Source organism: Sandarakinorhabdus sp. FBCC-B8862, assembly GCF_059745315.1.
In genome coordinates, this window is record NZ_CM185574.1 from 2135469 (window position 1) to 2193139 (window position 57671).

General features: G+C 66.1%; 46 protein-coding genes (2 of these 46 cut by a window edge). 31 read left to right on the forward strand and 15 right to left on the reverse strand.

Annotated features, from left to right (window positions below; all coding sequences use genetic code 11):
• The 4 genes in view from AC6BOR_RS10360 to AC6BOR_RS10375 are tightly spaced (at most 57 nt apart) and all read left to right on the forward strand, a layout consistent with a single transcriptional unit that may run on beyond the window.
• Positions 1-689, forward strand: the 3' portion of a protein-coding gene (locus AC6BOR_RS10360) for a quinone-dependent dihydroorotate dehydrogenase (protein WP_498058372.1). It extends 346 nt beyond the left edge of the window; the window shows 689 of its 1035 coding nt (coding positions 347-1035); its start codon lies beyond the left edge, outside the window; the stop codon is at positions 687-689.
• A gap of 41 nt (positions 690-730) precedes the next feature.
• On the forward strand, positions 731-2464 hold the full coding sequence (gene ggt / locus AC6BOR_RS10365; protein WP_498058373.1) for a gamma-glutamyltransferase: 1734 nt from the start codon (positions 731-733) through the stop codon (positions 2462-2464).
• Positions 2465-2521: 57 nt separating this feature from the next.
• A complete protein-coding gene (locus tag AC6BOR_RS10370) occupies positions 2522-4375 on the forward strand; it encodes an AMP-dependent synthetase/ligase (protein WP_498060648.1) in 1854 nt (617 codons plus the stop codon).
• A complete protein-coding gene (locus AC6BOR_RS10375) occupies positions 4375-5271 on the forward strand; it encodes a septation protein IspZ (RefSeq protein ID WP_498058374.1) in 897 nt (298 codons plus the stop codon). The genes AC6BOR_RS10370 and AC6BOR_RS10375 overlap by 1 nt, the downstream gene beginning before the upstream one ends.
• 12 nt (positions 5272-5283) lie before the next feature.
• Here the strand turns inward: AC6BOR_RS10375 and AC6BOR_RS10380 are convergent, their stop codons facing one another.
• Together AC6BOR_RS10380 and AC6BOR_RS10385 are read right to left on the reverse strand one after the other, a co-directional pair.
• Complete coding sequence (locus tag AC6BOR_RS10380) at positions 5284-7239, reverse strand: transglycosylase domain-containing protein (protein WP_498058375.1); 1956 nt, start codon at positions 7237-7239, stop codon at positions 5284-5286.
• Entirely contained in the window at positions 7239-8831 is a 1593-nt protein-coding gene (locus tag AC6BOR_RS10385) for a peptide chain release factor 3 (protein WP_498058376.1), read from the reverse strand. Before AC6BOR_RS10385 ends, AC6BOR_RS10380 begins: the two co-directional genes overlap by 1 nt.
• A gap of 278 nt (positions 8832-9109) precedes the next feature.
• Here AC6BOR_RS10385 and AC6BOR_RS10390 point away from each other — a divergent pair, with 278 nt between their 5' ends.
• Both AC6BOR_RS10390 and AC6BOR_RS10395 read left to right on the forward strand, forming a co-directional pair.
• A complete protein-coding gene (locus AC6BOR_RS10390; protein ID WP_498058377.1) occupies positions 9110-10162 on the forward strand; it encodes a D-alanyl-D-alanine carboxypeptidase family protein in 1053 nt (350 codons plus the stop codon).
• A 3-nt stretch (positions 10163-10165) separates the two neighbouring features.
• Complete coding sequence (locus tag AC6BOR_RS10395; protein WP_498058378.1) at positions 10166-10549, forward strand: RidA family protein; 384 nt, start codon at positions 10166-10168, stop codon at positions 10547-10549.
• Between the two features lie 681 nt (positions 10550-11230).
• Here AC6BOR_RS10395 and AC6BOR_RS10400 read toward each other — a convergent pair.
• On the reverse strand, positions 11231-11962 hold the full coding sequence (locus AC6BOR_RS10400) for a class I SAM-dependent methyltransferase (RefSeq protein WP_498058379.1): 732 nt from the start codon (positions 11960-11962) through the stop codon (positions 11231-11233).
• Between the two features lie 82 nt (positions 11963-12044).
• Here AC6BOR_RS10400 and AC6BOR_RS10405 point away from each other — a divergent pair, with 82 nt between their 5' ends.
• From AC6BOR_RS10405 to AC6BOR_RS10435, 7 genes are read left to right on the forward strand one after another with little or no spacing between them, the layout of a single operon-like run.
• Positions 12045-12464 carry an ABA4-like family protein gene (locus tag AC6BOR_RS10405; RefSeq protein ID WP_498058380.1) on the forward strand — a complete coding sequence of 140 codons (420 nt, stop codon included), beginning with the start codon at positions 12045-12047 and terminating at the stop codon, positions 12462-12464.
• Complete coding sequence (locus AC6BOR_RS10410; RefSeq protein WP_498058381.1) at positions 12461-12658, forward strand: DUF1289 domain-containing protein; 198 nt, start codon at positions 12461-12463, stop codon at positions 12656-12658. The genes AC6BOR_RS10405 and AC6BOR_RS10410 overlap by 4 nt, the downstream gene beginning before the upstream one ends.
• Positions 12640-13662, forward strand: a complete 1023-nt coding sequence (locus AC6BOR_RS10415) for an LLM class flavin-dependent oxidoreductase (RefSeq protein WP_498058382.1) — start codon at positions 12640-12642, stop codon at positions 13660-13662. Before AC6BOR_RS10410 ends, AC6BOR_RS10415 begins: the two co-directional genes overlap by 19 nt.
• A 48-nt stretch (positions 13663-13710) precedes the next feature.
• Positions 13711-14157 (forward strand): UDP-N-acetylglucosamine--LPS N-acetylglucosamine transferase, encoded by a 447-nt coding sequence (locus AC6BOR_RS10420; protein ID WP_498058383.1) that lies wholly within the window; start codon positions 13711-13713, stop codon positions 14155-14157.
• The gene (locus AC6BOR_RS10425; protein WP_498058384.1) at positions 14154-14654 is read left to right on the forward strand and encodes a glycosyltransferase; all 501 of its coding nucleotides are present in this window, start codon (positions 14154-14156) and stop codon (positions 14652-14654) included. The genes AC6BOR_RS10420 and AC6BOR_RS10425 overlap by 4 nt, the downstream gene beginning before the upstream one ends.
• A gap of 3 nt (positions 14655-14657) precedes the next feature.
• Entirely contained in the window at positions 14658-15482 is an 825-nt protein-coding gene (locus AC6BOR_RS10430; protein ID WP_498058385.1) for an acyl-CoA thioesterase, read from the forward strand.
• Positions 15483-15513: 31 nt separating this feature from the next.
• Positions 15514-17445, forward strand: coding sequence for an alkyl/aryl-sulfatase (locus AC6BOR_RS10435; protein WP_498058386.1), 1932 nt, complete (start codon positions 15514-15516; stop codon positions 17443-17445).
• A 55-nt stretch (positions 17446-17500) separates the two neighbouring features.
• On the opposite strand, the gene AC6BOR_RS10440 is transcribed toward AC6BOR_RS10435, so the two are convergent.
• Genes AC6BOR_RS10440 through AC6BOR_RS10455 form a run of 4 tightly spaced genes read right to left on the reverse strand, consistent with a single transcriptional unit; the run spans position 17501 to position 26796 of the window.
• A complete protein-coding gene (locus AC6BOR_RS10440) occupies positions 17501-21673 on the reverse strand; it encodes an LVIVD repeat-containing protein (RefSeq protein WP_498058387.1) in 4173 nt (1390 codons plus the stop codon).
• Between the two features lie 2 nt (positions 21674-21675).
• On the reverse strand, positions 21676-23544 hold the full coding sequence (locus AC6BOR_RS10445) for a hypothetical protein (protein WP_498058388.1): 1869 nt from the start codon (positions 23542-23544) through the stop codon (positions 21676-21678).
• A complete protein-coding gene (locus tag AC6BOR_RS10450; protein WP_498058389.1) occupies positions 23525-25468 on the reverse strand; it encodes a heme-binding protein in 1944 nt (647 codons plus the stop codon). Before AC6BOR_RS10450 ends, AC6BOR_RS10445 begins: the two co-directional genes overlap by 20 nt.
• A gap of 8 nt (positions 25469-25476) precedes the next feature.
• Positions 25477-26796, reverse strand: a complete 1320-nt coding sequence (locus AC6BOR_RS10455; protein ID WP_498058390.1) for a multiheme c-type cytochrome — start codon at positions 26794-26796, stop codon at positions 25477-25479.
• A gap of 263 nt (positions 26797-27059) precedes the next feature.
• On the opposite strand from AC6BOR_RS10455, the gene AC6BOR_RS10460 reads away from it, so the two are divergent.
• From AC6BOR_RS10460 to gyrB, 7 genes are all read left to right on the forward strand, one after another.
• On the forward strand, positions 27060-27830 hold the full coding sequence (locus tag AC6BOR_RS10460) for a helix-turn-helix transcriptional regulator (protein WP_498058391.1): 771 nt from the start codon (positions 27060-27062) through the stop codon (positions 27828-27830).
• A 45-nt stretch (positions 27831-27875) separates the two neighbouring features.
• Positions 27876-28457, forward strand: coding sequence for an outer membrane lipoprotein carrier protein LolA (locus AC6BOR_RS10465; protein WP_498058392.1), 582 nt, complete (start codon positions 27876-27878; stop codon positions 28455-28457).
• A 238-nt stretch (positions 28458-28695) separates the two neighbouring features.
• Positions 28696-29799, forward strand: coding sequence for an NADH:flavin oxidoreductase (locus tag AC6BOR_RS10470; protein ID WP_498058393.1), 1104 nt, complete (start codon positions 28696-28698; stop codon positions 29797-29799).
• 27 nt (positions 29800-29826) lie between these two features.
• On the forward strand, positions 29827-30516 hold the full coding sequence (locus AC6BOR_RS10475) for an NUDIX hydrolase (protein WP_498058394.1): 690 nt from the start codon (positions 29827-29829) through the stop codon (positions 30514-30516).
• Entirely contained in the window at positions 30513-31598 is a 1086-nt protein-coding gene (gene recF, locus AC6BOR_RS10480) for a DNA replication/repair protein RecF (RefSeq protein ID WP_498058395.1), read from the forward strand. The genes AC6BOR_RS10475 and recF overlap by 4 nt, the downstream gene beginning before the upstream one ends.
• Before the next feature lie 132 nt (positions 31599-31730).
• Positions 31731-33899, forward strand: coding sequence for a sensor domain-containing protein (locus AC6BOR_RS10485; protein ID WP_498058396.1), 2169 nt, complete (start codon positions 31731-31733; stop codon positions 33897-33899).
• 81 nt (positions 33900-33980) lie between these two features.
• Positions 33981-36380 (forward strand): DNA topoisomerase (ATP-hydrolyzing) subunit B, encoded by a 2400-nt coding sequence (gyrB, locus tag AC6BOR_RS10490; protein WP_498058397.1) that lies wholly within the window; start codon positions 33981-33983, stop codon positions 36378-36380.
• 3 nt (positions 36381-36383) lie between these two features.
• Here the strand turns inward: gyrB and acs are convergent, their stop codons facing one another.
• Entirely contained in the window at positions 36384-38342 is a 1959-nt protein-coding gene (gene acs, locus AC6BOR_RS10495; protein ID WP_498058398.1) for an acetate--CoA ligase, read from the reverse strand.
• Between the two features lie 70 nt (positions 38343-38412).
• On the opposite strand from acs, the gene AC6BOR_RS10500 reads away from it, so the two are divergent.
• Positions 38413-38847, forward strand: a complete 435-nt coding sequence (locus AC6BOR_RS10500; RefSeq protein ID WP_086115535.1) for a nucleoside deaminase — start codon at positions 38413-38415, stop codon at positions 38845-38847.
• Complete coding sequence (locus tag AC6BOR_RS10505; protein ID WP_498058399.1) at positions 38840-39286, forward strand: vgr related protein; 447 nt, start codon at positions 38840-38842, stop codon at positions 39284-39286. The genes AC6BOR_RS10500 and AC6BOR_RS10505 overlap by 8 nt, the downstream gene beginning before the upstream one ends.
• On the opposite strand, the gene AC6BOR_RS10510 is transcribed toward AC6BOR_RS10505, so the two are convergent.
• Together AC6BOR_RS10510 and AC6BOR_RS10515 are read right to left on the reverse strand one after the other, a co-directional pair.
• Positions 39277-39852 (reverse strand): cytochrome b, encoded by a 576-nt coding sequence (locus AC6BOR_RS10510; protein WP_498058400.1) that lies wholly within the window; start codon positions 39850-39852, stop codon positions 39277-39279. The two genes, AC6BOR_RS10505 and AC6BOR_RS10510, sit on opposite strands and share 10 nt — an antisense overlap.
• On the reverse strand, positions 39852-42275 hold the full coding sequence (locus AC6BOR_RS10515) for a TonB-dependent receptor (RefSeq protein ID WP_498058401.1): 2424 nt from the start codon (positions 42273-42275) through the stop codon (positions 39852-39854). The genes AC6BOR_RS10510 and AC6BOR_RS10515 overlap by 1 nt, the downstream gene beginning before the upstream one ends.
• 161 nt (positions 42276-42436) lie before the next feature.
• On the opposite strand from AC6BOR_RS10515, the gene AC6BOR_RS10520 reads away from it, so the two are divergent.
• Positions 42437-44116 carry an amidohydrolase gene (locus AC6BOR_RS10520; RefSeq protein ID WP_498058402.1) on the forward strand — a complete coding sequence of 560 codons (1680 nt, stop codon included), beginning with the start codon at positions 42437-42439 and terminating at the stop codon, positions 44114-44116.
• Here the strand turns inward: AC6BOR_RS10520 and AC6BOR_RS10525 are convergent.
• Both AC6BOR_RS10525 and AC6BOR_RS10530 read right to left on the reverse strand, forming a co-directional pair.
• On the reverse strand, positions 44113-45123 hold the full coding sequence (locus tag AC6BOR_RS10525) for an NADP-dependent oxidoreductase (protein ID WP_498058403.1): 1011 nt from the start codon (positions 45121-45123) through the stop codon (positions 44113-44115). The genes AC6BOR_RS10520 and AC6BOR_RS10525 overlap by 4 nt on opposite strands.
• The gene (locus AC6BOR_RS10530; RefSeq protein ID WP_498058404.1) at positions 45120-46034 is read right to left on the reverse strand and encodes an alpha/beta fold hydrolase; all 915 of its coding nucleotides are present in this window, start codon (positions 46032-46034) and stop codon (positions 45120-45122) included. Before AC6BOR_RS10530 ends, AC6BOR_RS10525 begins: the two co-directional genes overlap by 4 nt.
• 70 nt (positions 46035-46104) lie before the next feature.
• Here AC6BOR_RS10530 and AC6BOR_RS10535 point away from each other — a divergent pair, with 70 nt between their 5' ends.
• The gene (locus tag AC6BOR_RS10535; RefSeq protein ID WP_498058405.1) at positions 46105-46797 is read left to right on the forward strand and encodes a TetR/AcrR family transcriptional regulator; all 693 of its coding nucleotides are present in this window, start codon (positions 46105-46107) and stop codon (positions 46795-46797) included.
• Positions 46798-46824: 27 nt separating this feature from the next.
• Positions 46825-48201: a protein adenylyltransferase SelO family protein gene (locus AC6BOR_RS10540; protein WP_498058406.1), complete on the forward strand. Its 1377-nt coding sequence runs from the start codon at positions 46825-46827 to the stop codon at positions 48199-48201.
• A 110-nt stretch (positions 48202-48311) separates the two neighbouring features.
• Here AC6BOR_RS10540 and AC6BOR_RS10545 read toward each other — a convergent pair whose 3' ends face one another.
• Positions 48312-48689, reverse strand: coding sequence for a histidine triad nucleotide-binding protein (locus tag AC6BOR_RS10545; RefSeq protein WP_498058407.1), 378 nt, complete (start codon positions 48687-48689; stop codon positions 48312-48314).
• A gap of 507 nt (positions 48690-49196) precedes the next feature.
• Here AC6BOR_RS10545 and rho point away from each other — a divergent pair.
• The gene (gene rho, locus AC6BOR_RS10550) at positions 49197-50453 is read left to right on the forward strand and encodes a transcription termination factor Rho (protein ID WP_086115526.1); all 1257 of its coding nucleotides are present in this window, start codon (positions 49197-49199) and stop codon (positions 50451-50453) included.
• A 204-nt stretch (positions 50454-50657) separates the two neighbouring features.
• Here rho and AC6BOR_RS10555 read toward each other — a convergent pair whose 3' ends face one another.
• Positions 50658-51041: a hypothetical protein gene (locus AC6BOR_RS10555; protein ID WP_498058408.1), complete on the reverse strand. Its 384-nt coding sequence runs from the start codon at positions 51039-51041 to the stop codon at positions 50658-50660.
• Positions 51038-51592 (reverse strand): TlpA family protein disulfide reductase, encoded by a 555-nt coding sequence (locus AC6BOR_RS10560; protein WP_498058409.1) that lies wholly within the window; start codon positions 51590-51592, stop codon positions 51038-51040. Before AC6BOR_RS10560 ends, AC6BOR_RS10555 begins: the two co-directional genes overlap by 4 nt.
• A 193-nt stretch (positions 51593-51785) precedes the next feature.
• On the opposite strand from AC6BOR_RS10560, the gene argH reads away from it, so the two are divergent.
• From argH to AC6BOR_RS10585, 5 genes are all read left to right on the forward strand, one after another.
• Positions 51786-53213, forward strand: a complete 1428-nt coding sequence (gene argH, locus AC6BOR_RS10565) for an argininosuccinate lyase (RefSeq protein WP_498060649.1) — start codon at positions 51786-51788, stop codon at positions 53211-53213.
• A complete protein-coding gene (locus AC6BOR_RS10570; RefSeq protein ID WP_498058410.1) occupies positions 53210-53446 on the forward strand; it encodes a hypothetical protein in 237 nt (78 codons plus the stop codon). The genes argH and AC6BOR_RS10570 overlap by 4 nt, the downstream gene beginning before the upstream one ends.
• Positions 53447-53455: 9 nt before the next feature.
• On the forward strand, positions 53456-54721 hold the full coding sequence (gene lysA, locus AC6BOR_RS10575) for a diaminopimelate decarboxylase (RefSeq protein WP_498058411.1): 1266 nt from the start codon (positions 53456-53458) through the stop codon (positions 54719-54721).
• 121 nt (positions 54722-54842) lie between these two features.
• A complete protein-coding gene (locus tag AC6BOR_RS10580) occupies positions 54843-56099 on the forward strand; it encodes an MFS transporter (RefSeq protein WP_498058412.1) in 1257 nt (418 codons plus the stop codon).
• Positions 56100-56108: 9 nt separating this feature from the next.
• On the forward strand, positions 56109-57671 hold the 5' portion of the coding sequence (locus AC6BOR_RS10585; RefSeq protein ID WP_498058413.1) for a penicillin acylase family protein. The gene runs 606 nt beyond the window's last position; the window shows 1563 of its 2169 coding nt (coding positions 1-1563); it begins with the start codon at positions 56109-56111; its stop codon lies off the right edge, out of view.

The following is a 57671-nucleotide window of genomic DNA, read 5'->3' on the forward strand; positions in this document are numbered from 1 at the left end:
GGGTGGAATTCGCCCACGCCCGGCTCACCGCCCGCGCCGGCCGGCCGGGTGTGGTTGGCATCAACCTGGGCGCCAACAAGGACAGTGAAGACCGCACCGCCGATTATGTCATCGGCCTGCGGGCGCTTGGCCCCCATGCGTCCTATGTCACGGTCAACATTTCCTCCCCCAACACGCCGGGCCTGCGCGCGCTGCAGGATGGTGCGGCGCTGGCCGATCTGATCGCCCGGGTGATGGCGGCGCGCGGCCGGCTTGAGGTGCCGCTGTTCGTCAAGGTCGCCCCCGATCAGGGAGAGGATGACTGGGCCACCATCGCGCGGGCTTGCATCGATGGCGGGGTGGATGGCCTGATCGTTTCCAACACCACGGTTTCGCGGCCGGCGCTGGCCAGCCGCCATGCCGGCGAGACCGGCGGCCTGTCGGGCGCGCCCTTGAAACCGCTGGCGCTGGCCGCGCTCAAGCGCTTCCGTTCCGAAACCGGCGGCCAGTTGCCACTGATCGCCGTGGGCGGCATCGCCAGTGGCGAGGATGCCTATGATCGCATCCGCGCCGGGGCATCGGCCGTGCAGCTTTATTCGGCGCTGGTCTATGAAGGGCCCGGCCTCGTCACCCGCATCAAGGCCGAACTGGCTGCATGTCTGCGCCGCGACGGCTTTGCCAGCGTGGCAGAGGCCGCCCGCGCCGTTTAGACACTTTTCTTGGCCTCAAATCGGCCTAAGGTGCATGCCCCATGAAGACCATTCTCACCCTTGCCGCCGCACTTCTTGCCACCACGGCCGTGGCCCAGCCCATCCCCAAGGACGCGGACAGCGGACCGGTGCAGGCCGCGGCCAGCGCCGGGGCGGGGCCGTTCAAGGCCGTGGTCTCCGCCGCCAATCCGCTGGCGAGCGAGGCGGGGCTGAGCATCCTGAAGCAGGGCGGCACCGCGGCTGATGCGGCCATTGCCACCATGCTGGCGCTGACGGTGGTGGAGCCGCAAAGCTCCGGCATCGGCGGCGGCGGCTTCATCGTCTATCAGCCGGCCAAGGGCGCACTGGGCACCATCGATGGCCGCGAAAAGGCGCCGGGCGTTGCCAGCCCCGGCCAGTTCCTGGGGCCCGATGGCCGGCCGATGCCGTTCATGGCCGCCGCCACCGGTGGGCGCAGCGTCGGCGTGCCGGGCGCCGTCGCGCTGGCTGCCGAAGCCCACAAGAAATGGGGCAAGCTGCCCTGGGCCAAGCTGTTCGAACCGGCGATCAAGCTGGCCGAGGGCTTCCCGATTTCGCCGACCATGGCACGCTTCATCGCCTTCGGGCAGGACAGTCTGAAACAGGCCGGCCCGGAAGGCCGCGCGCTCTATTTCGACAAGGACGGCGCGCCGCTGCCGGCCGGCATGATCTTCCGCAACGAAAAGCTCGCCGCCACGCTGCGCACCATTGCCGCCGGCGGGCCGGATGCCTTCTACAAGGGCGAGATTGCCGCCGGCATCGTCAAAACCGTGTCCACTGCCGATGCCAACCCGACCGCGATGACCATGGCCGATCTCGCCGCCTACAAGGCGGAGGTGCGGGCGCCGGTGTGCGGCACCTATCGCACCTACAAGATCTGCGGCATGGGCCCGCCGTCGTCGGGTGGCGTCGGCGTGCTCGCCATGCTGAAGCAGCTGGAACGCTTCGACATGAAGGGGCTCGGCAAGGACAATGTCGTGTCCTGGCACCTGTTCGGTGAAAGCCAGCGCCTCGCCTATGCCGACCGGGAAAAATGGATTGGTGACCCCGGCTTTGTTGACGTGCCCACCAAGGGCCTGGCCGATCCCGCCTATATCGCCGCCCGTTCGGCCCTGATCGCCGCCGATGCGCGGATGCCCAAGGCCGAAGCCGGCATGCCGGCGGGCGCCCCGGTGGCGCGGGTGAATGCGGCCGACAATGAAGTGGCCGGCACCACCAATTTTGCGGTTGCCGATGCATGGGGCAACATCACAACCTGGACCAACACGATCGAAAAGACCTTCGGGTCGGGTCTGGTGTCGAACGGCTTCGCGCTCAACAACGAGCTGACCGATTTCAACTTCGCGCCGCACGATCAAGGCAAGCTGACCGCCAATGCCGTCGCGCCCGGCAAGCGCCCGCGCTCCGCCATGTCGCCCACCATCGTCTATGATGCCAACGGCCAGGCCATCCTGGCGATTGGCGCCGCCGGTGGCCCGACCATCATCGCTCAGGTGGCCAAGGCGATCATCGGTGTGCTGGATTGGGGCCTGCCGGTGGAGGAAGCCATCGCCCTGCCGCAACTGATCGCCATCGGCGACCGGTTTGCGGTGGAAAAGGGCACGTTCCTCGAACAGATGATCCCGGCCTTCACCGCCATGGGTCACAAGCCGGTAGCAACGGCGCTGCCGCTGAAATTGAATGGGGTGCAACGGGTGGCAGGTGGCTGGCGCGGCGGGGCAGACGCGCGCGGCGAAGGCCGGCCAGCCGGATATTGATGGGAACGCGACAGGGGTGATCAACACCCCGTCACCGATGGTTCTGGGGAGAGGATGATGCTGCCGAAACTGCCGCCGATGCGGCCAGCCGAACTGGCTGCGCATGTTGACCGGTCGCCCAACCTGGTCAGCCTGTTTCTGGACCGGGCGGAGGACCAGCCCACCGCCCCGATGCTCACCGCCAAGGTGGGCGGGCAGTGGCGCACGATCAGCTGGGGCGAGGCGCGTGACATCGTGGCGGCGCTGTCGGCCGCGCTGATCGGCATCGGCATCAACAAGGGCGACCGGGTGGTGCTGGTCTCCGAAAACCGGCCGGAATGGTGCCTGGCTGATCTGGCCATCATGGCCGCCGGTGGCATCACCGTGCCGGCCTACACCACCAACACCGAAGCCGATCACACCCATATCCTCACCAACAGCGGAGCCCGCGCCGTCATCGTCTCTGGCCCGAAACTGGCCAAGGCGGTGTTGCCGGCGGCGCTTGCCACCGAACATTGCCGCATCGTGGTGGGCATGGAGCCGATGGCCGATGTGCAGGGCCTGGTCATCCACGACTGGAGCCGCATCGTCGGCAGCCGCGCCCCGATGCTGGACGAGGACCGCGCCGCCGTGCGCACCCGCGCCACGATGAAGCGCGAGGATCTGGCCTGCCTCATCTACACCAGCGGCACCGGCGGTGCGCCGCGTGGCGTGCGCCAGCACCATGGCGCCATCCTGCGCAACATTGCCGGCGCCATCACCGTGATTGAACAGGATTTTCCCGATCCCCCGCCGGAGGCGAAGGGCGAGATTTTCCTGTCCTTCCTGCCGCTCTCTCACGCCTATGAGCACACCGCCGGCCAATATATGCCGATCGGGATGGGCGGGCAGATCTGGTATGCCGAAGGCCTGGAAAAGCTCGCCGCCAACATCGAGGAGGCGCGGCCGACCTTGATGGTGGTGGTGCCGCGCCTGTTCGAGGTGCTGCGCATGCGCATCGCCAAGCAGATCGAGAAGCAGGGCGGGCTGGCCATCACGCTCTTGAACCAGGCGCTGGGCATCGCCCGCAAGGAGGCCAAGGGCGAGAAGCTCAGCCTCGCCGAAAAGCTCGTCGATCAGGCGCTGGAACGCACCATCCGCAAATCCATCCGTGCCAAGTTCGGCGGCCGGCTGCGCGCCATGGTCGCCGGCGGCGCCCCGCTGAACCCGGAAGTCGGCATTTTCTTCACCGCCATCGGCATCCCGATCCTGCAGGGCTATGGCCAGACCGAGGCCGGCCCGGTGATCAGCTGCAACCGCCCGCGGGCGCGGCTGAAGATGCACACGGTCGGCCCGCCGCTCGACGGTGTCGAGGTCAAGATCGCGCCCGATGGCGAGATATTGGTGCGCGGCGAGCTGGTGATGGACGGCTACTGGATGAACGATGCCGAGAGCCACAAGGCCCTCAAGGACGGATGGCTCTACACCGGTGACATCGGCCATCTCGACAAGGATGGCCATCTGGTCATCACCGACCGCAAGAAGGACATCCTCGTCAACGACAAGGGCGACAATGTCGCGCCGCAGCGGGTGGAAGGCATGCTCACCCTGCAGGACGAGATTGCCCAGGCCATGGTCTATGGCGACCGCCGGCCCTATCTGGTTGGCGTTGTCGTGCCCGAAGCCGAATGGGCGCTGAGCTTCGCCCGCGACAAGGGCCTGCCGGCCGACATGGACAAGCTGGCCCGCGAGCCCGAGTTCGTCCGCGCCATGCAGGCGGCGGTTGACCGGGTGAACCAGCGGCTGAGCGTGATCGAGAAGGTGCGCCGGGTGATCATCGCCGACGCGCCGTTCAGCACCGACAACCAGCAATTGACCCCCAGCCTGAAGATCCGCCGCCATGTGCTGAAACAGGTCTATGGCGAGCGGCTGGACAAGCTCTACAAAGATTGATGCGATACTGGCGCTTTCGGCACCAGCCCGACATTCCGGGCCATGATGTGCGGCTGCAGATCGATGCGCATCTGAACGGCTGGCACAGCCAGCTGGCGGTTGATGGCGTGCCGGTCGCCCGGCAATGGACCGGTCTGGATGCGGCCGATCCGCTCGCCAACCATGGTCTGGCCGCCACCCTGCGCGATGGCCGCGAGCTGGTGGTGGAATGCGGCTTCAACTCCCTGTTCACCACAGGTGCGGCCGCCTGGCTGGATGGCCGGCGGGTGTGGGAAAGCCACCCTGGCCGCCCGATTGCGTTGCCGGCCCGCATGCAGGCGCTGGCCAATCCGGAACGCCGCGCGCAAAGCCAGGCCCAGATGGCGCATCTGAAGCGCAACTGGCCGGCGATGGCCTGCGATATCGGCGTCGGTCTGCTCTTCTATGGCGTCGCCAAGCTCAGCGGTCTGCCCACGGCCGCCATCAGCTCCGCCGTTGCCGGCATCGCATTGGCCGTGGTGCAGCGCTTCGTGAAGGTTGATCTGCTCGGCGGCCTCGCCCGCTTTGGGATCATCATGGGCCTGGTGTCGGCCGGGCTTGCCATCGCCTTTCAGGATGATCGGGCGGTGATGCTGCGCTCCACCATCATGGGCACGCTCACCGCGCTGCTGTTCCTCGGCGATGCCGCGCTCGGCGGCCGCTGGCTGGGCAAGGGGCTGGCCAATTACATGCCGATGGCGATGAACCGGCGCCGGCTGGCGCTGGGCCTCGGCCTCGTCGGCCTGGCCTCGGCCGCCGCCGAACAGGGCGTGATCTGGTGGGGCGGCAAGGATGCCTGGCTCAACTGGACGACCTTCATCGAAATGCCGGTCAGCCTCGTGCTCATCATGCTGATAATGCGCTGGGCCCGGGCGTGAAACACTGTCCGCTTAACGCGGCTCGGCCGGCACCGGCGGTTCGCTCACGCTCTCATCGGGCACGTCGGCCACCGGCGGCGGGTTGTTGGGCTCGCCATTGAGATCGATGGTCATCCCCTCCATGTCGGTGGCCAGCGCATCCATGTCCACCTCGACCGGGGCGATTTCCGGCACCGCCTGCATCTTGCCTTCCATCTGCAGCGCCTGGGCCATGAAGCCCTTCCACAACCGCGCCGGCAGGCCGCCGCCAACGATGCTGGCCGCCATCGGGCTGTTGTCGTCATTGCCCACCCACACGCCCACCACCAGATCGCCGGCAAAGCCGATGAACAGCGCATCGCGGTGGTTCTGGGTGGTGCCGGTCTTGCCCCAGGCCGGGATCGGCAGCCGCGCCGCGTTGCCGGTGCCGTTGCGCACCACCGATTGCAGCAATTGCATCATATCGGCGCGGACCGGCCAGCTTTTGGCGGTGGCGTCCGGCGGTGTCACTTCGGGCGGCGGATCATCGCGCCACAGGCCGGTGGCCTTCACCGGATAGCGGCCGCTGGCGACGGCGGCAAAGGCCCGCGTCATGTCGATCAGCGGGATCGGCGTGGTGCCCAGCGCCATCGCCGGATAGATGCTCACCCCGCCCTCGATGCCCAGCTTCTTCACCTGGCGCGCCACCGCCGAAATGCCCACTTCCTGCGCCAGCTTCACCGCCGCGATGTTGGAACTGGCGGCAAAGGCGGTGGCCAGGCTGATGGTGCCGCGGAACCTGAGATCATCATTCTTGGGCGCATAGCATTCGCCCGGCTGTTGCCCCGGCTCGCACAGCTCGATGGGTTCATCCACGATGGTGTCGCTGGGCTTCTTGCCGGCCTCCAGCGCCGCCAGATAGACGAACAGCTTGAACGAGGAGCCCGGCTGCCGCTGCGCCTGGGTGGCGCGGTTGAAACTGCTGGCCTTGTAATCGGTGCCCCCCACCATGGCGACCACCCGGCCATCCAGCCGCATCGCCACCAGCGCCGCTTGGGTAACGTTCAGCCCGCGCGCCCGTGCCAGCCCATCCAGGATCATCTGTTCGGCCAGCTTCTGCAGGCGTGGGTCGAGCGTCGTCTTCACGACAATCTCGCCATAGTCCGCCTCGGTCGCCTCGCGCGCCTGCGGCAGCACCCAATCGGCAAAATAGCTGCCGGTCGGCAGATTCTTGCGCCCCGGGCGATAGTCGGCCGGGCGGGCGGCGGCAGCCTGGGCCTTGGTGATGGCGCCGGTGTCGACCATGGCGGCAATCACCTGGCGCGCCCGTTCCCGCGCGTCTTCCAGATGGCGCGATGGCGCCAGGCGGGACGGTGCCTGCACCAGCCCGGCCAGCATGGCGGCCTCACCCAGATCAAGCTCTTCGGGTGCCTTGTCGAAATAGGTGCGCGCCGCGGCGCGGATGCCATAGGCGCCATCGCCGAAATAGACCGACGACAGATAATTCTGCAGGATCTCGTCCTTGCTCAGCCGCGCCTCCAGATAAAGGGCGATGATCACCTCCTGCAGCTTGCGCTTGATCGAGCGCTCGGAAGACAGGAAGCTCGTCTTGGCCAATTGCTGGGTCAGCGTCGAACCGCCCTGGCGCACGCCGCCGGCCTGCGCATTGGTCACCAGCGCGCGCAGGATGCCGATCGGATCAACGCCCCAGTGCTCGCGGAAGCGGCGGTCCTCGATGGCGATGAACGCGGCCGGCACATGGGCTGGCAGTTGCGCGATCGTCACCGGCTCTTCCTTGTAATCGCCGCGCCGGGCGATGGCCTTGCCGTTCATGTCGGTGATGATCAGGCTGGGCTGCTTGGCCGGCTCCAGGGCCCGGTCCAGCGGCGCGGTCGCCACCAGCCAGGCCAGCAGCGCCAAAAACAGCCCCACCACCGCCGCCACCGCCCACCAGCGATACGGGCGCACCACGGCCCACACACTGCCAATCCGGGCGGCAAAGCCGGCCATCAGGCCCGCTCCCGCGTGGCGGAAAACTTGATGTCGGGGAAGCGGCCGGTGTTGAAGTTCAATTCCCAGCTGTCACGCGCCATGAACACCGGGGCTCCGTCGCGGTCTTCGGCCATGGCGCTGCGATGCTCGTCCATGAACGCCTTCATGGCCGCTGGCTCGCCAGAAATCCAGCGCGCCGTTTCATAGGGGCTGGGCTCGAAACTGGCGGCGACGCGATACTCCGCCTCCAGCCGGCTGATCAGCACCTCCAGCTGCAGCTGGCCAACCACGCCGACAATCCACTGGCTGCCCAGCGCCGGCTTGAACAATTGCGTCACGCCCTCTTCGGCCATGTCGGTCAGCGCGGTTTTCAGCTGCTTGGATTTGGTCGGATCGTCCAGCTTCACGCGCCGCAGGATTTCCGGCGCGAAATTGGGGATGCCGGTGAAGGTCAGATCATCCTTTTCCACTAGCGTGTCGCCCACGCGCAGCACGCCGTGGTTGGGAATGCCGATGATGTCGCCCGGAAACGCCTCGTCGGCGATCTCGCGGTCCTGCGCGAAGAAGAAGATCGGCGAGTTGATGGCGATCTGCTTGCCGGTGGACATCTGCTTCAGCTTCATGCCGCGCCGGAACCGCCCGCTGGCCAGGCGCAGGAAGGCGATGCGGTCGCGGTGCTGCGGGTTCATGTTGGCCTGCACCTTGAACACAAAGCCCGAAACCTGCGTCGCATTGGGGTCCACCGCCGCCGGCAACGCCGGTTGCGCGCGCGGGGAGGGCGCCATCGCCGCCAGCGCATCGATCAGGTCAACAACGCCAAAATCCTTCAGCGCCGAACCGAAGATCACCGGCGTCAGCGACCCGGCGCGATATTGCGCCACGTCGAGTTCGGCATAACCGCCCTCGGCCAGCTCCGCCTGCTCGCGCAGGCGCTCCGCCATCGGCCCGGCCAGCGCATCGATGCGCGGATCATCCAGCCCAGTCACCTGCTCCACATCGCCGGCCAGCCGGCTGTCGCTGCCATCGGGCTTGTGGAAACGCCGGCGCTTCAGATCATAAAGCCCGGTGAATTCGCCGCCCAGGCCGGCCGGCCAGTTCAGCGGCGCCACATCGAGCGCCAGCGTGTCGGACACCTCGTCCAACAGTTCGAACGGGTCCTTGCCTTCACGGTCCACCTTGTTGATGAAGGTGATGATCGGCACATCGCGCAGGCGGCAGACCTCAAACAATTTCTTGGTCTGCGCCTCGATGCCCTTGGCGGCATCGATCACCATCACCGCGCTGTCGACCGCGGTCAGCGTGCGATATGTGTCTTCGGAAAAATCCTCGTGGCCCGGCGTGTCGAGCAGGTTGAAGGTGATGCCGTCGCGCTCGAAGGTCATCACGCTCGACGTCACCGAAATGCCGCGCGCCTGCTCGATCTTCATCCAGTCCGACCGGGCGCGCCGGTTGGCGCCGCGGGCGCGCACCTCGCCGGCGGCATGGATGGCACCGCCAAACAGCAGCAATTTCTCGGTCAGCGTGGTCTTGCCGGCGTCCGGGTGGGAAATGATGGCGAAGGTGCGCCGGTTTTCCACCGGATTGGCCGAACGGGCAGGGGTGACGGTCATCGATCTCGGCAGTCAGCAAAGGGTCGGCGGCGCTTGGCAGGTTCCGGGCAAAAGCGCAATGACCCGCCATGATCAGCCCCCGCTCGATCCTCCCCCTCTGGGGGAGGTGCCCGCAGGGCGGAAGGGGCAGCCCGGCACGCTCACGCCGCACCCACGCAACGCCCCGTCGCACACCAGGCTGCGGCAGGCTGCTGCACCGTCATTCACCCCTTTCCAGCGACGTGCCAATATGGTTAAACTGTCACAAACGCTGGCAATGAGGGGAAAAGCGTTTGTTGATGAAGGCTCTGGCGCGGTTTCTTGTGGTGGTGATGGCACTGATGGCGCCATCGGCCTTTGCCGCCAGCCTTTATTCCGCGCCGCGCTATGCCGCCATCCTGATCGATCACGACACCGGCGAGGTGCTCTATGCCCGCCGCGCCGATGAAATCCGCTATCCCGCCTCCATCACCAAGGTGATGACGCTCTATGTCGCGTTCGAGGAGCTGGCCGCCGGCCGCCTGTCGCTGGACGATGAGATCCGCATTTCCCGCCGGGCCTTCAACCAGGCGCCCTCCAAGCTCGGCCTGCGCGTTGGCGCCACGATCAGCGTGCGCGATGCCTTCGGCGTGATCGCCACCAAGAGTGCCAACGACATTTCCGTCGCGCTGGCCGAACATATCAGCGGCAGCGAAGCCGCCTTTGCCGAACGCATGACCGAAACGGCCCGCCGGCTGGGCATGATGAACACCAGTTTCCACAACGCCTCCGGCCTGCCGCACCCGGATCACACCACCACGGCGCGTGACATCGCCATCCTCTCCCGCGCCATGCTGCGCGATTTCCCGGCGCAATATCCGGTGTTTTCGCAAACCCATTATCGCTATCGCGGCATGGCGGTGGCCAACCACAACCATCTGCTCAGCACCATGCCCGGCGTTGATGGCATCAAGACCGGCTTCACCAACGCCGCCGGCTTCACCCTGGCCGCCTCGGCCGTGCGCGACAATCGCCGCCTTGTCGCCGTGGTGCTCGGCGGCCCCAGCCGCATGGGCCGCGACGGCAATGTCCAGGATCTGCTCAACATCGGCTTCGATGTGCTCGGCGCCCGCCAGCGCGGCGAATATCTCACTGTCGCCGCCCGCTTCGCCGAACCCGATGATCTGCCCGACGCCGTGATGGAAACCCTGGGCGGCGAGGATGTCGCCCTCGATGGCACTGCCGATCGCCCCGCCCGCGCTGTGCAAACCGTGGACGTGAACAGCGCCATCAGCGCGCTCGGCGATCAGGGCCTTTCCGCCCCCACCCTCGCCGGGGTTGGCGGCGGCGGCCGCTCCACCCCCCGCCGCTGATCCGTGACCATCACCCGCATCAAGAGCGGCGCGCCGTGGGAAGCCCTCGTCGGCTATTGCCGCGCCGTCGTCGCCCCGCCCTTTGTCTTCGTCTCCGGCACCGTCGGCCGCAACCCGGACACCGGCGAAATGCCCGCCGACGTGGAAGGCCAATGCGCCAACGCGTTGACCATCATCGGCCGCGCACTCGAAGCCGCCGGCACTGATTTCGCCCATGTCGTGCGCGTGACCTATTATCTGCCCAACCGCGCCGATTTCGAACCCTGCTGGCCCCAACTGCGCGCCGCCTTCGGCGACCATCCGCCGGCCAGCACAGTGATCTTCGCCGACCTGCTCGATCCGGCGATGAAGATCGAAATCGAAGTGACGGCGGCGTTGAAGAGCTGAAAATTGCCTCTGGCGGGCAGGGGCGCGGCCCCTGCACCCGTTCATTTTCAGGTACGCGGATTGGGGCAGTGTCCAATTGCCCCCCAATTAACTGCGGATCAATCGTCGCCATTCAGCATGTCATTGCAGACCCTGATTTTGACGCCAACGACAGTTTGTGCAATCCTGGCGGCTCACGTAAGTCGAATTCGCAATCAGCTTCGGATATTTTAAGCCGATGAAGATAATAGAGCTGGATGCAAGTAGATGGCCGACGGCGCTGGAATTCTATGATGCTCTTCTTACCGGTTTGGGGCTCCAGATTGGCATGGTGTAAGCATCGACGCATTTATTGACTCTATTATCTACGGCAACATCAACTCAATTGGGCCTCCCTACAAGATCGCGGTTACGGGACTTGATAAAGCCAGCAATGAGGTCTTTGATGCACTGGCAGTTGTATTCGCTTGCCTGGCGAGAGCGGGGGCTGAGGCCTATTTCCAAGGAAATCACGCTTGGCTTGAAGTCAGGCATATCCGTGAAGCGGATCTGTGTATCTTATGAAAAGCCTGTTTTGCCAGAATAGAGCCAAATGGCAGACGAACCCCAAGACGCCCCAAATCAGCGGCTGAGCGCTGCAGGAAAACAAACGGGTGCAGGGTCTGCGACCCTGCCCGCCGGAGGCCCCCTTTTTTCCTCTGCTTACGGCTTCACGAACCGATAGTAGAACCGGTTCGTCTTCCCCCTGAGCGACGGGTCGAACACCAGCTTGGTCGGATCATCGCCGGTCATTTCCAGGATCGGCACGCTGCCGGCGAAGCGGAAGCCGGCGCGGGCCATGTCGGCCTTGACCACCTCGGCGTCGATGCGGTGGGTCTTGTCGGCCTGGGCGCGGCTGTCCATGCCGGGCACGCCATAATGATCGATGATGATGACGACCCCGCCGGGTTTCAGTGCGGCGAACAGCCGGGCGTTGTAGGCATCGACATCGGTGCGGGGATATTTGAACTTTTCGCTCTGCCAATAAAGATCGTGGTAGGTGAGGTGATAGAAGGCGGCGTCCAGCTTGTCGGGCATGGCGGCCTCGCCCGGCGCGCCGACGATCAGTTCGACATTGGCGTTGCGTTTCTTCAGCGCGTCCCACGCGGCGGCGGTCTTGGGATCGTCCATATAGCTGACGGGTTCGACGGCGAAGACCTTGCCCTTGGGCCCCACCCAGCGCGCGAGGAGTTCGCTGTAATAGCCCTGGCCGGCCATCACATCCATCACCCGGGCGCCGGGGCGGATCAGGCTTTGGGCCAGCACGGCGGCCGGCTTGCGGCCTTCGTCCAGCTTCATCATGGCTTCGGGCCGTCCGGGCGCGGTCACCACATCGGGCGCCGCCGCCACCAGCAGCGTGGCCAGCCCGGCCAGCATCACGGCACGCATCATCATCGTATGTCCTCCCCTGTTTTGTCGCATGCTGCCACAGCCCCCCGCGCTTGACCATCACCCCCGCCGTCGCCACTGTCGGGCCATGACGCCCGACAGCCTGTTCAGCCTGGCCAGTGCCGCCGTGTTGCCCGGTTGGCTGGCGCTGGCCTGTGCGCCGCTCGCCAGGGCCCGGATGGTGCTGGTGGCGCGGGTGATCGCGGTGCTGCTCGCCGGCCTCTATGTCACCCTGCTCGTCACCGGCCTTGCCGGCGACGGCCCACCCAAGGGGGCCAGTTTCAACAGTCTGGAGGGCGTCCGGCTGCTGCTGTCCTCCCCGCAGGCACTGTTGGCCGGCTGGGTGCATTATCTGGTGTTCGATCTGTGGGTCGGCAGCTGGGAAGCCGAAGACAACAGCCTGCCGCACTGGCTGCTGCTGCCGTGCCTGGCCCTCACCTTTCTGGCCGGGCCCACCGGCCTGTTGCTCTATCATCTGTTGAAGGCCGGGCGGATGCGCCGATCATGAGCCAAGCCAGCGACGTGCCCAGCCCGTGCATCAACGTGTGCCGGATCAACCAGCAGACCGGCTGGTGCGAAGGCTGTTTCCGCACCGTGCGGGAAATCACCCAGTGGCCGATCGCCAGCGATGCGGAGCGCCGCCGCATCCTTGCGGCCCTGCCCGGCCGGCGCGCGCCGAAGAAATGGTGGAAACCCTGGTGATCCCGCTCTCCGTGCTTGACCAGACGCCGATTCCCGAAGGCCTCACCCCAGCCCAGGCGCTGGCCAACAGCATCGATCTGGCCCGCCATGCCGAGGCTTTGGGGTATCGGCGCTTCTGGCTCGCCGAACATCACGCCAGCGCCGCACTGGCCGGATCGGCGCCGGAAATCCTGATCGGCGCGGTGGCCAACGCCACATCGCGCATCCGCGTCGGGTCGGGCGGAGTGATGCTGCCGCATTATTCGCCGCTGAAGGTGGCCGAACAGTTCAGCCTGCTGGCCGGCCTCCATCCGGGGCGCATCGATCTGGGGCTGGGCCGCGCGCCGGGCAGTGATCAGCGCACGGCCGTGGCGCTGCAGCAGGATCGCCGCCAATATGCGCCCAACCAGTTCCCGCAACAGCTGGCCGAGCTGATCGGCTATCTGGAGAACAGCCTGCCCAGCGATCATCCCTTTGCTGCCTATGCCGCCACCCTGCCCGGCCTGCCGCACGCGCCGGAGCCCTGGGTGCTGGGCTCCTCGCCCGACAGCGTGGCCTTTGCCGCCGATCTGGGCTTGCCCTATTGCCTGGCGGATTTCATCGCGCCGCGGCTCGGCGATCTGGCCGCCGCCTATCGTGACCAGTTCCAGCCCCGCCGGGCCGGCGACCGGCCGCACCTGATGGTGGCGGTGTGGACGGTGTGTGCGCAAAGCGATGCGGAGGCGCTGGCGCTGGCTGCGCCGGCCCGCATGATGTTCGCGCATCTGTTGATGGGCAAATCCATTGCCGTGCCGCCGCCCCAGGTGGCGCAGGCCTGGCTGGCCGACCGGCCCGATGTGGCGAGGGCCTTTGCCAGCCGGCGCGTGGTGGCCGGCAGCCCGGCCACGGTGCGCGCCGGGCTCGAACAGGTGATCGCCGAATATCGGCCGGATGAACTGATGCTGGTCAACATCCTGCACGGCCATGAGGACCGCAAGCGCAGTTACACGCTTGCCATGGAGGCCATGGCGACGGTGGACGCTTGACGGGCGGATTTCTTCCCCTAAGGCCATGGCCAGCAACGGGGAATCAACATGGGCAAGCGCGTGCTGGCCATCGCTTCGGGTGGCGGCCATTTCATCCAGCTGATGCGGTTGCAGCCCGCCTGGGCCGGCCATCAGGTGAGCGTGGCGACGGTGGATCCCAGCACCCGCACATTGGCCGGCGACGTGCCCTTCTACACCTTCCGTGATGTCTCCCGCGCCGATTGGTGGCGCATCCCGGCCGCCGCCCTGGATATCGCCCGCATCCTGCTGGCGGTGCGCCCGCAGGTGATCATCACCACCGGCGCCCTGCCCGGCCTGATCGCCGCCGCGCTGGCCCGGCCGTTTGGCACCAAAAGTCTGTGGGTGGACAGCATCGCCAATTCGGAAGTCCTCTCCGGCTCCGGCGCGCAGGCTGGGCTTGTGTGCAACCAGGTGGTGACGCAATGGCCGCATCTGGCCAGCGACCGGGTGGACCATTGGGGCAGCGTGCTGTGAGCGGGGTGTTCGTTTCGGTCGGATCGATGATGCCGTTTGACCGGCTGACCCGCGCCATGGACGAATGGGCCGCGGCCAACCCGGACATTCCGGTCGAAATCCAGATCGGCCGTGGTGATTATGAACCGCGCCACGCCCGCTGGGTGCGCAAGCTGCCGCTGTCGGACTATCAGGCCCGGGTCGAAGCCTGCGGGCTGTTTGTTGCCCATTGCGGTATGGGATCGATCATCAGCGCCATCGAAGCCGGCAAGCCGATCCTGATGCTGCCGCGCCTCGCCACGCAGGGGGAGCACAACACCGATCATCAGCTCGCCACGGCCAGGCATGTCGGCACCCGCCCCGGCCTGCATGTCGCGGCCGATGCCGATGATCTGAAAGCCCGCGCCAGCGCGCTGTTGGCCGATGCCGCCCATGATGCGGCAGGGGCGCCGGCGCCGATTTCGCGCTTTGCCGATCCGGCCTTCACGGCCCGCATCCGCGCCTTCATCGAAAGCTGAGCCGTGCACCCCTTCATCCCCGTCGAACCGACCGACCGGCCCGGCCATTACCGCATGGTGGTGCCCAAGAATCTCTGCGTCGGCCCGCCCGATCGGCTGTTCATGTTTGGCGGCGTGGGCCTGGCCAGTGCGCTGGCTGCGGTGGAGGCGCACACCGGCCGGCCAACCGTGTGGGCGGCGGCGCAATATCTGTCCTACGCCCGGCCGGGGACGTTGCTCGATCTGGAAGTGATCGTGCCGGTGGCCGGCAAATACAACAGCCAGGCGCGGGTGATCACGCGCGCCAGGAATCCTGATGGTTCCGATCAGGAAATCATCACCGTCAATGCCGCGCTGGGCAGCCGGCCCGACAGCCCGCACCACCAATGGGCCGAGATGCCCGACGTGCCGCCGCCAGAAGCCTGCCCGGAGATGACCATCCGCTGGCAACGCGACCCCGACGACATGAACAGCCAGTGGGATCGCCGGGTGGCGAGCGGCAGTTTCGGCCGGGATCGCGGCAAGGCGCCGCCGTCGCCCGATGGCATCGGCCGGCTGTGGGTGCGGCCGAACAACCCCGATCTGCCGATTGACCGGCTGGTGCTGGCAGTGATGGCGGATTTCCTGCCATCGGGCGTTGGCAATGCCATGGGCGCCAATGCCGGCGGCAACAGCCTGGACAACACCATCCGCTACATGAACTTCGTGCCCACCGATTGGGTGCTGGCCGATATCCGCATCCATGCCGTGCACGCCGGCTTTGCCCATGGCCGTGTGCATCTCTTTGCCCGCGACGGCACCCTGCTTGCCACCGCCAGCCAGAGCCTGATTGTGCGAATTCACAGTTGAGCCGCGCCGTCGCTGGGCCTAGCCTTGCGACATGACACCGCACCTCATCGCCCTGCTGCTCGCCTCTGCCGCCAGCGCCGCGCCGCCACCGCCCACGGCCAGCCCGCAAACCCAGGCCGACAACGCCGCGCTGGCCGCCACGCTGAACTGGGCCGATACTCAGGATTTCGATTTCGCCGGCCGCGGCTTTCTGGGCAGCATTCCCGACGGCAAGATCCGCGATGCCAAGGGCGCGGTGCTGCGCGATCTGAATGACGAGGCGCAGTTCAGCGGCCCGGCGCCGGCGACGGTGAACCCCAGCCTGTGGCGCAACGCCAGCCTGCTGGCCATGCACGGCCTGTTCCAGGTCGCCGACGGCATCTGGCAGGTGCGTGGGCTCGATCTGGCCAACATGACGATCATTCGCGGGGCAACCGGCTGGATCATCATCGATCCCTTGACCGGGGCGGAGGCGGCGACGGCAGCGATGACCCTGGTCAGTGAAAAGCTGGGCAAGCGGCCGGTGGTGGCGGTGATCTACACCCACAGCCATGTCGATCATTTCGGCGGCGTGCTGGGTGTGGTGAACCCCGCTGATGTGGCGGCCGGCAAGGTGGCGATCATCGCGCCCGAAGGCTTCTTCGAACATGCCGTCTCGGAAAATGTCATCGCCGGGCCGGCCATGCTGCGCCGCGCCAGCTACATGTTCGGCGCGCTGCTGCCGCGTGGGGCCACCGGCCATGTCTCCTCCGGCCTGGGGCCGATGGGCACGCCGGGCAGCTATGGCCTGATCCCGCCGACCGACAGCATCAAGACGACCGGCGAGACGCGCACCATCGACGGGGTGGAGATCGTCTTCCAGGTGACGCCCAATACCGAAGCGCCGGCCGAAATGAATTTCTACCTGCCGGCGTGGAACGCGCTGTGCCTGGCGGAGAACGCCAATGGCGCCATGCACAATCTGCTCACCCCGCGCGGCGCGCTGGTGCGCGATGCCAAGGGCTGGGCCGATTATCTGATCGAGGCGCGGCGGCGCTGGGGCGGCAGCGCCAATGTGCTGTTCACCAGCCATTTCTGGCCGCGCTGGGGCAAGGACCAGATCAGCGATTATCTGCTGCGCCACGCCCAGGCCTATGCCTTTGTGCACAACGAAAGCGTGCGGCTGATGAACCAGGGGCTGAACGCGGTGGAGATTGGCGAGGCGATCAAGCTGCCCGAGCCGCTGGGCAAGGCCTGGTTCAACCGGCCCAATTACGGCAGCCTGAAATTCAACGCCCGGGCCGTCTATCAACGCTATCTGGGCACCTTTGATGGCGATCCGGCCAATCTTGATCCGCTGCCGCGCAGTGATCTTTCATTGCGCCTGGTGGCGCAGATGGGCGGCGCGAAGAAGGTGCTGGCCGCCGGCAAGGCCGCGGCGGCCAAGGGCGATGACCGCTGGGCGGCGACCCTGCTTTCCACCCTGGTGCGCGCCGCGCCCGACACGCCGGGAGCCAAGGCGGCGCTGGCCGGCGTTTATCGCCAGCTGGCCTTCCGTGCCGAAGCCTCACCCTGGCGGGATTTCTATCTGACCGGCGCGCAGGAACTGGAACAAGGCATCAAGCCCAGCACCCAGGCTGCCGCCGCCGGCATCGCCGCCAACCTGTCGGTGACCAACCTGCTTGATTCGATGGCGGTGCGGCTGGTGCCCGAACGCGCCATCACCCCGATGACCATCGCGTTCGAAATCCCGGATGCCAGGGAACGACACCTCGTCACCATCGGCAATGGCGTCATGCTGCACGAAAAGGGCGTGGACGATGCTGCGCAGGCCACCCTGGTGGTGCCACGCCGGGCGTTGATCGGCCTGATCGGCGGCGCGGTGAAGGCGCCGGAGCTGATGGCCGCCGGCCAGTTGCAGATCAAGGGCGATCTGGCCGTGCTGCAGCGCTTCATGACGCTGTTCCAGCCGCCGAAGCCGGATTTCCCGCTGGTCGCGCCGTAAGGGCCGCCCTCCGCACCTTCACCCTGTCATGCTGGCGCAAGTAGGCAGCCTCACCCTATTTCCGGAGCGGTGACCAGGCCCCCATATCCACCCGGTCTGTCACGCGATAGGGCTGGCCATTCTCGCCGATGAAGAAGCGTTCCGTCTCCTTGCGGTTGAACGGCCGGGAACCAAGGCGACCCAAGATGGCGATCTGGCCGCCGGTTTCGTCCACCGCCCGGTCACGGTCCAGCCCCTTGGCGACCGACAGAGCCGGCTTGGGCGTCCGGGCAAAGGCGATCATCTCCGGCATCGGCTTGGGCGAGAAGCCATAGAAATTGGGCTGGCTGTCGGGACTGGTCAGCTGCAGCACCTTCACGCCGTTGCGGCCATCGGCAACATAGGCGAACAAAGTGGCGTTGGTGCTGGCCACCACCACATCCTCGGCATCATTCAACGTGCCGTTCGCGGTGAAGCGCTGGTGGAGTTTGGGCGCCAGCGGCTTCTTCACGTCCACGATCACCAGGCCATCCGATTTTGCGGCGACATAGGCATAGGTGCGGGCCAGATAGAATTTGCGCGCGTCCGCAATCGCCAGCGTGGCTTCGGGATGATGGACCGGCCGCTTCAGGTCGGCGATATCGAAGACTTCAAGGCCATTCGCTGTCGTCACCCACAGATAGCGGAACTGCACGGCGCTGGCCCGCGCGTCATTGAGCGGCAGACTGGCCGCCAGCTTCGGCGCCCGGGGATTGTCCAGATCGACCACCACCAGGCCGCGCGGCGTCGTCACATAGGCGATGTGGCCGGCCAGCGTGATGTGGCGGGCATCGTTCAGCACGCCATCGGGGTTCCACGCCGTGCGGCCACCTTCCAGCACCGTCCGCTTCAGGAAATTGTTGCGCGGCTCGCCATCGGTCAGCGTGTCGAAATTCACCAGCACCAGCCCCTCGATGCTGTCGGTCACCACCGCATAGCGGTAGATCTCGTGCATCTTCTGCTCCTGGTTATAGCCGGCCAAAGGATCGGCCAGCAGCTTGCCGGCGGCGCGGGCCTCCTGCTCGCCGACGATCCTGTCGTTGCGCGGCACGCTGATCGGCTGGTTGGTGGCAATCGCCATGCAGGTGGCGTTCGCCGTCTTCACCTGGGCATCATGGCCCAGCGCCGAGTAGGGCGACTTGACGATGCGTTCCGAAACGCCCTTGTTCGACAGATTGGCGATATCATAGGCGACAAAGCCGCCCCGGCCTTCGGCAACATAAAGATATTCGCCGCGGTTCTGGATGCAGCGCACCTCGCCGCTGGTGCCCTGGGTGATGTTGCGGATGTCCTCGGTCGGGTTGGTCTCGCCCGACAGGCGCTTGTCGAACACCCGCCCGCGGGTCCAGTTGATCAGCTCGCGCTTGTTCTTCTCCACATGCAGCTTCCAGAAATCCGGATAGGCATAGCGATGGAGATAGGAGCCGAACACCGCCTGCGGTTCGCCAAACTCCGTCACCCGCACCGCTTCGACAGCGCGGTCGAGGCCAAAGAAGGCGTGCATGCCAACGAAATTGACGAAGTTGGTGCCCTGAAGCGTCAGCTGGGCGAGGATGGCATTGTTGTCGTCATCCTCGCTCACGTGGCAATCGGTGCAGGTCTTGGTTTCCTGGGTGCGCACCGTGTGCGGGAAGTGCGGCGCAAAGGCCTGCGACGAGAAGCCCGACGCCGCGATCGGCGGCTGCTGCACATAAATGCGCTCGCGGTTGATGTTGGTGGAGGTGAGGATCAGCGCCGAGCTGGAACGGATCGGCGCGATGATGCCGCCCTTGCTCGTCTGGTGGCGGCCGAGCTGGAACATCTCGTCCCGCGCCACCTGCGGGTTGTAGGTGGCGAAGTTGCGGGTCTCCTGCTCCTCATATTTGTGCGTCGTCGATTTCCAGTTGGCCTCGATCGGCAGGTGGCAGCCGCCGCAGCTGGTGGTCCAGCTGGTGTGGCAGGCAAAGCAGGCCATATTGTCGTCCTTGTGGGCACGATCGCCCACGCCGGGGCCGAATGACATTTTTCCGCCAGTGGCAACCAGCGTGCCCATCAACTTGGCCCGCGCCGCCTTGGCATTGAAATCCGGGTGGTCGCGGGTAACGCTGTCCTTCACCAGCTTGACGCGCCAGACCAACGCCGGATCGCTGGCCGAACGCTGCCACAACACCCGGCGGCCATCTTGCAGCCCCCATTCAAAGCGCAGCCGGCCATCCGGGTTGCGGATGTTCGACAGATCGGTGCCCGGCGGCGGTGCGGCCAGGTTGGAGGTGCGCAAGCTGGGATAGGCATCGGCGGTGCCGTGGCAATCCTTGCAGCCAATCTCCACGCTGTTGGCCACTTCGCCGTGGATGAAGCCATTGCCATGGGCATCCTGGGCGAAATGGCAATCGGCGCACTGCATGCCCACTTCGGTGTGGATGTCCATCAAGTGCACCGCCTTGCCGGGCTGGCCGGGGCCGGGCACGGCAGCGGGCTTGGTGAACTGCGGCCCACCTGCCTTGCGGAACTTTTCCGGATCATCATTGGCGACGATATGGGCCGTGTCGGTGCCCCAGCTTGCCATGTTGCCGCCGGCATCGAGCAGATTTCCCTCGCGGTCACGCTTGTAAACGGCGCGGAAGTTCCAGCCATGGCCGTGATAATCGGCGAACTGGGTGTCCTTCATCTTGTCGTTGCGGTCGTTCACCGTGCGCAGGAAATCCAGATCGCTCCACGCACCATGGGCGGCGGCGCCTTCGGGGTTGCGCTCGTTGGTTGTCCGCACTTCGGCGGCGGTGGGATAACGCTGGCGCTTGAACAGCCGGTCATATTCGGCGTCGGACATGCCCGCCGGCTTGGGATAGGGATTGTCCGTGCCCGGCCACATGCGCGGCGCATCGCTTTCATAATCCCACATCGTGTAGCCATAGTAGGTGTTCACGAACATGTTGGGCTGGTGCATGTGGCAATTCATGCACAGGCTGGACGGCATGGCGCGTGTGAAACTGTGCCTGATCGGGTGGCCCGGCTCGTCCTTCCGGATCGTCGGATCGGCACTTTGGCTCTGCCCGTCACGGCCGGCGGAGGCATAGACCGACGAGTGCCGCACCTCGCGGTCGTTGGCATAGACGATGTGGCACGAACCACAGCCCGACGTGCGATAATCGCCCGGCTGGTCATTGGTGCCCATGAACCAGGTGAAGGGGTCGTTCAGCCGCGTCTTGTGGATGTTGATCACTGGCACCGCGATCCTGAGGCCGGTGCCGGGCCCACGGTTGGACTGGCGGATATCCGGCCGGCCCGGCTCTTCCAGCCGCTGGATGCTGCCCAGGCTGTTCGGCAGGCCGATTTCCGGGAAGGTCGGGTTGATGTTGCGGCCGCCACGTTCGAACACGCGGAAGATATCGGCCGGCGGGATCACCTGCCAGGCCGGCAGCGGGGCAAGGAAGGGCAGGGCGCCGCGCGCCTTTTCGGCATCCGAAAGCGCGCCAATGCCCTTGGCGCCGGGGCTGAACATCAGGCCGGGCAAGCTGGTGTCATGATGGCCGCCGCCCGCGGCATGATGATCATCGCCATGCTTCAGGCCCAGCTCGCCATGGCCCGACGCATCGCCGTTCCACGCCCCCAGCATGCCGGCCGTCTGGCCCGGCCGGTAATAGGCCTCGCCCAGGACGTAGTTCTTGTAGGGCAGAATGCCGTTGTTGTAGGCCGCGCCGCCGAACAGCATGGCGCCGGTGGCCATCAGGCTGCGCTCGGCCCGTTCGATGATCTCCATGTGGCAGGCGCCGCAGGCATCGCGGGCGGCGCGATAGTCAGACGGGTTGACGAAGCGGACGAACTCCGGGCTCTCGCGGTTGAGCAAGGTGTAGCTGCGCTTGGGGTTGGCCGACGACGGGAAGTGCCAGCTTTCCGGGAACATCGGCAGCACATGGGCATCGTCGCGCAGCTTCCTGTAATTGGGATCGCCCATCGCCAGCGCCGGCGGCGCGATGATCTTCGCATCGCCGCCGTGGCAATCGGTGCACCCCAGCACGACCGATTTGGGCGCGTGCATCGTCGCCTCGTCGCTCGCCGTGTGGCAGCTGATGCAGCCGGCCGATTTGGCATCCGCTTGCGCCTGCGTCTGCCATTTCGGCGCGGCGGGGGCGCGGACATGGGCATAATCGCGCGGCACCGGCTTTTCGCCTTCCGACGCGATCGCCATCCCCATCAGGGGCAGGATCAGCAACAGGGCGAGCCGTTTCAGCATGATCAATAAGCCAGCACAGCGTTGAACAGCACCGAATAATAATGGCCGGTGCGGGGTGAATTGGTGAACAGGTCGCGGAAACCGGCGCCGGGCTTCAGCACCGCGCCTGACAGGCGGAACACCAGATTCTGGTTGAAGTGCGGGCGGTATGTCGCCGCCGTCGACAGATCCCAGCCGATATCCTTGGGGATCGTCCCTTCCACGCGCAGCGCCCGCAACACGGCGGTGGTGGCAAACCACAGATGGTTGGCGCTGCCGCTGATCCTGAGTTCGGGCAAGATGTCGAAATCGGCGCCCACGCCCAGCAACATGGTGCCGGGGTTGGTGAAATTGGCCTGGCCCTGTTCCTTGGACGATTTGAGATCATTCAATATGCCGTTGCGGCTGTTCACCGAAATGGCGCGGCCGCCACCGGCAAAGGGGGTGGTCTGGCGCACCCAGTAACTCGTGTCGGCGCCGGCAAACTGCGGATTCTCGAAAATCGCCGCATAGCCGCTGTCAACATCGTCATACGGGTTGGAATCGCCGGAGGCATAGAGCGCCGAGGCGCGGAAGCGCGCCCAGCCGCGGTCATAGCTCGGCTCGACCGCCACGAACCAACTGTTGATCTTCGCCCGCCGGTCCGTGAAGATGTTGTTGCGGTTGGTGCCTGTCGCATGCGTGGCCGACAGTGACAGGTTGATCCGGCCGATATGGCCATCGGCGTTGTAGCTCAGATACACCACATCATAGCTGCGGCCGCGCAGGGTGCCGAGCAGCGCCGGCCGCACCGGGAAGCCGTTGGTATCCACCTGCGCATCATTGCGCTCGCGGTTGATGTTCCAGATGGCGCTCACCTGGCTGGTCATCCCCGGCAGCGGCAGATCCTGGCGATAGAGATTGGCGACGAACAGCGCATCACGGCGGGGGCTGCGCAGCACGGCGTTCAGGCCCGAATTCGTATCCTTCTCCAGCCGCCAGAAGGCCGCCAGATTATATTGGAAGCGATTGTTGTCGCGGTTGCCGAACAGGCGCACGCCCAGCTGGTTGTCCTGGAACAGGAAGCCGCGAAAATCGCTGGAAAAGGGCTGGATGCCGATACGCAGCGAATCGAAATCATAGCGGTCCGACGTGTTCCGAAGGTGATAATCCAGAAACAATTCCTGCACGCCCACGAACGCATCGGTGCGCAGGGACCGTTTCGACGGCAGCACCGACAGCACCCGCTGTTCCGGCACATCGACATGGTTCACGTTGAAGGCAATCGCCGCGCGCAGTTCATATTCGGGCGGCTTGAAGGCGGTCGAGCCCTTGGTCAGCGCCGCGCCCAGGATGAAGGTCTGCGCGAACACCTCGCTATATTGCCGGCCGAACACATCATTGTTGCCCGGCCGCTCCGTCGTCTGCACGCCCACCGGGATGGGGAAGCTGCGCGGTTCGGCCAGCGTGTCGGAAATCGCGGTCAACTGCAGGAACAGGTCGTGCGTGCCGCAGATCGGCCGATCGCCCTTCAACGTGTTCTGGTTATAGGGGTCTTTCCAGTTGGATTTGACCAGGCCCAGCGTTTCGATCAGCCGCCAGCGATCCGGCACCGGCAGATGATCGGCGGGAAAATCGCCCTGCTTCGGCCAGGCCACCGCGCCCTGGTTGGCCTGCACCACCGGGTCCCATGTCTGCGGCCCGCCCATCCCCGGCACCCACCGGCCGGGCAGATTGCCGGCGTCCGGATCGGCCGGCGGTGCGGCCTCTTCGCCCGGCAGCCGGTCCTTGGGCGGTTCCACCTTGGCATAGCAATCAAACCATTTGCCGAACGGCTTGGCCACGGCCGGCCCCGCGCTGCCCAGCAGCGCCAGCAGCACGAGGCTGCGCCACTCAGCGCGCCTGGCAGACATTGTTCTCGCTCGTGTCGAGGAAGGGCGCAAACGGGCAGCCAACAAAGCGCAGCCGCACCGGCGAAGCGCCCGCCACCGGCACCTGCACCTGATCCGACCGGATGCTGGCTGGCGGCAGGCCGATGCCGCCCACACGCAGCCCGGCATTGCTGGTGCCCAGGAAGCTGATCATGTCATCCTGATCGATGCCGTCGCCCGACACGCCGATCGCCCCCACCAGCGTGGCGCCGCGATAGATGGGCACGGCGCCGGGGAAGATCTGGATGCCATTGGCCAACCGGTTCTGCCCGCCCGGCGTGTTGGGCAGGAAGCTGCATTGCCTGGGATCGCCGCCGCCCAGCACCTGCACCAGATTTTGCACGATCAGCGCCGATTGCAGGCCGGTGGAAAAGGGCGACCAGCCCCTGATATCGCGGCTCAGCGCGCCTGGCGGCCGGCCGGCTTCGCCATCGGGGAAATAGGGGCGGGCAATGTTGCCGATGGCCCGGTTTGACACCGCCACCTGCCCGGTGAGGAAGCCGGTGTTGCCAAAGAAGGCATTGGTCTTGCTGACGAAATCGCGCACATTGGCATCGGGTGCACCGGCCGCCGTCACCACCGCGCCCAGTTCGGCAGCCGCACGCGGGTTGGAGAAAAAGGCCGCTGTGCGCGCCTTTTGCAGCGAGACATCGATGCCGAACACCGGCGCATCCGGCGAACGCACCAGCCCCAGCACGGCGCCGCGCGTGTCCACCACCGAAATCGACACCTGCGCCCGGCTGTCGAGCGGCTGGCGGATCTGGGCGCGGGCGCGCGCCATGATGGCAAAGGCCTCTTCCAGGATGGCGCGGGCCTCGGCAGCGGTCAGCGGCTGCGCCACGTCGCCGGCATCGCTGCCGGCCCGCACCGGGTAGCGGTTGGCACCGGCCCCGTCGCTCAGCACATAGGCATCGGGATGGTTGAACTCCGCCGCTGTCGCCGGCCGCACGCCGCTGGCCTCGCTGCCATAGGGGGTGCCGGCCACGATGCTGGCGGCGTTGAAGCCGGCCACCGCCACCAGGCTGCCGGTCAGGCTGGCAAAGCCGGGCGCGCTGGCCGGAGTGGCGCGCAGTCCCGCCGCCGCCGCATCGCTATAGCGCAGCAATGTGCCATCCACCGAAATCCGCTCCGCCCGGATCGTCGCAGGCGCCTCGAACCCGGTGGTGGCGGCGAGCGCAATATGCTCCTCGTCGTCGACGTCGGTGTCGGTCACGTCGGTGTCAAAACCATAATCGCCATCGGCCATGATGCCGACACCGCCCACCACCACGCCGTTCTTGTAGAGCGGGAAGCCGCCGGGATCGGCGGCGAGGCCCAGCGGCGAGCGCTTGGGGCCGATCATCGGGCTGCCCACGCCAAAACGGGTGACCAGATCGGAACAGGGCAATTGGCTGAACTGCACGCCATAAAGCGGGCCGGATTCCAGCCCCACCGTGCGGGCCGAGGGCGGGAAATGCGGCTGCACGATCATCGACGCGGTGCGGGTGGAAAAGGCATTGCCGCCTGACGACAGATAGGCGCCGGTGATGGCCTTGGCGATGGCGGCAAGCTCGGCCGGCACCGTCACACCCTGGGCATCGATATTGGCGCCATTGGCGTTGGGCCGCGTGGTGGCGGTGGCGCGCGCGCCAGCCATGCGATAGACGGCCAGCACATTGCCCACCCGATCGACCACGGCAATCACCGCCGGCAGATTGCGCGCCGTTGCTTCGGCGGCGGCGCGGGCAATGATCGCCTGCACATCGGCGGTGGTCAGCGCTTCGGCAGCCGGGCGGGTGAACACGCTGGCCGGGCTGACCCCGGGCGACGGCGTCGGGCTGACCGCCACCGGGGTGGACGGCGCACCGCCACCGCCGCAACCGGCCAGCAGCAGTGCCGCCGCTGCAACGCCCGCCGTGATGCGCACAGCCGGCGTCATTTCAGTGCCCGCGCCCGGCCGGCAATCTGGCCCAGCGCGGCGCGGAAGGCTGGCGCATCCCAGCGGTTGGCATCGCGGGCCAGCGCATAAGCGCGGTCAAGATCGGGCCGCAGTGCCAGCGCCGCCGCCCGGTCCACCTGGCCGGCCGCCACCAGCGCATTCAGCAGCGTGTCCGCCGCCATCACCGCCTGCGCACCGCCCTGATAATCGGTGTAGGCCGGCGCATTGCCCACCAGCACCGCCTCGATCAGCGCAAAGCTCTGCGCCCGGTCAAAGCTGGCCCCGGCAAAGCGCCGGGCCAGAGTGCCCGCCGTGGCCTTCAACGCCGCCGCCGCCTTCAACGCGCCCACCCGGTCACCGCCCAGCGCGGCGTGGAAGGCGCGGCTCTGGCCTTCCAGGCTGCGCGCCAGATCGGGCGCCGCCACGCGGGCAGCGGCCATCAGCATGATCATCTGCTCGTCATTCCACACCGGTTGGCCGGGTGGGATCGGCCGCCAGCCGTTGCTGCGCGCCACCAGCTGGGCGGCCGGATCATCGCTGAACGTGCGATGGCAGCTGCGGCAATCATAGAAATAATAATCCGGCCCGGTCAGCCCTGCCGACGTGGCGGGCAGCAGGCTGAGCGCCCGTTCCACCGCCATGGCCTGGCCCACCGCCCAGGTCTTCACGCCGCCGGAAATCCCTTTTCGTGCCCGATAATCAGCGTCTTCATCATGGTGCGATTGCAGGCTGGTGAACAGGTCCAACTCGAACGCCACGCGCGGGTGGCCGGCGGCCATGATGCGGTGAAACACGAACTGGCCCGGCTTGTCCGATCCGAAATGGCAATCCAGGCAAACGCCGGCGCGCACGGCGGGGTTGTGCATCGCCCACATGCCGCGCGCCACGTTGTCGGCGGTGCTGGCCTTCACACTGGCATGGCTGGCCAGCCAGTTCACCGATCCGCCATGGCAGGCCTCGCAACCAACGCCATCCGATTGCTGGAACTTCGGCCCGCGAACCGGGGCGGGATCGCCGTGGCAATTGATGCATTCGGGGCTGGCGGCAACATTGGCGATGCCCAGCCGGCGGCCGATGGCCTGGGCGCGCGGCTCCATCAGCACCTTCCAGGCGCGGCTGTGCACGCCGGTCAGGCTGGCCGGGTCGCTCCAGGTCATCACCTCGTTCTGGCGCACGCGCGGGCCGGTGGCCTCCTGCCGGCCATGGCAGGTGGAGCCGGCGCAGGTCGCCACGCCCTGGTGCAGCGCCCGGTCGTGCCCGGCGGCCCAAACGGCCGATTCGCTGCCCAGCACGGCCAGCACCAGCCAGGCCAGCATCGCCAACCCCCTGCTGCGGCGCAGTGCGTGCCATGGAACGTTCACAGCAAAATCCCCCCAGTGCGACACAGGGTAGCAAAGGCAAAAGCCGATGCAAGACATTGAACGGCCAATATCAGGCAAGCCGGCACGCCGCACCGAAAGGCCATTGCCGTCAGGTCAAGGCTGTGATTACTTCCCGCCCGAAATCGATAGGGACAGGGGCAACCACACGGCCCGTCAGAGGCCAGGCCCTTCTCCGAAACGCGCTGGGGAGTGACGTCATGGATCTGCGTGCCAATCTTGCTGCTGTCTCCGTCCGGTCGATGGCCGATGTGCGCCGGGCGGCCGAAGCGTTGCGCGACATCGCGCTCGGCTGCGGCGGGCTGCATGTCATCGCGTCGGACAATATCGCCTCCAAACACCCGATGGAGGATGCCGAAGGCAATATCCTGGCCGCTGATGTGTTCGGCTGGACCGGCGAGAACGAGCATTGGTGGAAGGATTCAAAGCTCGCCCTGTCCTCGCCGCTGCCGCGCGCCTGCCGCTATGAAAGCGAGGTGTTCTGGGCCAATGCCAGCGGCTTCTACACCCGCCAGCCCAACCCTTATCTCGACGAGATGAACCTCGAGAATTTCGAGAAGCGCGCGCTCACCAAGGCCGCGATCGTGGTGCCGGTGCACCTGCCCTTTGGCCAGATCGGCGCGGTCTGCTTTGTCAGCCGCGATCCGGGCCGCTCCGACCTGTCGGCCGAATATGATGCCTGGGGCGATCCGCTCGCCCTGATGTCCCACCGTTTCCTGGCCGGTTATGTGAAGGCGCACCGCACCCGCCGCTGGCTGCCGTGCGATTGCCAACTCACCAAACGCGAGGTGGAATGCCTGCGCTGGGCCAGCATCGGCAAGACCGACAAGGAAATCAGCCTGATCCTGTCGCGCAGCCACGCCACCGTGCGTTTCCACATCCAGAATGCCGGCGAAAAGCTGAACGCCGTCAACCGCAGCCAGACGATCTTCAAGGCGGCGCAGTTGGGGTATCTTGGCGCGGCAGCCTGATCCGTTCATGGCGCATGAAGCCGCGGCCGTGTAAGGCGCGCGGCCATGCGCATGCTTGTTCCCCTTGCCCTGTTGCTGGCCGCCCCGGCCGGCGCCACCACGCTGTCTGATGTCGCCACATCGCTGAAGGGCACGACCAGCCTGTCGGCCGATTTCGTGCAGCAGGGGGCCGATGGCCGCACATTGCCGGGCAAATTGTGGCTGGCGCGCCCCGGCAAGGTGCGGTTCCAGTATGACAATGCGCCGATGCTGCTGGTCGCCGATGGCCGCACGCTGGCCTTTGTTGATTATGAGGTGAAGCAGGTCAGCCGCTGGCCGGTCCGCAAGACGCCGCTGCAGATCCTGCTGGCCGCCGAACCCGATCTGGCGCCGCTCGCCCGCATCACGCTCGATTCGCCCGGCCTAGTCGAAGTGCTCGCCCGCGATCCCAAGCGGCCGGAGTTTGGCACCCTGCACATCCGCTTCACCCGCTCCGCCGCGGCGCCCGGCGGCCTGGCGCTGGCTGGCTGGACTGCGCTGGATGCGCAAGGCGGCCGCAGCGAGGTGCGATTGGCCAATGTCCGCTATGGCGCCAGCATGGCCGGCGTGAACTGGGGCTTTGCCGATCCGCGCAAGGCGGCGCGCTGAAATCTGAACGGAAACAAACACCCCGTTCATGGGCGGGCAAGGTCGAATCAGTCATAACCCACGTGTAGCCGCTGTTCGGCGATCCGGGTTTTGCCCCCTGTTGACCGGATTGCACGCGTAACCACCAGTGGCTGCATGCGTGACGAGCGCAGACACGACCCCCGGCACCCGCCCCCGGTGCCGGGGGTCAACTTTTGAGAGGCGTGCATTTCCGGCCCGATCCGCTAGGGAAGCGGCCATGAGCACGCAAACCCTCTTCCGCCCCTTCACCCTCAACGGCCTGGCGCTGCCCAACCGCATCGCCATGGCCCCGATGACGCGCAGCTTCTCGCCGGCGGGCCAGCCCGGCGAAAATGTCGCCGAATATTATCGCAAGCGCGCGGCCGGCGGCGTCGGCCTGATCATCACCGAAGGCACCGCGGTGGAGCGCATCGGCGCGGCCAATGATCCCGATGTGCCGCATTTCTTCGGTTCGGCCCTTGATGGCTGGGGCCAGGTGGTCAAGGCCGTGCACGGCGAAGGCGGCAAGATCGCACCGCAGCTGTGGCATGTCGGCGCCCTGCCCAACCGCCGCAACCCCAAGGCCGAAGAAGCCGAAAGCCCGTCGGGCCTCTACATGCCCGAAAAGACCAACGGCCGCGTGATGTCGGATGAAGACGTGGCCGATGCCATTGCCGCCTTCGCCCGCGCCGCCGGTGATGCCAGGCGGCTGGGCTTTGATGCCGTCGAACTGCACGGCGCCCATGGTTATCTGATCGATCAATTCTTCTGGGGCGAAACCAACCGCCGCGATGGGCGCTGGGGCGGTGCGACCTTGCCGGAACGCGCCCGCTTTGCCGCCGAACTGCTGAAGGCCGTGCGCGCCGCTGTTGGCCCTGATTTCCCGGTGATCATCCGCCTGTCGCAATGGAAGCAGCAGGATTTCGGCTTCCGCCTCGCCCCCAGCCCGGATGAGCTGCTGGCCTGGCTTGCTCCGCTGGCCGAAGCTGGCGCCGACGCCTTCCACTGCTCGCAGCGCCGCTTCTGGGAACCGGAATTCCCCGAGATTGACGGGCCGGAGGGCCTCAACTTCGCCGGCTGGGCGAAAAAGCTCACCGGCACGCCCACCATCACGGTGGGCAGCATCGGCCTGTCGGGCGAATTCGTCGCTGGCATGCGCGGCGAAGCATCAAAGCCGGCCAGCATCGACAATCTGCTCGCCCGGCTGGAGCGCGACGAATTTGATCTGGTGGCGGTGGGCCGCGCCCTGATCGTCGATCCGGATTGGCCGCACAAGGTGCGGGACGGCCGCTTTGGCGAATTGACCGATTATACCGCACAGGCACTGATGACCTTGGTGTGACGGCCTTGGATGCGCTAGGGAAACACCATGCGCGTCGATGAAGACAATGTGCCGATCCTGCCGGGCCGTTCGCTGCGGCCCAAGGATGCCGCCACCCTGCTGCTGATCCGCCGCGATGGTGGCACACCGCGCGTGCTGATGGGCCGGCGGGCGCGCGGCCATGTCTTCATGGCGCAGAAATGGGTGTTCCCCGGCGGGCGCATCCACCCCAGCGATTTTCGCGTGCCCGTTGCCAGCGAACTGGCCGATCATGTCGCCACGTCCTTGTGCCGCACCGCGCCGCCGCCGCGCGCGCGCGCCCTGGCGGCGGCGGCCGTGCGCGAGCTGTTCGAGGAAACCGGCCTGGTGCTGGGCCAGCCCGGCAAGGGCAGCACACGCTCGCCGGAATGGCGGGACTTCCTCGGCCTCGGCTATCTCCCGCATCTGGCGCCGCTGCAGTTCGTGGGCCGCGCCATCACGCCGCCGGTGCGGCCGCGCCGCTTTGATGCGCGCTTCTTCATGGCCGATGCGGAAGCATTGGTCAGCCTTGATCCCACCAGCGGCTCGGGCGAGCTCGACGAGATTGCCTGGTTCAGCTGGGACGAGGCGGAAAGGCTGGACCTGCCCAGCATCACCCGCGCTATCCTCGCCGATGTGGCGGCGCGGCTCAGCGACCCGACGCGGCCCATTCCCTACCACCGTTTCGACGCCGGCAAGCACCGTCTGCTTGATCTGTGACGGCGATTACCCGCCTTGCCCTCACCGATGTTCGTAACCACGCCGCAGCCAGCCTGGCCGCAGCGCCTGGCCTGGTGGTGATCACCGGGGAGAATGGCGCCGGCAAGACCAACATATTGGAAGCCATCTCGCTGCTGGTGCCCGGCCGTGGCCTGCGCGGGGCGGCCTTGTCGGCTGTGGCGCGCCATGGCGGCCCCGGCGGCTGGAGCGTGGCCGCGAGCCTGACAAGCCCGGACGGCCCGGTGCAACTGGGCACCGGCACGGCGGCCGATGCACCCGATCGCCGGCTGGTGCGGATCAACGGTGCGGCGGCAACCGCGGCGGCGCTGGGCGAATGGCTGGCGCTGGTCTGGCTCACCCCGGCGATGGACCGGTTGTTCAGCGACAGCGCCTCGGCCCGGCGGCGGTTTTTCGACCGGCTGGTGCTGGCGCTCCACCCCGGTCACGGCCAGCGCGTCAGCCGTTATGAGGCTGCGATGCGCGAGCGCAGCCGCCTGCTCGCTGCCGATGCGCCGGCCGATCCCGTCTGGCTGGCCGGCCTGGAGGCGGATATGGCCAGCCATGGCGCCGCCATCGCCGTCGCCCGAGCCGATGTGCTGACTGCATTGGCGGATGCATTGGCGGCTGCGCCCGATGGCCCGTTTGCGCGCCCGTTGATCGCGCTTGCCGGCAATGATGCCGATGATCTGGCCGGCCGGCTGGCGCGGGGTCGGGCGCGCGATGCCGCTGCGGGGCGCGCCATCGAAGGGCCGCACCGCGCCGATCTGATCGTCACCCACCAGACCAAGGCAATGCCGGCCGCTGCCTGCTCCACCGGGGAGCAGAAGGCGCTGCTGATCGCCATCGTGCTGGCCCATGCCGGGCTGGTGGCGGATCGCCAGGGCCGCCCTCCGATCCTGCTGCTCGATGAAATTGCTGCGCATCTGGATGCCGGCCGTCGAGCGGCGCTGTTCAGCCAATTGGCCGGCATGGGCGTGCAGGCGTGGATGACCGGCACCGATCCGGCACTGTTTGATGCTGTTGCCGGCTGCTGGTTGCATGTCGACCAGGGTGTTGTGCTGCCATCCGCCCCGCCGGGCTGATCGCCAAAAGGCAAGAATGGAAAGCTTTTGGCAGCCTTGGTCAAAATTTTACGATTTGGGCGCATAGCCTGAAATAAAGCAAAGTCGCGAATCGCCGTTGCCCTTCGACATGATCCTGGGAGAGTGAACCCGATGTCGGACGTGAGTTGGTTGCTGGACGAGCAACTGGCGCCGCGCAGCCCCCTGGCCGGCCGGCCGCTGGATGCCCGTGCGTTGGCGGCAGCCGAACCGATCCTGGAAGTGGCCGGCATCGGCGCCTGGCAATACACGCCCGGCGGCACCCTGTGGTGGAGCAACCAGACGCGGCGGATCCACGGCGTGTCGGCGGGGTTTGTTCCCACACTCGATCTCGCGGTGAATTTCTATGTGCCCGAACATCGGCAGATCGTGTCTGATGCGGTGGCGCGGGCCAGCACGGATGGCAAGCCCTGGGATCTGGAACTGGCCATCCGCCGCAGCGACGGCGAACGCCGCCAGGTGCGGGCGCGTGGCCGCGCGGTGCGGCGCAAGCGCAGCGAGGCGCTCTATCTGTTGGGCACGTTTGAAGACATCACCGATCGCCACGTAGCCGCCACCCGGGCGGCGCGCGAACTGGAATTGCGCAGCCGCACCGAAACCCTGTTGCGCGATGTGATCAGCGGGATTCCGGCGGCGCTGTCGGTCTATGATGCCGAAGAACGGTTGATCCTCGTGAACGAGGTGTATCGGGATATCCTGCCGGGCAACCGCCAGTTCATGGTGCCGGGCGAAACCCTGGCCAACATCATCACCCGCAAGGTGATGGCCAATCATTATGTGCCGGAAATCAGCGGCGATGATCCCCCGGAAGCCCGCGCCGCCTGGGTGGCCGATTATCTGCGCCAGCATCGCGCCGCCGGCTACAAGCGGGTGTTTCACCTGGCGGACGACAAGTTCATGCAGGCCAGCACCGCCATTTCGGAAAGCGGCAACATCGTTTCGATCCGCACGGATGTCAGCGAGCTGAAGCGGGCGGAGCGCGAACTGCGCCGCCGGGCTGAGGAAGATACGCTCACCGGGCTGGCCAACCGCGAGGTGCTGCTGAACCGGCTTGAACAGGCGGCACAGGGCAATGCACCGGGCTTCCTGATCCTGCTCGATGTCGATTTCTTCAAGGCGGTGAATGACAGCCTGGGCCATGCCGCCGGCGATTTGCTGCTGCGCATCGTCGGCCGGCGGCTGCGCATGCTGGTCGGCAAGATCGGCGGGCCCGGCAGCATTGCCGCCCGGCTGGCTGGCGATGAATTCGCCCTGATCATCAACCGCGCCGTCGATCCCGATCAGCTCGCCGAACTGGCCACCGGGCTGATGACCCGCATGCGCCGCCCGATGCAGCTCGGCGCCAGCCGCTATGCCCCGTCCGTCTCCGTTGGGATCGCGCCCTTTCCGGATCAGCCCTGCGATCCCAAACTGCTGCTGGCCAATGCCGATGCGGCGCTGCTCGATGCCAAGCGCCAGGGCCGCGGCCGCCACGTGATCTTCAGCGCCGCGCTGGCCGAGCGCGTGGTGCGGCGGACGCAGTTGGCGGAAGCGTTGCGGCAGGCCCTGGCTGTCGGCAAGTTCCAGGCCGCCTTGCAACCCCAACAGCGCCTGCGCGATGGCAAGGTGCTCGGCTTCGAGGCGTTGGCCCGCTGGCAGCATGGCAACCAATGGGTGCCGCCGTCAGAGTTCATTGCCCTGGCCGAGGATGTTGGCCTGGCCCAAAGCCTTGGCAACGCGGTGATGGATGTGGCCATGGCCAGCTTCGCCGCCATGCTGGCTGTCGGGCTGGAACCTGGCCATCTCGCCATCAACGTCTCAACCGCGCAATTGTTGGCGGATGATTTTGTCGATCTCGTGGCTGCTGCGCTGGCGCGCCATGGCATCCCGGCCGGGCGGCTGGAAATTGAAGTCACGGAAACCGTGCTGCTTGATCGGTCCACCGCCCGCATCGGCCAGACCCTGGAAGCCCTGCGCGCCATGGGATGCACGCTCGCCATGGATGATTTCGGCACCGGCTATGCCTCGCTCTCCCATCTCACGCGATTCCCCGTCGATCGCATCAAGATTGATCGCAGCTTCACCCACGCCATCGACAGCGAGGATGGCTCTGGCCTCATTGCCCGCTCGCTGATCCAGCTGGGCGGCGCGTTGGGGCTGGAGGTGATTGCCGAAGGGGTGGAAACCGACAGCCAGCGCAACTTCCTGTTCACCCACGGCTGCTCGGCCATCCAAGGCTATTGGTTTGCCCGGCCGATGCTGCCCGATGCCGCCATGGCCTGGCTGCGCGCCCAGGCAGGCTGAGTCGACAAAATCAACCCTCGCGCGCGCGGGCGGGAGTCTCTATAGCCGCTGGACGACCATCCCAAGCCGCAGGCCCCCGCTTTGACCGAGAACAACCCAAACCCCGCCCAGATCAATGATTATGGCGCCGACAGCATCAAGGTGCTGCGCGGGCTCGATGCCGTGCGCAAGCGCCCCGGCATGTATATCGGTGACACGGATGACGGGTCGGGCCTGCACCACATGGTGTTCGAAGTCAGCGACAACGCCATCGACGAGGCGCTGGCCGGCTATTGCGACCGCATCGACATCACGCTGAATGCCGATGGCTCGGTGAGCGTCACCGACAATGGCCGTGGCATCCCCACCGGCATCCATGCGGAAGAAGGCGTGTCGGCCGCCGAAGTGATCATGACCCAGCTGCACGCCGGGGGGAAGTTCAACAACAGCGACGACAATGCCTACAAGGTCTCGGGCGGTCTGCACGGCGTCGGCGTCTCGGTGGTCAACGCCCTGTCGGAATGGCTGGAGCTGACCATCTGGCGCGACGGCGAAGAGCATTGGATGCGCTTCCACCACGGCGATGCGCAGGCACCGCTGAAGGTGGTGGGCCCATCGAACGGCAAGCGCGGCACCCGTGTCACCTTCTTCCCGTCGGCCGAAACCTTCAAGTTCATCGATTTTGATTATGCCCGGCTGGAACACCGCTTCCGCGAGCTGGCCTTCCTCAATTCGGGCGTGCGCCTGGTGCTCACCGATGCCCGCCATGCCGAAGGCAAATCGGTCGATCTCTATTATGAAGGCGGCATCGCGGCCTTCGTGAAGTTCCTCGACAAGTCGAAGCAGGCACTGATCCCCAACCCGATCGCCATCACCGGCCAGGCCAATGACATCGGCATCGATGTCGCGCTGGAATGGAACGACAGCTATTACGAACAGGTCCTCTGCTTCACCAACAACATCCCGCAGCGCGATGGCGGCACCCACCTCGCCGCCTTCCGCGCCGCGCTCACCCGCACGCTCAACGCCTATGCCGAACAGTCCGGCCTGCTGAAAAAGGAAAAGGTCAGCCTGACCGGCGATGACATGCGCGAAGGCCTGACCGCCATCGTCTCGGTGAAGCTGCCCGATCCGAAATTCTCGAGCCAGACCAAGGACAAGCTGGTCAGCTCCGAAGTGCGCCAGCCGCTGGAAAGCCTGATGGCCGACCGGCTGGACGTGTGGCTGCAGGAAAACCCGGCCCACGCCCGCACCATCGTAGCCAAGATCATCGACGCCGCCGCCGCCCGCGAAGCCGCCCGCAAGGCGCGCGACCTTACCCGCCGCAAGGGCGCGCTCGACATCGCCTCTTTGCCCGGCAAGCTGGCCGACTGTCAGGAGCGTGACCCGGCCAAATCCGAACTCTTCCTGGTCGAGGGCGACAGCGCCGGCGGCAGCGCCAAGCAGGGCCGCAATCGCCAGTATCAGGCGATCCTGCCCCTGCGCGGCAAGATCCTCAACGTCGAACGCGCCCGGCTGGACCGCATGCTCGGCTCCCGAGAAATCGGCACGCTGATCCAGGCGCTGGGCACCGGCATCGCCCAGGATTTCACCATCGACAAGCTGCGCTACCACAAGATCGTCATCATGACCGACGCCGATGTAGACGGCGCCCATATCCGCACCCTGCTGCTCACCTTCTTCTTCCGCCACATGCCGCAGCTCATCGAGCAGGGCCATCTCTTCATCGCCCAGCCGCCGCTCTACAAGGTCAGCCGCGGCCGATCAGAAGTGTATCTGAAGGACAACGCCGCGCTGGAGGATTATCTGGTCGAAGCCGGCACCGGCAGCCTCGTGCTCAACACCGCCGCCGGCCCGCGCTCCGGCGCCGATCTCGCTGCGCTGGTTGATCACGCCCGCCGCGCCCATGCCCTGATGGATTATGTGCCGCGCCGCTATCCGGCCGCCATTGTGGAGGCGTTGGCCTTGAACGGCGCGCTGGCCGGAGCCTCGGCCGAGGCTGCCGCGCGCACCGCCGCCTGGCTCAACGCCGCCGAAACCGATGGCGGCCAATGGACCGCCAGCCTGGCGGCCGACGGTGGTTACCAGGTGGAACGCGCCTGGCGCGGCGTCACCGATTACCATGTCATCGATGGCGCCTTCCTGGTCGCTCCCGAAGCCCCGCGCCTGCACGCCCTGATGGCGCCCGAAGCCGCCACCTATGCCGCCCCCGCCATGCTCGGCACCATGCGCGTCACCCGCCCGTCCGACCTCTTGTCGGGCGTGCTTGATGCCGGCCGCAAGGGCCTGTCGATCCAGCGCTACAAGGGCCTCGGCGAAATGAACGCCGAGCAGCTGTGGGAAACCACGCTGGACCCGGCCGCCCGCACCCTGCTGCGGGTGGATATTGGCGAGGCGGCGGATGCGGATGACATTTTCGCCAAGCTGATGGGCGACGTGGTCGAGGAACGCCGCGCCTTCATCCAGGAAAACGCCCTGAACGTCGCCAACCTGGACGTGTGAGGCTCAGCGGTTCAACCGCCCCTCGATCAGCGCGTCTACCACCGTCGGGTCTGCCAGCGTGCTGGTGTCACCCAGCGCGCCAAACTCATTCTCGGCGATCTTGCGCAGGATGCGGCGCATGATCTTGCCGCTTCGGGTCTTGGGCAGGGCCGGCGTGAGGTGGATATGGTCAGGCACGGCGATGCCGCCGATTTCGGCGCGCACCGTCGCCTTCAGCGCCGCGACCAGCGCGTCTGTTGCCTCCACCCCGGCGTTCAGCGTGACATAGGCATAAATGCCCTGACCCTTGATGTCGTGCGGGAAGCCAACCACGGCGGCTTCGGCCACATCGGCGTGGGCGACCAGCGCCGATTCGACCTCGGCCGTGCCCATGCGGTGGCCCGACACGTTGATGACATCATCGACGCGCCCGGTGATCCACCAGTAACCATCGGCATCGCGCCGCGCGCCGTCGCCGGTGAAATAGCGGCCGCGATAGGCGGTGAAATAGGTCTGGGTGAAGCGATCATGATCGCCGAACACCGTGCGCGCCTGCCCGGGCCACGAACGCAGCAGCACCAGATTGCCGCTGATCTCGGTGCCCGGCGTCCAGGTGATGAGGCTGCCATCGGCCTCCACTAGCGCCGGCTCGATGCCAAAGAACGGCCAGCTGGCGCTGCCGGCCTTCAGCGGCGTGGCACCGGGCAGGGGGGTGATCAGCGTGCCGCCGGTCTCGGTCTGCCACCAGGTGTCAACGATGGGCAGCTGCCCCTTGCCCACCACACGGTGATACCAGTTCCAGGCTTCGGGATTGATCGGTTCGCCCACCGTGCCGAGCAGGCGCAGACTGGACAGATCATGCCGGTTCACCGGTTCATCGCCTTCGCGCATGATGGCCCTGAGCGCGGTCGGCGCGGTGTAAAAGATGTTGACCTTGTGCTTGTCGATCACCTGCCAGAAGCGGTCATTGGCCGGCCAGCTCGGCACGCCTTCAAACATCAGCACCGTCGCCCCGGCCGACAGCGGACCATAGACGATATAGCTGTGCCCGGTGACCCAGCCGACATCGGCGGTGCACCAGAAAATCTCGCCGGCCCGGTAATCGAACACGGTTTCAAAGGTCAGATTGGCCCACAGCAGATAGCCGGCGGTCGAATGCAGCACGCCCTTGGGCTTGCCGGTCGAACCGCTGGTGTAGAGGATGAACAGTGGGTCCTCGGCGTTCATCGGCTCGGGCGTGCAGGCCGCCGGCACCTCGGCGCGCAGCTCGTGCCACCAATGGTCGCGATCCTCCACCATGCTGATCGCGCCGCCGGTGTGGCGCACCACCAGCATCGCCTCCACATTCACGCCGGCCGCTTCCGCCTTGTCGCAGGCCTCGTCGGCAATCGCCTTCAGCGGGATCGGCTTGCCGCCGCGCCGGCCTTCATCGGCGGTGATGATGAATTTGCTCTGCGCGTCCTCGATGCGGCCGGCCAGGCTTTCGGCCGAAAAGCCGCCAAACACCACCGAATGCACCGCGCCGATGCGGGCGCAGGCCAGCATGGCCATCGCCGCTTCCGGGATCATCGGCATGTAGATGGTGACCCGGTCGCCCTTGTCGACGCCCAGCGCCACCAGTGCATTGGCCATGCGCGCCACCTCGTCGCGCAGCTCGGCATAGCTCAGCCGCCGGGTCTTGGCCTTGGGATCATCGGCTTCCCAGATGATCGCGGTGCGGGTGGGATCAGCCTCGGCCCAGCGGTCAAGGCAGTTCCAGCTGGCGTTGATCACGCCATCTTCAAACCATTTGATGTCCACCGGGTCCCACGACCAGTTGCCCATCACGGTCGGCGCCCGATACCAGTCCAGCCGGCCGATCTGGTCCCGCCAGAAGCCATCGGGATCGGCAAGGCTGCGGGCATGGGCTGCCTGATATTGCTCGGCCGTGGTGCGGGTGATGGCCAGCGCGGCCTGGGTGACGGGGTGGATGGTCTCGCTCATGCCGGACAGACTAGGCCGTGCGCGCCGGCTGGGCTAGAGTTTTGCCATGGTCTTCCCCCCCTCCAAAGCAATGGCCCAGGCGCTGGACGAGGCCCGCGCCGCCGCCGCGCGCGGGGAGGTGCCGGTGGGCGCGGTGATCAGCGACGCCGCCGGCGCCATCATCGCCAGCGCCGGCAACCGCACGCGCGAACGCAGCGATCCCACCGCCCATGCCGAGCTGCTGGCCATCCGCGCCGCCTGTGCCGCGCTGGGCAGCGAGCGGCTGACGGGCTGCACCCTCACCGTCACGCTGGAACCCTGCGCCATGTGCGCGGCGGCGATATCGGCGGCGCGGGTGGAGCGGCTGGTCTATGGCGCCTCCGATCCCAAATCGGGCGGGGTCGAACAAGGCGCCCGCGTGTTCAGCCACCCGCAGGCCCATCACCGGCCCGAGGTGATCGCCGGGGTGGCCGAAGCCGAATGTGCTGCCCTGCTGAAAGATTTCTTCGCGGCCAGACGTGTCTGAAAGCCGCCCACTGACGCCCGGCGAGATCGCGCTGGTGGCCAGCGTCTTCGGGCCCGCGCTCGATCCCGCACCGGTGCGCATCCACCGCGCCAAATATTGGTCGCTGCAGCCCTGGTGGGTAACGATGGCGCCTGATGGGGCGATCTGGTGCCACCCCAATGGCCCCAACTGGTCACCCGATTATGCCGCCGAGCTGCCGGGCTTCCAGGCGCATTTCGTCCATGAAATGGTGCATGTCTGGCAGTATCAGCAGGGCGGCCATCTGGCGCTGCGGCGGCCGCCGTTTGCCCGCTATGGCTATGCGCTCGTGCCTGGCAAGCCCTTTGCCCGCTATGGCATCGAACAACAGGCGATGATCGTCGAACACGCCTTTCGCGCCCGGCGGCGCGGCCGGCCCGATGCGGCGCTGGAAGCGCTGCTGCCGTTCGGTCAATCCTGACGGGTGCCGGGCCGGCCCTTCCACATGCCCATCAGCACATTGTCGCGACGCCGGTCGTGATGCCAGAAGGCGGCGATGATGTGCACGCTCACCAGCGCCAGCAGCGCCCAGGCCAGGCCGAAATGCGCCCAATAGGTGGGCGCCACCAGCGGCCTTGATTTGGGGATGATGCCGGGCACGGTGAACAGACCGAACACCTTGGTGCCGCTGCCGAACGCCGATGACGCCAGCCAGCCGGTGATCGGCACTGCCAGCATGAGGGCATAGAGCGCGATATGGGCGCGATGCGACCAGATTTGCTCGAAGATGGTCAGCGGTGCCGTCTGCGGCACAACATTGCTGCGCCGCCAGACCAGCCGCACCAGCACCAGCACCAGCGCCAGCAGCCCGAACGCCTTGTGCCAGTGGATATAGGTGATGAAGACCAGCGGCGATGATTTGAACCACGGCATGCTGTCGTTTACGTGCAGCACGAACAGCGAGGTGCCGATGATCAGCAGCGCCATCAGCCAGTGCAGGGCGCGGGCCACCCCGCCCCACTGCACCGGTGTGTTGCGCAGCGGCATCAGAACTGCGTGCCCAGGATGATGCCGAACTGCCGCCGCCGCGGTGCCGAAACGGCGAAATCGCGGAAGAATGTGGTCTGGTTGAGCCCGGTCAGCGGGTTCACCCGGGTCAGCAGGCGATTGAAGTCAAGCAGGCGGGTCACCACCACCGGCGTCTGGTCATCCAGAAGATTGCGGGCAAACAGGGTCAGATTCCAGTGCTTGCCCTCGATGCCGATGTTGACGTTGAGGTTGTAGCTGTCGCCGGCCCAGTTGAGATTGTCGACCTGGGAATAGCGGCGGCTTTCATAGGCAAGATCCGCCCGGGCAAAGGCCGAAATGTCCTTGGCCACCGGCTGGGTCACCTGCCCCGTCAGGATGAACTGGTGCTGGGGGGTTTGCGGCAGCCGTTTGCCGCGCAGGTCGCCACCCGAAAGACCATCGACATCCAGCGGGTTGATGGCGCCGCCACGCAACCGGGCCGGCCGGCCATCGGTGTCGAAAATCTCCTCGGTGGTATCGTCATAGAATTGCTTGAAGCGGGCATCGACGAACGTATAGGCCGCGCGCAGGAACAGCCAGCTGGTGGCGTTTGCGCTCACGTCAAATTCAAAGCCCTTGATCTGCGAGCGCCCGGCATTCTGGATGAACACCACCGAATTGGGCGTGTTGTTGGTGCGGGTATAGGCCTCGCCGCGGCTCAACTGCTGGTTGGACCAGTTGATCAGGAAGGCCGCCGCCGAAAAATTGAACACGCCAAGACGGCCCTTGGCGCCCAGTTCATAACTCCAGGCGCTTTCTTCGCGGAACACGTCAAAGCCCTGCGCGCGGAAGAAATCGACGTCGGCCTGGATGGCATCGTTGGGCAGGGCGTTGAATCCGCCCGGCTTGTTGCCCTTGGCAGCCGTGGCAAACAGGTTGAAATCGGGATTGACTTGGTAGCCGATGGTGAAGCGTGGCAGGAAGGCCTTGTATTCCACCTGGCGCAAGCCCGTCGGTGCCGGCGGTGCCTGGCCTTCGGTGCCCAGCGTGCGGCTGGAATCAAAGATGGTTTCCCACTGATAGCGCGCTTCAGCGCTCACCGTCAGGGCATCGGTGATGTCGGCTTCCACCATACCGAAGATCGAATAATTGCTCACCGCTTCGGCACTGTCGAACGGGCGCAGTGTGCGGTTGGTGTTGGTGAACTGGAAGCCGCCATCATTGTCTTGCCGGAAATGATAGCCACCGAACAGGCCGCGCACCTTCCAGTCCTGCGGGGTGCTGATGCGCACTTCCTGGCTCCAGTCGCTGTTGCGGGCCTGGTCCACGGCAAAGGCCGGATTGCTGCTGGGCAGCAACGTGTTGTCCTGGCCGGTGATCGAAGCATTTCGGTTGGATGATGTGAGCGACGTGATGCGCCAGCCGCCAAACAGCGTCCAGTTCAGTTCCAGCGAGCCACGCCAGAATTCGCGATCCAGGCCGTCAAAGCCTGCGGCCCGGATTTCATCGATGTTGTAGGCATAAGAAGTGGGCACCTGCACTTCGCCGCAGTAAAACCCGCGCCGTGCCGTATTGGTGCGCGGGAACGGCACCGTCGCGACAATCGGCGGAGCGAAACAATTGTTCTTGGCTGAACCCTGGAAGCCATAGACATAGCCGCCATCATTGTCCTGGCTGTAACCCACACGCAGCACAGCTTCAAAGTTGGATGCCGGCTCGAACACGATCGTGGTGCCGATGTTCACGCTGCGCTGCTGGCCCAGTTCGCGCTTGCCATTGTCCGCATTCACCCAGTCGCCGCCGAATTCATAATAGCGACCGTTCAATTCCATCTTCAGCACATCCGGCACGATCGCACCCGAGACATAGCCCGACAGCTCGAAATTGCCATATTCGCCGGCCGTCATCCGTATCCGGCCGGCCAGTTCGTTGCGCGGCTTGCGAGTGACGAAATTGATCGCGCCGGCAAAGGTCTGGCGGCCGAACAACGCGCTTTGCGGCCCTTTGATCACTTCCACCCGCTCAAGATTGTCGAGCTGGTAGCTGTTGATGTTGTCCGACACGAAGATGCCATCAACGAAGAAGGCCGCATTGGGCGCGCCGACCACGCTGGACATGCCGCGCACCGAAGGCCGCACCCCGGCACCGCCGCCACCGCCGATGCGGCCAAAGCCTTGGCGGAACGAGAAACCCGGGGTCTGGAAGGCCAGATCGGAAATATTGTCGAGATTGGCCTTGGCGATCTGTTCCTGGCTCACCACGGCGATGGTCAGCGGCACATCCTGCAGCTTTTCCTCACGCTTGCGGGCGGTGACGATGATCTCCCCGTCCTCGGTCGCGGCGGCTTCGGCGGTGGCAGGCTGTGCCGATGCCTGTGCCAACGCCGGGGCAGACACGCCGGCAAGCAGAGCAAATGGCAGGGCAATTCGGACAGTGTGGCTGGCGAGCATCATGGTCCCCATTGATTGGCGTGCGCTTGCCGTTCTGGTGCGGCAATACACCCACCATATGCAACTTGTCCGGACAAATCAACAGTTGTCCGGACAAGTTGCTTGGGCCGTTTGCGCCTCCGCTTGGCAGTGGCACTAGGCTCTGCCACGCTGCAGGCAAAAGGGGGGCTGATATGCTGAAGACAATCCTGGCTGCGTCGGTGCTGGCCATGCCCGTATGGGCGGCTGACACGGTGATCCTCAACGCCCGCATCCACACCATGGATGCGAAAGACCGCCTCGCCCAGGGCCTGTGCATCGAAAACGGCCGCATCACCCGCGTGGGCAGCACGGCGCAGGCGCGGGCCTGCATCACCCCCGGCACCCGGGTGATCGATGCACAGGGCCGGCTGGTGCTGCCCGGCCTGATCGACAGCCACATGCACGCGCTGTCGGGCAGCCTTGCTGATACCGGCATCGATTTCGCCGCGGCCGACACGCCGGAAAAGCTCGCCGCCGCCCTGCAGGCGCTGAAGGCCGCCAGCCCCGGCACCGGCCCCATCCAGGCGCGCGGCTGGCAGAACCATCTCTTTGGCCCGAAAGGTCCCACCACGGCCGAACTGGATGCAGTGTTCGGGGATCGCATCGTGCTGATTGATTCGGTTGACGGCCATTCCACCTGGTATTCCACCGCCGCACTGAAGGCCGGCGGGGTCAGCGCCGCCACGCCCGATCCGGTGCCGGGCAGCAGCTTCTGGGAACGCGATGCCGCCGGCAACCCCACCGGCACCGCGCGCGAAGGCGCCGATGCCGAGGTGGCGCGCCGCCTGTTGCGCCCCACCCTGGCCAGCTATGCCGCCGCCTTCCGCCGCTGGCTGCCGCGCGCGCTCGAATCCGGCCTCACCGGCCTGTTCGATGCCGGCATGGGCGCGCCAGACGAGGCATCGGCCTATCAGTTGCTCGCCGGCATGGAGGCAGCCGGCCAGCTGCCGCTGCGCTATTTCGCCTCCACCGCCAACCGGGGCGAAGCCGATGATCCGGTGGCCCGGCTGCTCCAACTCAAGGCGCGCTATGGCGGCCGCCTGCTGCGCCCCACCGCCATCAAGCTGTTTGCCGATGGCGTGCCCGAAGGCCACACCGCCTATCTGCTCGCCAACTACAAGGACAAATCTGACTTCAAGGGCGTCCCGATGATGACGGACGCGCATCTGGATGCCCGCATCACCGCCGCCGAAAGGGCCGGCGTGCCGGTCCATGTCCACGCCATCGGCGGGGCGGCGGTGCGCCAGGTGCTCGATGCCGTCGCCCGCGCCCGCTTTGCCGGCCTCACCGGCCAGCGCCATGCCATCGCGCACATGGATCTGGTCGATGCCGCCGACGTGCCGCGCTTCGCCAAGCTGAACGTGGTGGCGCAAACCAGCATCCAATGGGCCACCCGCGATCCCAGCTATGACAATATCGGCCGCTTTGTCGGCACCGACGTGATGGAGGCGGCCTATCCGGTCAAAAGCCTGCTCGCCAGCGGCGCCGTGCAAAGCTTTGGCACCGATTGGCCGGCCGCCGCCTATCTTTCGACCTGGAAACCGCTGACCCAGATCGAGGTCGCCGTCACCCGCCGCCCGCCTGGCCGGCGCGACCTGCCGGCCCGCAATCCGCATCAGGCGCTGACCGTGGCCCAGGCCGTGCGCGCCCTCACCTTCGGCAGCGCGTATCAGCTGGGGGTGGAACGCGAGCTGGGCAGCCTTGAAGTCGGCAAGCGCGCCGACCTCGTAATGCTGGATCGCGATATCTTCACCGTCGATCCCTTCACCATCGCCGCCGGCCGCAGCCTGCTGACGATGGTGGATGGCCGGGTGGTGTGGCAGGCGCGTTAAGGCGCGCTCACCTCGATCAGCAGCTTGCCGAAATTGCCGCCGCTATACAGCTCCTTCACCGTCTCCACGGCATTCTCCAGGCCCGGCCTGATGTCCTGCCGCGTCTTCAGCTGGCCGCTCATCATCCAGCCGGCCAGCGCCGCGCCGCTTTCGCCAAAGCGCGGGGCGAAATCGGTCACGATGAAGCCGCGCACCGTCAGCCGGCGCATCAGCATCATCGTCCAGAAGCCCGGCGGTTCGGTGGGCGTCACGTCGTTGTAACTGGAGATCAACCCGCACAGCGGCACCCGGCCAAAGATGCGCATCCGCTTCAGCACCTCCACCATGATGCTGCCGCCCACCTGTTCGAAATTGATGTCCACACCCTCGGGCGCCAGCCGGTCGAGCGCCGCGCCCACATCCTCGGCCTTGTAGTCAATGGCGGCATCGAACCCCAGTTCGTTCACCACATAATCGCATTTGGCGCGGCCCCCGGCGATGCCGATCACCTTGCAGCCCTTGATCTTGCCGATCTGGCCAACAATCTGCCCCACCCCGCCGGCCGCGGCACTCACCACCAAAGTCTCGCCGGCCTTGGGCTGGCCAATGTCGATCAGGCCGAAATAGGCGGTGGGCCCTACCAGCGCTAACGTGCCATAGGTGGCCGCCAGAGGCACGCCCGGCAGCTGCGGCAGCGGGCTCATGAAGCTGCCGTCCGACACGATATGATCGGCCCATTCGCCGAGGCCCGCCATGATCTGGCCTTCAGACACACCGGCCTTGCGGCTGGCAATCACCCGCCCGCACACCCCGGCCCGCATCGGCGCCCCCAGCGCCACGGGCGGCATATATTGCTCCATGTCGCTCATCCAGATCCGGTTGGTCGGATCGAGGCTCAGGTAGATCACCTGCAGCAGGAACTGCCCCTCGGCCAGTTCGGGCAGCGCTTCGGTCACCAACTCCAGATCGCCCGGCGCGATATCGCCCACCGGCCGGCGCACCAGCTTCCAATATGTGCGGTTCATCATCCCTCTCCCCGTTCCACTTCAAGCAGAAATTCCGCCAGCGCCGCCGCCGCGACCGGCTCGGCCAGGGTCGGCGCATGGCCCACGCCCGGCACCGTCACCATCTGCAGCCCCGGCAGCCGCCGGCCCATCTGGGCCTGCGTGGCGGCCGACAGCACATCCGACAGGGCGGCGCGCACGCTCAGCACCGGCAGCCCGCGCAGCTGGTCAAAGGCGGCCCAGTCATCCGCCCCGGCATCGCCGTGCGGCAGGCGGAACGGCTCGGCAATGCGCGGATCATAATCAAACACGATGCGCCCCTGCGGGCTGATCCGGCACAGCCGCTTGGCAAAGGCCAGCCAGTCGTGCAGCCCCCAATCGGGATAGATGCCGGCATTGCGCACCGCCAGATCGCGCGCCGCATGCACCCAGGTCAGCCAGTTGCCGCCCCGGCCAACATTGGCGCGCAGCCGATTGAGGCCCGCCCCCTCCAGTTCGGGGCCGATATCGTTCAGCACCACCCCGGCCATCCGCGCCCGGTGCGCTGTCGTCATCCGCAACGCCAACAGCCCGCCCAGCGATGATCCGATCACCACAAACCGCCCCACCCCCGCCGCTTCCAGCACCAGCGACAGATCGCGCAGATAGGTGAGCGGCACATAAGACAGCGAATCGCGCGCAAAGCCCGATTCGCCCCGCCCGCGCAGATCGGGCGCAATGATCCGCCAATCTCGGCCCAGGCTGTCGCCCAGATGGGCAAAATCGCTTCCGTTGCGGGTCAGGCCAGCCAGGCACAACAGGGTGGGCCGGCGATCATCCAGGCCTGGCGCATGATGCTCCCGCCAGCACAGGCGCACATTGTCAGCCGAAAACACATAGCCGCGCTGCCAGCCGGGGGCCGGCGCGAGGCGGGTGGAGGCGGCGGCAAGCGGCATGTTTTGACTCTGACTCAGGTTGCTTGCTATAGGAAGCCCATCCCGGGGGGGATAGGGAAGAACAAGCACCGTGGCAACGCGCGCCGTCGATTCACGTTCCGTCTCAACAACACAGGGTCGCAGCAGCCCGCGTGGCCGGCCGGCCGCCGATGTGCGCGCCCGCCGCTATGATCCGGCCGAAACCAAGGCGCGCGTGCTCGCCGCTGCCCATATGCTGTTTTCGCGCAACGGTTTTGCCGCCACCGGCACCGCCGATATCGCCCGCGAAGCCGATGTCTCCGAAGGCTCGATCTTCTATCATTTCGGCTCGAAAAAGGCCCTGCTCGAGGAATTGGGCCGCCGCCACGGCGAAGCGATGATCGCCGCCATGGAAGAGGGCTATGCCCTCGAGGATCTGGAACCCGGCATCACTGTCCCGCGCGTGCTGCGCTTCGTGCGCGAAAACATGATCTGGGAAGGGCCGGAACCCGATTGCAACGAATGCGGGCCCAAGGCCGCCATGGCCGCCAGCGCTGATGCCGAGCCTTTCTATCACGCCGCCAAGGAAGTGACGACCGACTGGATCAAGCGGCACATGCAGGCGGCCTTTGCCAAGCGCGGCGTCACCGGTGTGGAAATCGACATCGCCGCCAGCTTCACCCACCATATCGTCGGCGATGCCATTGATCGCTGGCTGTGCGCCGCCACCCCGGAAGAGGCGGACCGCATCGAGCGCGAAACCGTGCGCTTCATCCGCGCCGCCTCGGGATATGTGGTGGAATAATCCGCCCGCCCCGGCCATGATGGGGCCATGAACTTCGCCCCCGAAACCGCCATCCTCAGCCTTGGCCCGGATTTCTTCGATCCCGTTGCCGCCGCCGATTTCCCGCAGACCATCCTCCGCTTCCGCAACGATCGCGCCGCCGCGCAAATCGGCCTTGCCGGCCTGACCGACGATCAGTGGCTGCAGCATTTCGGCCGCTTTGCGCCGCTGCCCGGCAGCCTGCCGCAACCGCTCGCCCTGCGCTATCACGGCCACCAGTTCCGCACCTACAACCCCGATCTCGGCGATGGCCGCGGCTTCCTGTTCGCGCAATGTCGGGATGATCGCGGCCGCCTGATGGACCTCGGCACCAAGGGCAGCGGCACCACCCCGTACAGCCGCGCCGGCGATGGCCGCCTCACCCTGAAGGGCGCGGTGCGCGAAATCCTCGCCACCGAAATGCTGGAGGCGCTCGGCGTCGCCACCTCCCGCACCTTCAGCGTCATCGAAACCGGCGAAAACCTCATCCGCAGCGACGAGCCGTCGCCCACCCGCTCGGCCGTACTGGTCCGCCTCAATCACAGCCATGTCCGCTATGGCAGTTTCCAGCGTCAGGCCTTCCACCAGAACCGCGATGGGCTCACCCGGCTGGTCGATTATTGCCTCACCCACCTCGCGCCCGGTGCCAGCGGCCCCACCCCGGTCGCCGCCCTGGTCGATCACGCCGTCAAGGGCGCCGCGCGCATGGCGGCCCAGTTCATGGCCGCCGGCTTCGTCCACGGTGTGCTCAACACCGACAATATCAACATCACCGGCGAAAGCTTCGACTATGGCCCCTGGCGCTTCGCCCCCGCCTGGGATGCCGGCTTCACCGCCGCCTATTTCGATCATTATGGCCTCTACGCCTTCGGCCGCCAGGCCGAAGCGCTGCAATGGAACCTGTTCCAGCTGGGCAGCGCCTTGCGACCGATTGCCGAGGTGGACGAGCTGAAAGGCCCGCTCGAAACCTACCCGCTGCGCTACCGCGCCGCCCTGTCCGATGCCATGCTCGGCCGGCTCGGCGTCAAGCGGCTGGGCCCGGCCGAGGACGAGGCGCTGGTCGAAGCCATCCAGAAGGCGCTGGTTGGCGCGCAAATGGACCCGGACCGCTTCTTCTTCGATTGGCGCTGTGGCGTGCGGCGCGGTGCATCCCCGGCCGACCATCATTACAGCCACGATGCCTTCACCGATTTCCTGGCGCTGATCCCCGATTTCGCCGCAGACGCGCCCAGCCACCCCTATTGGTCCGACGATGCGCCCTGCACCATGCTGATCGACGAAGTGGAGGCACTGTGGGCCCCCATCGCCACCCACGACGACTGGACCCCGCTCCACACCAAGCTCGCCGCCATCCGCCGCATGGGGGAGGCGCACGCCTCGACCTGAACCTCTTCCCGCAAACACAAACCCGCTCATGCCGAGCTTGTCGAGGCACGGACAGCACGGTGCCTCGACAAGCTCGGCATGAGCGGGTTCGGTCTTGTCGGATTGACCAACTAGCGCGCCAGCATCGGCCCCAACGCCTTGCCGCCAAACACATGCACATGCAGGTGCGGCACCTCCTGATGGGCATTCACCCCGGCATTGGCGAGCAGGCGATAACCCGGTTCCTCCAGCCCCAGCAGCTTCGCCGTTTCCCCCACCGCCCGCACAAACCCGGCAATCTCCGCCTCGCTCGCCCGCACCGAAAAATCCGCCCAGCTGCGATACGGCCCCTTGGGGATCACCAGCACATGCACCGGCGCCTGCGGGTTGATGTCGTGAAAGGCCAACGCATGATCCGTCTCATGCACCTTGCGGCACGGAATCTCGCCGCGCAGGATGCGGGCAAAGATATTGTTCGGATCATATTCGCCCAATGCGTCCACCGGCATGATCTGTCTCCTTTGGCTGGCGCTGTGAGAAAGCAGAAAAGCGCCTCCGGCGGCAAGGGTCGCAGACCCTTGACCCATTTGTTTCACGCGTACCCAGCACAACACCGGTCCTCCCCAGACTTGTTTGGGGAGGTGCAGAGCGCAGCGAGGCGGAGGAGCGCGGTGGAGCAGCGCAGTGGAGCAGCGCAGTGGAGGGGCCGCTCGACGGTCTGCCAACTTTGTCGCCGGAGGCTATTCCAGCCTTTCCCCTGTCCTACAGCCCTTGACCTGGCGTATAGATCATTCAGTGACCAGCCGTCTTCACCCCTTGTTTTACAAGGAAACTTTTCCTGAATCCCGGGAATTTCGTCAATTGTGTCAAATGGGCGGGCGAGCGGACCGGCCTTGACGGGCGTGGCCCCGCTCATTAGTCACGACACCAAATCCGGCGCCCGTCCTGGTGTGCCTGCGCTCGTCTGAGCCCTTTTTTGTCATTCCCCACCGCGCGCCTGTCGCCATAGGAACCTCATGCACCTGCAACAACTCAAGAAAACCGCTCCGGCCGATCTGGTCGCCATGGCCGAGGAAATGGGCGTCGAAAACGCCTCCACCCTGCGCAAGCAGGACATCATCTTCGGCATCCTCAAGGCCGCCGCCGAGGAAGGCACCGAGGTGATGGGGTCCGGCACCATCGAGGTGATGCCTGATGGCTTCGGCTTCATGCGCTCGGCCGATGCCAGCTATCTGGCCGGGCCTGACGATATCTATGTCAACCCGCAGATCGTCCGCCGCTATGGCCTGCGCACCGGTGACACGGTGGAAGGCGAGATCAGCGCGCCCAAGAATGGCGAACGCTATTTCGGCCTCAACAAGGTGACGGCGATCAACTTCGATGATCCCGAAGCCGTGCGCCACCGGGTGAATTTCGACAATCTCACCCCGCTCTATCCCAACGAGAAGCTGAACCTGGAAAGCGGCGACCCGACGTCGAAGGACAAGACCGGCCGGGTGATCGACATCGTCTCGCCATTGGGCAAGGGCCAGCGCTGCCTGATCGTCGCCCCACCGCGCGTCGGCAAGACGATCATGATGCAGAATATCGCCAAAGCGATCAGCGCCAACCACCCGGAATGTTTCCTGATGGTGCTGCTGATCGACGAGCGGCCAGAAGAAGTCACCGACATGCAGCGCACGGTGAAGGGCGAGGTGATTTCCTCGACCTTCGACGAGCCGGCCACCCGCCACGTCCAGGTCGCCGAAATGGTGATCGAAAAGGCCAAGCGCCTGGTTGAGCACAAGCGCGACGTGATCATCCTGCTGGACAACATCACCCGCCTGGGCCGCGCCTACAACACGGTCGTTCCCTCGTCCGGCAAGGTGCTGACCGGCGGTGTCGACGCCAACGCCCTGCAGCGCCCCAAGCGCTTCTTCGGCGCGGCGCGCAACATTGAGGAGGGTGGCAGCCTGACCATCATTTCGACGGCGCTGATCGACACCGGCAGCCGCATGGACGAAGTGATCTTCGAAGAGTTCAAGGGCACCGGCAATGCCGAAATCGTGCTTGACCGCAAGATCGCCGACAAGCGCGTCTTCCCGGCCATCGACATCGGCAAGAGCGGCACCCGCAAGGAAGAGCTGCTGGTGGACAAGGAAACCCTGTCCAAGATGTGGGTGCTGCGCCGCATCCTGATGCAGATGGGCTCGACGGATGCGATCGAGTTCCTGATGGACAAGATGAAGGATTCGGTGACGAACGCCGACTTTTTCAACGCCATGAACAAGTAAGGCGCGATCCTCCCCCTCTGGGGGAGGTGCCGACCAACGGGAGGCGGAGGGGGCCCGCAGCGGGCAGGCGAGCCCAAGCACGCCCGGCTTGCCCCCTCCGTCACGCGTGCCGCGTGCCACCTCCCCCAGAGGGGGAGGATCGTTAGGCCCCGCCCCCAACGGGCTCGGCGGCTCCGCCGCCGGCCGTGCGGGTCAATTCCGCCTCTAATCTCGGCCAAAACGCTTTGCCGCACGTTTGAACAATTCAGCGATTACCCACATCAATACCAAGCATATGATCCCCCATCCTCGCCAAGCATTAAAGCCATGTGGATCGAAAAAACCTAGATATTCTTTAAAGAACGATATTGATAATAAGAATATTGTAAAAATCGTAATTATATAAGAAATAAACCATGTGGACGACCTGTATTCACGGTATGCACAAATTAATACGGAAACATCAGTGAAAAATATTGCGCATACAAAACCGAGCGAGGGCTGCCCCGCCTTATCCAACAATAAATAAATGGACCATCCAACCGCCCCGATGCCAAAGACAAAGCCGACATTGGCCCCGCCCCAGGAAGGACCAGGATCGTCCCTCACCCCACAATCGCCTTCCTGACCTCAGCGGACCCCCAATCCAGCGTGCCCGACACCCGCCAGATCTCCTTGCCATTCTCGTCATAAAGGATCGTCACCGGCAGCCCGCGCGCCTTCACCGCCTCAGCAAAGCTGCCCGGCTGGTCCAGCCCGGTCTCGATGTTCTGGAACTTGTTCTTGCCCCAGAACTTGTCCACCGCCTGCCAGCCTTCCATGTCCTGCGAAATCGGCAGCACCATCACCGGCACCTCGCCGGCCAGCTTGTCGAGCGCCGGCATTTCCGCAATGCACGGCGCGCACCAGGTCGCCCACAGGTTGACCAGCATCTTCATGCCCTGGTGATCGCTGAGCTTCTGCTTGGTGCCGCCCTTCATTTCCCAGGTCACGGCGGCCGGGCCGGGTTCGCCGGCGTGGCTGCGATCGATGGTGTTGATCGGCACCTCCTTGGGCTTGGCCGGCGCGGCGGCCTGGGCCGGCGCCTCAGGCGCGGCGGGCTGGGCCTGGTTGCAGGCGGCGAGCATGACGGCGGCAGCAAGCGGCAGAATATGGCGCATCGGTTCAATCCTCGATTGGTCACCGCCCCGATAAACAGCCCAGTGGCGGGCGGCAAGCGGCTGTGGCACTGCTTCCCAAGGCAGAAGAAGGGGCAGGGGCATGACAGTCTCGCGGCGGGATGCGTTGAAACTGGCGGCGATGGGCGGCGCGGTTGGTTGCGGGCTGGGCGGCAATGCCCTATCGGCGACCACCATGACCAATGTGGATGAAACCATGGCTGCCACCCCGGCCGGTGCACCGGCGGCCAACAGCCTGTGGGGCGGCCGCTTCGGCGGCGGCCCATCGGCGATCATGCAACAGATCAACGCGTCCATCGGCGTGGACAAGCGGCTGTGGCGCCAGGATATCCAGGGCAGCCGCGCCCACGTCGCCATGTTGGGCAAGCAGGGCATCATTTCGGCAGACGATGTCGTCGCCATTGACCGGGGCCTGCAGCAGATCGCCCAGGAATATGCCGACGGCAAGCTGGTCGAGAATCTCAACCTCGAGGATATCCATCTCCATGTCGAAACACGGCTGAAGGAAATCATCGGCCCCGCCGCCGGCCGCCTCCACACCGCGCGCAGCCGCAACGACCAGGTGGCGGTGGATTTCCGCCTGTGGGTGAAGGCCGCCTGCGATGAAGCCGATGCCGCGCTGAAGGCCCTGATCGGCGCCTTGTTGAAGCGCGCCGAGGAGCATGCCGACACGATCATGCCCGGCTTCACCCATCTGCAGGTGGCGCAGCCGGTCACGCTGGGCCATCATCTGATGGCCTATGTCGAAATGCTCGGCCGCGACCGCAGCCGCTTTGCCGACGCCAGGGCCCGCATGGACGAATGCCCGCTGGGCGCCGCCGCACTGGCCGGCACCAGCTTCCCGATCGACCGGCAGATGACGGCAGCCGCGCTGGGCTTTGCCAAAGGCCCCACGCGCAACAGCCTGGACTCAGTGTCGGATCGCGATTTCGCGCTGGAATATCTCAGCGCCACCCACATGACCGGCCTGCACCTGTCGCGCCTGGCCGAGGAAATCATCATCTGGGCCAGCCAGCCCTATGGCTTCATCACCCTGCCCGATGCCTGGTCCACCGGCAGCAGCATCATGCCGCAGAAGCGCAACCCTGATGCCGCCGAACTGGTGCGCGCCAAGTCGGGCGAATTCCTCGCCGCCTTCACCCGCCTGTCGGTGGTGATGAAGGGCCTGCCGCTCGCCTATTCCAAGGACATGCAGGACGACAAATCCACCGTGTTCGCCGCCTTTGACGATCTGGGCCTGTGCCTGGCCAGCATGACCGGCATGGTGGAGACCATCACGTTCAACAAGGCGAAGATGCGCGCCGCCGCCAACAGCGGCTTTTCCACCGCCACCGATCTCGCCGATTGGCTGGTGCGCGTGGCGAACGTGCCGTTCCGCGAAGCGCACGAGATCACCGGCCATTGCGTCAAGGCGGCCGAAGCCAAGGGCACCGACCTGAACGGCCTCACCGATGCCGAGCTCAGCGCCATCGACAAGCGCATCACCAAGGCGGTGCGCGATGTGCTGTCGGTGGAAGCCAGCGTTGCCAGCCGCACCAGCTTTGGCGGCACGGCGCCGGCCAATGTCCGCGCCGCGATTGCGGCGGCCCGGGCCCGCCTGTGAAGCGCGCGCTCCTCCTTGCGGCGCTGCTGCTGGCCGGTTGCGGCAAGCAGGGCGCCTTGGAGCCCAAGGCCGGCCGGCCGGCGCCGCAGCGCGGCGAGACCCAGGTGCGCGCCTCCACGCCGCAGGAAATGCTGAAATTGAACCCGCAAGCTGTGCCGCAGCGTGTGGACGACAACCAGGGCCCGCTGCCCGAACGCGGCAACGATCCGTTCAACCTGCCGCCACCCAAATAAGGCCAAGCCATGGACCATTTCCAGATCCGTGACGGCGTGATGCACGCCGAGGATGTGAACCTGGCGGCGCTGGCCAAACAGGTGGGCACGCCGTTTTACTGCTACAGCAGCGCCACGATGGAACGGCATTTCACCGTGTTCCGCGATGCCGTGGCAGGCCTGGGGGACGGCAATCCGCTGGTCGCCTTTGCCGTGAAGGCCAATCCCAACCTCGCGGTGCTGGCCACGCTGGCCCGGCTGGGGGCTGGCGCCGATGTCGTCTCGGGCGGCGAACTCGCCCGGGCACTGGCCGCCGGTGTGCCCGCCAGCCGCATCGTGTTTTCGGGCGTGGGCAAGACCCGCGCCGAACTCGCCGCCGGGGTTGAGGCCGGCATCTTGCAGTTCAATGTCGAATCCGAAGCCGAGATCGACATGCTGGCCGAAGTGGCCGCCGACAGGCAAGCAACTGTCGAAATCGCCATCCGCATCAACCCGGCGGTGGACCCCAAGACGCACGGCAAGATCAGCACCGGTGGCGCCGATGCCAAGTTCGGCATCCCGTGGGAACGGCTGCCGGCCGCCTTTGCGCAGGCTGCGGCCCACCCCAACCTGCGCCCCGTCGGCCTCGCCGCCCACATCGGCAGCCAGCTCACCAAGCTGGAGCCGGTGGAAGATGCCATCCGCAAGCTCGGCGATCTTGCCCGCCAGCTCGAAGCGGCCGGCCACCAGATCAAGCGCATCGATGTTGGCGGCGGGCTGGGTGTGCCCTATCGCCGCGATCAGGCGCCGCCGCCCAGCCCGGCCGAATATGCCGCCATGGTGGCGCGCGCCACCGACGGCTGGCCGTGGCGGCTGATGTTCGAACCCGGCCGCATGATCGTTGGCAACGCCGGCGTTCTGGTGTCGGAAGTCATCCTCACCAAGGAAGGCGCGTCCAGGCATTTCATTGTGGTCGATGCCGCGATGAACGATCTCCTGCGCCCCTCCCTCTACAACGCCTGGCACGATATTCTTGCCGTCCATCCCAAGGCGGAGCGCACCACGGCGACCGTGGTGGGCCCGATCTGCGAAACCGGCGACACCTTCGCCGAAGACCGCGAGATGGAGGATGTGGCCGCCGGCGATCTCGTCGCCTTCATGACGGCGGGTGCCTATGGCGCCACCATGGCCAGCACCTACAACTCGCGTCCGCTGGTGCCGGAAGTGATGGTGAAGGGCGCCGATTGGGCCATCGTGTCGCAGCGCAACCAGCCGGCGGCCATGTTGGCGCTGGATGCCAAGGCACCGTGGCTCTGAACGCCCCTCCGCCTCGCGTTGCTCGGCACCTCCCCAAACAAGTTTGGGGAGGATCATGCTACCCAGTTCCTCCCCAAACTTGTTTGGGGAGGTGGCGCCGCAGGCGACGGAGGGGCTCGGCATGACCGCCCCCACCAGCCGCATCCTCGCCGCCAGCCTCGTCGGCACGGCGGTCGAATTCTATGATTTCTACATCTATGCCACCGCCGCCGCGCTGGTGTTCGGGCCGCTGTTCTTCCCGTCCGAAAACGCCCAGGCGCAATTGCTCTTGAGCTTCGCCAGCTTTGCCGTTGCCTTCATCGCCCGGCCGATCGGTGCGCTGGTGTTCGGCCATTATGGTGACCGGCTGGGCCGCAAATCCACGCTGGTGGCCTCGCTGCTGCTGATGGGCGGCTCCACCTTCGCCATCACCTTTCTGCCGGCCTATGCCGCCATCGGTGTCGCCGCCCCGGCGATCTTGTGCCTGCTGCGTTTTGGTCAGGGCTTTGGCCTGGGCGGTGAATGGGGCGGCGCGGCGCTGCTGGCGGTGGAAAACGCCCCGCCGGGCTGGCGCGCGCGCTATGGCATGTTCCCGCAACTGGGCGCGCCGGTGGGCTTCATCGCCGCCAATGGCCTGTTCCTCATCCTGGGCCTGTGGCTCGATGATGGCCAGTTCCTGGAATGGGGCTGGCGGCTGCCCTTTGCCGGCTCGATCCTGCTGGTCGGCATCGGCCTGTGGGTGCGGCTGACCATCCTGGAAACCCCGGCCTTTGCCGCCATGCTCGCCCATGAAAAGCCACCGGCCGTGCCGCTGGCCGAGCTGGTGCGCCACCACGGCCGCGAAACCATCTGCGGCGTGGCGGCGGCCGTGACCTGCTTTGCCATCTTCTATATCGCCACCGCCTTTGCCCTGGGCTTTGGCACCACGCAGCTGGGCTATGCCCGCGGTGATTTCCTGCAGCTGCAGCTGGGCGCCATATTGTTCCTCGCCGCCGGCATCATCGCCGCCGGCTGGCTCAGCGATCGCACCAGTCCGGCCAGGGTGCTCATCTTGGGCAGTCTCGCCACCATTGCGGTCGGCGCCGCCATGGGTCCGTTGATGCAGGGCGGCACCGCCGGCGTCTTTGCCTTCCTGTCGCTCAGCCTGTTTGTCATGGGCTTTGTTTATGGCCCCCTGGGCGCATTTCTGCCCGGTCTGTTCCCGGCGCGGGTGCGCTACACCGGGGCCAGCGTCGCCTTCAACCTGGGCGGCATCATCGGCGGCGGCCTTACGCCGGTGATCGGCCAGGCGCTCACCGCCCAATATGGCATTGCCGCGGTCGGTTGGTATCTCGGCGGCGCCGCGCTGGTGTCAGTGATAGGCTTGGCGCTCTTGCCCAAGGGGGCAACGCACGAGTAGCCTTGGCGGATGATGATCCGCACCCTGCTCCTCGCGTCCGCCCTCGCCGTTCCGGCGCTGGCCTCCCCCGAAACCGATCGCTGGGCCGCGCGCAGCGCCGCTGTCACCATCACCCGGGACGATTGGGGCGTGCCCCATATCAAGGGCAAGACCGACGCCGATGCCGTGTTCGGCATGATCCACGCCCAGGCCGAGGACGACTTCAACCGGGTGGAAACCAACTTCATCAACGCACAAGGCCGCCTGGCCGAAGCCGAGGGCGAAAGCGCCATCTGGCGTGACCTTCGGATGAAGCTGTTCATCGATCCGGCCGAACTGCAGGCGCAATACAAGAGTGCGCCCGGCTGGCTGAAGACGTTGTGCACCGCCTGGGCTGATGCGCTCAATCATTATCTGGCAACGCATCCCAACGTAAAACCGCGCGTCATCACCCATTTCGAACCCTGGATGGCCTTGTCCTTCTCCGAAGGCAGCATTGGCGGTGACATCGAAAGCATCAACCTGGGCCGGCTGGAGGCCTTCTACACCGGCCAGGCGCCCAAGCTCTCCGCCCTCGAACTTGGCACCGAACTGGCCGAGCCGGCCGGCTCCAACGGCATGGCGCTGGCCCCCACCCGCACCACCAGCGGCGATGCGCTGCTGCTGATCAACCCGCACACCAGCTTCTACTTCCGCTCCGAAGCCAAGGTGGAAAGCGGCGAGGGCCTTGATGCCTATGGCGCCAGCACCTGGGGCCAGTTCTTCGTCTATCAGGGCTTCAACCGCCATGTCGGCTGGATGCACACCAGCTCCGGCGTCGACAATATCGACGAGTATGCCCTGACCGTCGAAAAGAAGAATGGTCGTTGGCATTATCTGCACGGCACCAGCTGGAGACCGCTGGCCGAAAAGACCATCAGCGTCCCCTACAAGGCCGCCGATGGCAGCATGAAGACGCGGGTGTTCACCACCTGGCGCTCCCACCACGGCCCGGTGATCCGCAGCGAAAATGGCAAGTGGATCGCGATCGCCCTGATGCACCGGCCGGTGGCGGCGCTGGAACAAAGCTTCCTGCGCACCAAGACGACCGATCTGGCGTCCTATCTCAAGGTCGCCTCGCGCCGGGCCAACTCGTCCAACGCCACGCTGTTTGCCAGCGACAAGGGCGAGATCGCCTATTTGCACCCGCAGTTCGTGCCGATCCGCGACAATCGCTTCGATTGGAAAAAGCCGGTTGATGGCAGCGACCCGGCCACCGACTGGCAGGGGGAGCACAGCCTTGATCAGCTGCCTTCCGTCGCCAATCCGAAATCCGGCTTTGTCTTCAACGTCAACAACTGGCCGTGGACGGCGGCCGGGCCAGACAGCCCGAAACAGGCGGCCTTCCCGACCTATATGGATTCGGCCGGTGAAAATCCGCGCGGTCCCAACGCGCTGCGGCTGTTGAGCGGGGACCGCAAGTTCGATCTCGATGGCCTGATCGCCACCGCCTATGATCCCTTCCTGCAGGGCTTTGCCGACACCATCCCTGGCCTGGTGAGGGCCTGGGATGCGCTGCCTGCCGGTGCGCAAAAGGATCGGCTGGCCGCCCCC

Bases quoted from the DNA above. Each gene is read 5' to 3' on its own strand.
- ggt (WP_498058373.1), top strand. From the start codon at position 731: ATGAAGACCATTCTCACCCTTGCCGCCGCACTTCTTGCCACCACGGCC.
- AC6BOR_RS10370 (WP_498060648.1), top strand. From the start codon at position 2,522: ATGCTGCCGAAACTGCCGCCGATGCGGCCAGCCGAACTGGCTGCGCAT.
- AC6BOR_RS10375 (WP_498058374.1), top strand. From the start codon at position 4,375: ATGCGATACTGGCGCTTTCGGCACCAGCCCGACATTCCGGGCCATGAT.
- AC6BOR_RS10380 (WP_498058375.1), bottom strand. From the start codon at position 7,239: ATGGCCGGCTTTGCCGCCCGGATTGGCAGTGTGTGGGCCGTGGTGCGC.
- AC6BOR_RS10385 (WP_498058376.1), bottom strand. From the start codon at position 8,831: ATGACCGTCACCCCTGCCCGTTCGGCCAATCCGGTGGAAAACCGGCGC.
- AC6BOR_RS10390 (WP_498058377.1), top strand. From the start codon at position 9,110: ATGAAGGCTCTGGCGCGGTTTCTTGTGGTGGTGATGGCACTGATGGCG.
- AC6BOR_RS10400 (WP_498058379.1), bottom strand. From the start codon at position 11,962: ATGATGATGCGTGCCGTGATGCTGGCCGGGCTGGCCACGCTGCTGGTG.
- AC6BOR_RS10405 (WP_498058380.1), top strand. From the start codon at position 12,045: ATGACGCCCGACAGCCTGTTCAGCCTGGCCAGTGCCGCCGTGTTGCCC.
- AC6BOR_RS10410 (WP_498058381.1), top strand. From the start codon at position 12,461: ATGAGCCAAGCCAGCGACGTGCCCAGCCCGTGCATCAACGTGTGCCGG.
- AC6BOR_RS10415 (WP_498058382.1), top strand. From the start codon at position 12,640: ATGGTGGAAACCCTGGTGATCCCGCTCTCCGTGCTTGACCAGACGCCG.
- AC6BOR_RS10420 (WP_498058383.1), top strand. From the start codon at position 13,711: ATGGGCAAGCGCGTGCTGGCCATCGCTTCGGGTGGCGGCCATTTCATC.
- AC6BOR_RS10435 (WP_498058386.1), top strand. From the start codon at position 15,514: ATGACACCGCACCTCATCGCCCTGCTGCTCGCCTCTGCCGCCAGCGCC.
- AC6BOR_RS10440 (WP_498058387.1), bottom strand. From the start codon at position 21,673: ATGCTGAAACGGCTCGCCCTGTTGCTGATCCTGCCCCTGATGGGGATG.
- AC6BOR_RS10445 (WP_498058388.1), bottom strand. From the start codon at position 23,544: ATGTCTGCCAGGCGCGCTGAGTGGCGCAGCCTCGTGCTGCTGGCGCTG.
- AC6BOR_RS10455 (WP_498058390.1), bottom strand. From the start codon at position 26,796: ATGCTGGCCTGGCTGGTGCTGGCCGTGCTGGGCAGCGAATCGGCCGTT.
- AC6BOR_RS10460 (WP_498058391.1), top strand. From the start codon at position 27,060: ATGGATCTGCGTGCCAATCTTGCTGCTGTCTCCGTCCGGTCGATGGCC.
- AC6BOR_RS10465 (WP_498058392.1), top strand. From the start codon at position 27,876: ATGCGCATGCTTGTTCCCCTTGCCCTGTTGCTGGCCGCCCCGGCCGGC.
- AC6BOR_RS10470 (WP_498058393.1), top strand. From the start codon at position 28,696: ATGAGCACGCAAACCCTCTTCCGCCCCTTCACCCTCAACGGCCTGGCG.
- AC6BOR_RS10475 (WP_498058394.1), top strand. From the start codon at position 29,827: ATGCGCGTCGATGAAGACAATGTGCCGATCCTGCCGGGCCGTTCGCTG.
- AC6BOR_RS10485 (WP_498058396.1), top strand. From the start codon at position 31,731: ATGTCGGACGTGAGTTGGTTGCTGGACGAGCAACTGGCGCCGCGCAGC.
- acs (WP_498058398.1), bottom strand. From the start codon at position 38,342: ATGAGCGAGACCATCCACCCCGTCACCCAGGCCGCGCTGGCCATCACC.
- AC6BOR_RS10500 (WP_086115535.1), top strand. From the start codon at position 38,413: ATGGCCCAGGCGCTGGACGAGGCCCGCGCCGCCGCCGCGCGCGGGGAG.
- AC6BOR_RS10510 (WP_498058400.1), bottom strand. From the start codon at position 39,852: ATGCCGCTGCGCAACACACCGGTGCAGTGGGGCGGGGTGGCCCGCGCC.
- AC6BOR_RS10515 (WP_498058401.1), bottom strand. From the start codon at position 42,275: ATGGGGACCATGATGCTCGCCAGCCACACTGTCCGAATTGCCCTGCCA.
- AC6BOR_RS10520 (WP_498058402.1), top strand. From the start codon at position 42,437: ATGCTGAAGACAATCCTGGCTGCGTCGGTGCTGGCCATGCCCGTATGG.
- AC6BOR_RS10525 (WP_498058403.1), bottom strand. From the start codon at position 45,123: ATGATGAACCGCACATATTGGAAGCTGGTGCGCCGGCCGGTGGGCGAT.
- AC6BOR_RS10530 (WP_498058404.1), bottom strand. From the start codon at position 46,034: ATGCCGCTTGCCGCCGCCTCCACCCGCCTCGCGCCGGCCCCCGGCTGG.
- AC6BOR_RS10540 (WP_498058406.1), top strand. From the start codon at position 46,825: ATGAACTTCGCCCCCGAAACCGCCATCCTCAGCCTTGGCCCGGATTTC.
- AC6BOR_RS10545 (WP_498058407.1), bottom strand. From the start codon at position 48,689: ATGCCGGTGGACGCATTGGGCGAATATGATCCGAACAATATCTTTGCC.
- rho (WP_086115526.1), top strand. From the start codon at position 49,197: ATGCACCTGCAACAACTCAAGAAAACCGCTCCGGCCGATCTGGTCGCC.
- AC6BOR_RS10560 (WP_498058409.1), bottom strand. From the start codon at position 51,592: ATGCGCCATATTCTGCCGCTTGCTGCCGCCGTCATGCTCGCCGCCTGC.
- argH (WP_498060649.1), top strand. From the start codon at position 51,786: ATGACCAATGTGGATGAAACCATGGCTGCCACCCCGGCCGGTGCACCG.
- lysA (WP_498058411.1), top strand. From the start codon at position 53,456: ATGGACCATTTCCAGATCCGTGACGGCGTGATGCACGCCGAGGATGTG.
- AC6BOR_RS10580 (WP_498058412.1), top strand. From the start codon at position 54,843: ATGACCGCCCCCACCAGCCGCATCCTCGCCGCCAGCCTCGTCGGCACG.